The organism is Salimicrobium halophilum (genome assembly GCF_900100295.1).
Lineage (GTDB): Bacteria > Bacillota > Bacilli > Bacillales > Halobacillaceae > Salimicrobium > Salimicrobium halophilum.
In genome coordinates this window covers 57,672-115,342 of sequence record NZ_FNEV01000009.1, presented here as the reverse complement: position 1 = coordinate 115,342, position 57,671 = coordinate 57,672, and the positions used below count along the sequence as shown (strand labels likewise).

Here is a 57,671-nt window from a genome sequence, read left to right as displayed (position 1 = left end):
TATGCCCGTTCACTCCGATGGCCAATGAGAAAAAAATCATGGCCAAAGCGTGGGACAATCGGTACGGGTGCGGTCTTTCTGTAGAATTGTTGAAAGAGCTTCAGGGCGAAACGCTTCCGAATGAACTGTATTCCGGCGCTACCGTGCAGGAAGAAGTCGGTCTGCGAGGTGCACAGGTAGCTGCTAATATGATCAAGCCGGATATCTTTTATGCTTTGGATGCTTCTCCTGCCAATGATATGTCCGGAGACAGCAAGGAATTCGGTCAGTTAGGAAAAGGGGCTCTCCTACGTATTTTTGACCGTACGATGGTGACGCACCGGGGAATCAGAGAATTCATTCTGGATACGGCGGAGACGAACAATATCCCTTATCAATACTTCATTTCTCAGGGAGGCACAGATGCCGGTCGCGTCCATATTGCTAATGACGGCATACCTTCTGCTGTAGTCGGCATTTGTTCCCGCTACATTCATACGTCGTCTTCGATTATACATGTGGATGACTACGCAGCCGCTAAAGAATTATTGGTGAAACTCGTTAAAGAAACGGATGCCAATACACTCGAACAAATAAAAGGAAATGTATAACATAAATCCGCTCAGCTTTTCATGTTTAGGCTGAGCGATTTTTTTGCTATAATGAGTGAATCATACTTTAAGAATAGTGCAGGTGGATGACATGAAAATTTATGTAGGTTCTTTGAATCCTTCTAAGCTGACTGCTGTGTCAGAAGCTTTCCCGGAAGAAACCGTCGTGGAGATGGATGTGGATTCGAAAGTTTCTTCCCAGCCATTTTCAGATGAAGAAACGCTCGAAGGTGCGATCCACCGTGCTCGGGAGTGTGCGATGGCCTCTAAAGCAGACCTCGGAATAGGCCTTGAGGGCGGAGTGATGGAAATCGATGATGACTTGTATCTCTGTAACTGGGGAGCGCTTGTCGATCAGTACGAAAACATCTATACGGCTGCAGGAGCAAGAATCAAACTGCCGGAAGAAGTTCACGAACAGATGAACAAAGGCCTCGAACTTGGAGAGGTCATGGAAAAATATACGCAGAAAAACAATGTACGTAAGAAAGAAGGCGCCATCGGAATCTTTACGAATGGACAGATGAATCGGGATAAAATGTTTCAGCATATCGTTACCCTTTTGAAGGGACAATGGGAATATGATCAATTGTAAAGCGATCACGTCCTGAGGCGTGATCGCTTCTTTTGGCTATTTTGATTTCTTGAATATGGACAACTCAGATGAGTTTGCGGACCTGAAGGTGATTTTTGCGGACATAAAACAATAATATCCGCTTGTTTGCGGACCTTATCAGAGTTTATGCGGAGTTGGACAAGGTTTCTAAGCGGGGTGCTTCCGCTTTTCTTTTCAGATCCAGCTGCGAAGAACAGAAGCCCGAAACATAAGCAGCCAACCCTGTTTCGGGAAAGGTCGCCCGAATACAGGCTCGTCTGCTTATATTTAAGCTTCTAAACGTTCTTCTCCACATTTCCTTTTCAGATCCAGCTAGATCACCCAGAAACCCGAGCCATAAGTAGCCAGGATCAGAAAAAGAAAGAGCACATTTGTCTGACCTGTCTACTTATGACTTAGGTTTCTAAGCGGGGTGCTTCCGCTTTTCTTACCTTACTCATAAACATACCCAAGTACATCAATAGCCTGATCGATGGTTTCTACAGTGACAGTCGCCTGGTTCGATAGTTCTTTCAGTGGGTGAATCAGGTTTTCGTCTCTTATCAGAATCGTCGGTTTTCCTGCCTGGATAGCGATTCCCGCGTCCATGGCTGTGTTCCATTGTTTGTAATTTTCACCGAAGTATATGATGACGGCATCCGATCTTTCCATGAGGAGCTTCGTGCGGAAATTGTTGATCGAAGAAGCTTTGTCGTCTTTTATTTCTTTGTTCGGTTGTGGACCAAGTATATCTTCTCCGACATCATCAGAACGACTATGGTTTTCCTGGGGATGGACAAACTTCGCCTGAACCCCTTTTTCATCGGCTTTTTGTTTAACCGTATCTCTCCAGTCATCATGAATTTGACCCGCTAAGTATACGCGCAGTTCCATGAAATCCCTCCTTAATGTTTTATCTCCGTGCAATATACCCTAAAAGTAAAACAGTTAATCCACAAGCGAATTTTCCCGGTATCACTTTACAAGTGTATATACACTGGAATATGCTTAGAAGAAATGGAAAGGGGGTCTGGACATGAGAGCATTTTTGGAGAAGAAAGGTGTATCTTTGTCACCTAAAGTATATTTTATCGATGCGCTTAGTTATATGGCACTTGGACTTTTCTCTTCTTTGATCATCGGGTTAATTATTAAAACGCTCGGTGAACAGTTGCCTCTTCCCTTCGTTTCCTCTCACATGATGGAAATAGGAGAACTGGCAATGAATGTTATTGTGTGGGGCGGGGCGATTGGAGTAGCTGTCGCCTATGGTCTTCAGGCGCCGCCGCTGGTACTTTTCGCCGCTTTATTCAGCGGAGCGCTCGGTGCAGAAGCAGGAGGACCTGCCGGTGCTTTCATCGCTGCTCTCGTCAGTACAGAAACAGGAAAACTGATCAGTAAGGAAACGGGTCTCGATATTATTCTTACGCCATTCGTAACCATTGTCACTGGATACATAGCCGGTTCTTTCATTGGAATCCCGATAGGAACGTTCCTCCAATGGTTCGGGGGAATGATCAACTGGGCAACCGTTCAGGAACCGTTTTTGATGGGCATCGTCGTCAGTGTATTGATGGGGCTTGCTTTAACGGCACCGATATCAAGTCTGGCGATATCTTTGATGCTGTCGCTTGAAGGCATCGCAGCCGGAGCCGCAGCTGCCGGGTGTGCTGCTCAGATGATCGGTTTCGCTACGATAAGTTACAAGGACAATAGTTTCGGAGGTGTGATAGCACAGGCGATAGGAACTTCCATGTTGCAGATCGGAAATGTCATCAGAAAACCGTTAGTGATGATTCCGCCTGTCGTAGCCGGTGCGATCGTCGGTCCTATGGCCACCACCGTGTTCTATCTGGAGAATAATGCAGCTGGTGCCGGAATGGGAACCAGTGGTTTCGTAGGACAGATCATGACTATCGAAACGATGGGATGGAGTGGTGGCGTCGTGACCGCTCTTCTTTTGACGCACTTTCTCATTCCTTTTATCGTGTGCTTAATGATGGCGTTTTGGTTCAGAAATAGAAAATGGATCAAGCCTGGAGACTTAGCGATTGAATCCAAGTAATGGTATGCTACAATAGCTTTTGGAGGGATTTCAGATGAAGCAATTAGAATCAAAAGAACAATTCCAGCAATTGATAGATAACGAAAAAGTGATATTCATGTTCTCGGCAGACTGGTGTCCGGATTGCCGTGTAATCGAGCCCGTATTACCTGAATTGGAAGAAGAGAATCCGGAGTGGACTTTCTACTATGTCGATCGTGATCAGTTCATTGATGTCTGTGCGGATTATTCCATTTTTGGTATACCTAGTTTTCTTGCCTTTGAAAACGCGGATGAAAAAGCGAGATTCGTAAGCAAAGACCGCAAATCAAAGGAAGAGATACAGGCTTTCATCGATGAGGCGAAATAAGGAATAAGGAGTTTTAGCGATGAAAATGACGAGTATTCAAATGAAAAGGAAACTGGAGGAACGCCTTGATCATCCTGAATGGCACACGTCTTTCAACAGGGACAAAGACACGTTCCGCGTGGAGTGGAAGGAATCCGGAGAGGGGATTACCATCACTGTTCCGAATGTCGTTTCCAAATGGGAACAAAAAGGGGAGAAGGCTCTCGATGAACTTGAAGAGCATATCAAAGAAGCTCTTAGAGTGATGAATGAGAAGACAGAGCTCTCTGGGAAAGAAAAGCAGATTTTTCCGGTTATTCGTGCCGCTTCTTTTCCTGTGGAAACGGAGAACGGAAAGAAACTGATCTATACAGATCATACGGCTGAAACAAGGATCTATTACGCCCTTGATCTCGGAAAGTCCTATCAGTTGATTGATGAGGATAAACTCAAGGAAGAAGGTTGGACCGCCGAACGAATGAAGGAAGTCGCTTCGTTCAACGTACGGTCCCTCGAGGTGAATTTGCGAAAAGATACGGTATACGGCAACGACTTCTACTTCCAGTCCTTGAATGACGGTTACGATGCAAGTCGTATTCTGAATGAATCCCTGCTCGAAGAAATGAAAGCAGAGTGCAAAGGGGAACTGGCAATCAGCATCCCTCATCAGGATGTCATCATTTTCGCAGATATCCAGAACGAAGGTGGATATGACATCCTGGCTCAGATGGCTATGAAGTTTTTTGCGGAGGGGCTCGTTCCCGTCACTTCTCTGTCCTTCTTTTATGAAGATGGAGAACTCGAACCAATATTCATTCTGGCTCAAAAGAAACCGAAGGAAAAAAGAGGGGAAGATAACTGATGAACGTGTATTATAATTCCATAGGGGTCGGAGATGTGCTCCTGATCCCTTTGAAAGAAGCGGAAAAAAAGAACAGAACCCACGCAGTCTACGGAGATGTCGTGAAAATCACGGATGAGAAAGATGGCTCTGTTCTCGGCTATAATATCTTCCGTGCTTCCGAACACTTCGATGCGCTTGAAAATGGTCGCGCAAGAATGACAGAGGGAATGCTCGGATCTATGAGAACTCTTTTCTCTGAAGAAGGACTCAAGGATAATCTTGATTTCGATCTCGAGCACAAGTTTGTCGTAGGGTACGTAGAAGAAAAAGATCCACATGAGAATGCGGATAAACTGAATGTGTGCCAAGTGAACCTCGGAGACAGTAAAGCACAAATCGTCTGTGGAGCGCCGAACGTCGATGCCGGGCAGAAAGTCGTCGTCGCTAAAGTCGGTGCGGTTATGCCAAGCGGTATGAAAATCAAAGATGCTGAATTGAGGGGCGTCCCTTCCAGCGGAATGATCTGTTCTGCAAAAGAATTGCAGCTTCCGGATGCACCCGAAGAAAAAGGGATTCTGGTGTTGGACGACTCCTATGAAGTGGGAGAACCATTCCATTTTTAACAGTCAAGCAAAGAGGGCTTCCCTCTTTGCTTTCTTAATGTTTTTGAAAAACACAATAACCCGAAAAGCTGATACAATAGAAGGAAAAGTATGGATGGGAAGAGTGAGAAATATATGTGGAAACAATTTATGGACAAATGGAAGCGGCTTTTCGAATCGGAAGAGCAAGAACAGCCCTTCGATGAAAATAGAATAGAGGAAAACAGAAACCAGGAAAGAACGACGTCTACATACCGAAGTACAGAAGCGAAATCCAAGATCACGTATCACTATCCGAAGACGGGGTCATTTCGTTTCCCGATGATTCCGGATGAAACGGAAGGTAGAGAGCCAAAGCGACAGCGAAGCGAATCCAGGCAGACGAAGGAAACCGGGGAGCGGAAGGAACATAGAGAAAGATTTAGAAACGATGATCAACAAAAGCGTAAATCTGGAGAGAAACAGGAGAGAAGAGATAAAGAGAGACCTGTTCCATCAGAGGAGCCTTTTAAACCGACATCTGTTCCGTCCCCGGTTCACGGGTTTCGTCAGCAAACTCTTCCACGTGAAGATAATAACGCGGTGGAGAAGAATCTCGAAGAAGTTCTGTCATTGAAAAGAGAACAGCCGTCGATTCCTCAGCTCGACACTCCTTTTTCAATGGAAGAAGAGGAAGTGGACTCCTCATCAGTATCTTCATGGAGTGAGGAAAATGAGGAAATTGCTCAGGTAGAAACCGATGAAACGGAAATAGAAATACAGGACTCAGGACCGATGAGAGAAGAGTACAGAGAAGATCACCCTGAAGAATTCCAGGAAGCTGAAGATGAGACGCTGGATTCGGACGTGCCGTCGACAATCATAACGAGAGAGCCGTTGGAAGAGGTAGAAGAAGAAACGGAAGTTCCTGTACAGGCAGTGGCAGATCCAGCTGTTCAGGCTCAGGAGGAGATAGATGAAATACCTTCTGAAGAAAGAAGCGTTTCCGAACACGAAACCGGGAGCGATGGTTCAGAGACCGAAGAGATGCCGGAACGAGAAAGTGTGCAGAGAGAACCGGAAACAAATATCCAGCAAACTTCTCAAGATAGTGCAGAAGACAGGAAAGAGAAGAAACCGTCCGTACCATTCAATGTCATTATGACGCCGAGAGACAAGCATGCAAGGAATAAATCCCGTTCCGAAGAGAAGAGGGAAAAGAACAAAACAGCTGAAGAGACTTCCGTGGAATCCCCGGTCGAAAAAAAAGAAGAGGCAGGCAGGGTGGAATATGAATTGCCGCTTCATCTTTTCAATGACAAAATAGTCCAAGCAGAGGACGAAGACCATTTGCTGCGAGAACAGATGAACCAGCTCGAAAGCACACTTCAGCAATTCCAGGTGAAAGCCAAAGTGACGGATGCCATGAAAGGCCCGGCCGTAACAAGGTTCGAAGTTCAGCCGGAGCCTGGGGTTAAGGTGAGTAAGATAACGAATTTGTCTGATGATATTAAGCTCGGGATGGCGGCAAGAGATATTCGCATGGAGGCACCTATTCCAGGGAAACAGGCCGTAGGCATTGAAGTTCCGAACCAAAAGGCACAAGTGGTAGGGCTACAGGAAATCTTCGAAACAGAAGATTTCCGGTCCGAACAATCACCTCTTACGATAGGTCTGGGGCTGGATATTGCCGGAGTTCCATCGGTGACTAATCTGAAAGATATGCCTCACGGGCTGATTGCGGGAGCTACCGGTTCAGGTAAAAGTGTTTGTATCAACACGATTCTTCTGAGCCTTATTTATAAGTCCCATTATGAAGACGTGAAATTTTTGCTGATCGATCCGAAAATGGTGGAACTGGCCCCATACAATGATTTGCCTCATCTCGTATCGCCGGTCATCACAGATGTGAAGGCGGCTACAACAGCTTTGAAATGGGCAGTCCAGGAAATGGAAGAGCGATATGAGAAATTCGTAGAATACGGAGTGCGGGACGTAGAGAGATTCAACGAAAAAGTGACCAAAGAAGGGAAAGAAGAGGAGAAACTGCCTTATCTCGTCATCGTCATTGATGAGCTTGCCGACTTGATGATGACTTCCCCTCAGGATGTGGAAGATGCCATCTGTAAAATCGCCCAAAAGGCAAGAGCTTGTGGCATCCATCTATTAGTGGCTACTCAGCGTCCATCTGTGGACGTCATCACAGGACTCATCAAAGCGAACATTCCGACACGTATCGCGTTCAGTGTGTCGTCCCAGGCCGATTCAAGGACAGTATTGGATTCCGGCGGAGCGGAGAAACTACTCGGAAAAGGGGATATGCTCTTCATGGGGAACGGGGACCGTACTCCTAAACGTATCCAGGGCGCGTTCGTATCGGATGACGAAATTATGAGGGTTACCAACCATATGAAGAAGATAGCTCCGAGCAATTACTTGTTTGAACAGGATGAACTCTTGAAACAGGTGAGTGCAGAGGAAGATACGGATGAACTTTTTGATGAAGCCGTAGCCTTTGTCGTGCAACAGAACGGGGCCAGTGCCTCTTTGATCCAGCGCAGGTTCCGCGTTGGATATAATCGTGCGGCGAGACTGGTGGATCAGATGGAGCAGCACGGCATCATATCAGAACAAAAAGGCAGCAAGCCGCGTGATATATTATGGACACGTGAACAACTCGAAGAATGGAAGCAGGGGGAGACGTCCTGATTCTTCCCCCTTGTGAAATGTTGTGCATTTCATTATGATAGGTACAGTACTGATTATGATTTAAACGGATAAGGAGAAGCGTGATGAAGGAAATCTCACAAAAATTGAATGGAGAAATCAACCGCCTCACGAACAAAACGTTCAAGTTTGATGAACGTGTCGGAGAAGGATGGTTTTCTGCCGTTTATTTTCTTAAAACCAAAAAAATCGTCCAAACTCATGTGAAGAATAATACAGTCACCATGCAATTCTTCCAAAAGGGAAATGCGGTATTATGTGGTACGGATGAAGCTATTGCCCTTATTCATACGTTTGCGGACAATCCGGAGAATTTAGAGATCCATTCACTGAAAGATGGAGATCGTATCAGCCCTTATGAAGCTGTCCTGACGGTCACCGGTCCGTACCAGGATTTCGGTTACCTGGAGGGGATTGTCGATGGAATACTTGCGAGGAGAACGTCTGTAGCAACGAACGTCTACAATGTTGTGAAAGCGGCCCGGTCTTCCGGCAAACAGAAACCGATCATTTTCATGGGAGACCGTGATGATCATTATACCCAGCAGGCGGGAGACGGGTATGCGGCTTTCATTGGTGGCTCTACAGCCCAAGCGACTCATGCGATGAATGAATGGTGGGGGAAAGCAGGCATGGGTACAATGCCTCATGCTCTTATCCAAATGTTCGAAGGGGATGTTGTAGCAGCAACGAAAGCGTACCAGGAGGAATTCCCCGAGGACGAACTTACTGCACTGGTCGATTACAACAATGATGTAATTACAGATTCCCTGAAAGTTGCCAGAGCCTTCGGGGAAGATCTGAAAGGGGTGCGTTTGGATACATCACGCACCCTCGTCGATAAGTATTTTCTGAGAAATGAACATCTGATGGGAACCTTCGACCCTCGTGGTGTGAACTCAGAGCTTGTGTTCGCCCTACGGAGAGCACTGGATAAAGAAGGATACAAGCACGTGAAGATTGTAGTCAGCGGTGGGTTCACAGAAGACAGGATCCGTGACTTCGAAGATCGCAAAGTTCCGGTCGACATGTACGGAGTAGGCGGAAGCCTTCTGAAGATCGATATAGGCTTCACTGGAGATAACGTCATTTTGAACGGGAAACAGGAAGCTAAACAAGGCCGCAAGTATTATCCGAACCCGAGACTTGAGAAAGTGGAATACGTACCTGAGTAGTAGGGAGAAAAGCACGAATAACGTCGTGCTTTTTCTTTATGCGTTTTATTCCTTTTGATTGATAAAGGAACGTGGTAAAATGAAAAAGCATTCGTTTGTATGAAGATAAAATTACGGAATTTACATATGCTTTTAAATATATGGAAACACTTTGGAGGTTCTTCTTTATGACTACTTACCATTTCATTGGTATTAAAGGAACAGGCATGAGTGCATTGGCACAGATTTTGCACGACTCCGGGGAGCAGGTTCAGGGGTCTGACGTCGATAAATATTTTTTTACACAGAAATCACTCGAAGATAAAGGGATTACTCTTCTACCTTTTTCCGGAGACAATATAAAAGAAAACTATACGGTGATCGCCGGTAACGCCTTCGGGGATGACCACGAGGAAATCGAGCGTGCAAGAGAGCTCGGTATCAATTACTATCGTTATCACGACTTTTTAGGCAAATGGCTGGAAGGGTACACAAGCATTGCAGTCACAGGAGCGCATGGGAAGACATCGACGACCGGACTCCTTGCGCATGTGCTTGAAGAAAATTATCCTACCTCCTTTCTGATTGGAGACGGGACTGGGAAAGGCGGAGAGAAAAGCAGGTATTTTGCATTTGAAGCTTGTGAATACAGGCGCCATTTTCTCTCTTATTATCCTGATTACGCGATTATGACGAATATCGATTTCGACCATCCGGATTATTTCACCAGTATCGATGATGTGTATGAGGCATTCCAACAGATGGCGAAGCAGGTGAAGAAAGGTATTATAGCATGCGGGGATGATGAGCATCTTCAGCATATTCAGGCGAATGTTCCTGTCGTATACTACGGTTTCGACGAAGCGAATGATTTTCAGGCCAAGAACATCCAGGAAACAGAAGAAGGTACGTCGTTCGAGGTATTTGTCAGAGGAACGTATTATGATACCTTCCTTATTCCGCAATTCGGGTCGCACACTGTGCTGAACGCTCTTAGTGTCATTGCTCTGTGCGATTATGAAGGGATGTCCTCTAAGGAAATCAACGTAATGAAATCTTTTTCCGGAGTGAAACGGAGATTCACAGAGAAAGAATGGGAGAACCAGGTGCTCGTAGATGATTATGCGCATCATCCGATCGAGATTGCAGCTACGATCGATTCGGCGCGGAAGAAATACAAAGAACGTCCGGTCATAGCGATTTTCCAACCGCACACTTTCTCCAGAACAAGGGCTTTCCTTAAAGAATTCGCTGACAGTCTGCAACAGGCGGATCACGTCTATTTGTGCGATATTTTCGGTTCGGCAAGAGAGAGTAAAGGGAATCTGACCATCGATGATCTGCAGGAATTGATTCCTGAGTCGAACATTCTGGATATCAGTGAGACGAAAAGGCTTCAGGAGCACGAAGATGGGGTGTTACTCTTCATGGGTGCCGGAGACATCCAGAAGTTCCAAAAGGCTTATGAAGAGAATTAGAAGCGGCTGTTCAGCCGCTTCTCCTTTATAATATCTGTTCTAGTAACATAACAAAGTGTGACAAAATATTTCTTTCAGAAGGATTCTTCCGTATTGATGGAGAATATAGTAGTTATGGAAATTAGTTTAAATCAGCTTATGGTTGGGTACTATTGTTAAAGTACCATGTACATAAGACAAAGAGGGGTGTGAACTATGGATATTCTTACTTATGCTGCTATTGGAGTCGCAGTGGTCGCTCTGGTCGTACTGGCCGTCTATGTTTTCAAGACACTTTCCGTCGTGAAGAGTGTAATGAACCAGGCGAATGATACGGTGGAAGGTGTAGAACAAAAGACAGAAGGAATTACGACAGGGGTTACTACACTGCAGGAAAAAGGTGACTCTCTGACAGAGAAGTTGAATAATCATAAGCAACTCCTCGATCAGACCATGCATCAACTGAAGGGCCCTGGGGAGAAGAAGCAGGAACTTGATGCGGCTCTTACAGATATCCCTACTTCTAATGTTCGCGCTGATTCCCGCGAAGTGAATGAGGTGTTCGGTTGGGTGCATACGGTGCTTGACGTCTGGGGTATTTCTAAAAAGTACAATTTTTAAAAGGAGGACTAGGGAATGGAACAAAACAATCAGAACCAGGGAAACGGTAAAGATTTTATTTTAGGAACGGTGATCGGTGTATTGATCGGAGCAGCAACTGCTCTGTTTATGGCTCCGAAATCCGGTAGAGAATTGCGTGAAGACCTGAATGAAAATTCCGGTGTCTGGAAAGAAAAAGCCGGCGAATGGAAGGAACAGGCCGTAACGACAACGTCCGAGCTGTCTAAAAATGTTACCCAAAAATCTCAGGAACTGGGATCTAAAGTGAAAACGAAAGTACAGGGTGAAAGTTCCGAAGAGAAAGAAGCGGAGCAGGCTGCACAGGAAGTGGCAGAAGCCATTGAAGAAGCGGCTCGTGAACTCGAACAGGAACAACAAAATGAACAGACAAATGGTTAAGTAGGAAGACGGGGATTCTCCCCGTCTTTTTGTTATACTATAACTGAAGGAGGAATTATTGATATGGAACGAATTACAAGTAAAGAAGCACTTCAGGAACTATTGAATGATAAAAAACCTTTTGTTTTATTGAAGCACAGTTTGACGTGTCCGATCAGCGCCACTGCGAAGGATGCCGTCAGTTCTTTTGAGAAATCATCCGATGTGCCAGTTTATATGATTCCTATCCAGGAAGCACGTGATGTATCTCTGGAAGTAACCGCCCAATTAGAAATCAAGCATGAATCGCCTCAGGCCTTTTATTTGGACGGAGAGAAAGTCATTTGGCACGGTTCCCACTTTGACATTACGGAGAAAGCCCTTTCTGAAGCGGTTTCCAGTTGAGGGTTCCGGAATTTTTTGTTAGCTATTAAGAATTTCTCCAATAAGGGTGACAATTCTAAAAATTTCAGCTATAATTGTCCCTAATTATCATAAGAATAATTATTCATAAAGCACAAAGGGGGATAATGATGAGTAATCAACAACTCGATCAATTACGTAATGACCTTGATGAGGTTAACGTAGAACTATTGAATTTAATCAGTAAACGCGGTGATCTGGTAAAGCAAATCGGCCAGGTGAAAGAACAGCAGGGGATGAACCGTTTTGATCCTGTACGTGAAAGGGCGATGCTTGATAGGATCCTCGAGAATAATGAAGGACCATTTGAAAACTCGACGGTCGTTCAACTATTCAAAGAGATCTTCAAAGCGAGTCTGGAGCTGCAGGAAGACGATCATCGCAAAGCATTGCTCGTCTCCCGTAAAAATAAAGCAGAAGATACAGTAGTCACTATCAAAGGTGAGAAAGTAGGAGCAGGAGACCTTACACACGTATTCGGTCCTTGTGCTGTAGAAAGCTATGAACAGGTGAAAGAAGTAGCTCAGGCTGTCAAGAAGCAAGGAGGCAAACTTCTTCGAGGCGGCGCCTACAAACCTCGTACATCTCCTTATGACTTCCAGGGACTTGGTCTTGAAGGTCTGAAGATTCTGAAGCAGGTGGCGGATGAAGAGGGAATGGCTGTCATCTCCGAAATCGTGAACCCTGCAGATATTGAAACTGCTGTGGATTATATCGACGTCATTCAGATCGGTGCCCGTAACATGCAGAACTTCGAACTTCTGAAAGCTGCCGGCTCGGTCAAGAAACCGGTTCTCCTGAAGCGAGGCATGTCAGCGACCATTTCTGAATTCATCAATGCTGCTGAATATATCATTTCCCGTGGGAATGACCAGATTATCCTTTGCGAGCGAGGCATCCGTACGTACGAGAAAGCTACTCGGAACACGTTGGATATCTCTGCAGTACCGATTCTTAAGCAGGAAACACACCTTCCTGTAATGGTAGACGTCACTCACTCTACAGGACGCAGAGATCTGTTGCTTCCTACAGCAAAAGCAGCTATTGCTATCGGTGCTGATGGAATTATGGCTGAGGTTCACCCTGATCCGGCTGTAGCACTATCCGATTCTGCTCAACAGATGGATATCCCTACGTTCGAGAAATTCATCGAAGAAATCAATAAGCAGCAACCGGTCAAAGCATAAGAAAGAAGATAAACGTATCAGAAAAGCCAGGACGATCGGTAGTGCCCCAGGAAGTTAGAGGGAATAATCTAACTCCCAGGGAACACTACGATCGTACCTGGCTTTTTTTACTTGCTGTTATTCGCTATAATGAATAATAAATCATGAATTGCAGCGTAGGGCTAAATGTCGTATGATTATTAGTATTGAATATTTGGGTATAGTAGTGGTAATGAGAGTTCAGAGGAGGAAATGAGTATGAATGTAACAATATATGATGTAGCACGCGAAGCTAATGTATCAATGGCAACGGTTTCCCGTGTCGTGAACGGAAACCCTAATGTGAAGCCGGCAACAAGAAAGAAAGTTCATGAAGCTATCGAACGTTTAGGATATAGACCGAATGCTGTAGCCCGGGGGCTTGCAAGTAAAAAGACGACGACCGTCGGGGTTATCATTCCGGATATCTCCAGTATCTTTTTCGCTGAACTGGCGCGTGGGATCGAGGATATTGCGACGATGTATAACTACAATATCATTCTAAGTAACTCTGATCAGAATAAAGAAAAAGAAATCCACCTTATCAATACGATGCTCGGTAAACAGGTGGACGGGCTTGTGTTCATGGGTGGAGATATCACAGAAGAACACCGTCAGGAATTCCGCAACGCTTCTGTACCGGTAGCGTTAGCCGCCACACTAGATGAAAGCGGGGAAACGCCTTCTGTGAACATCGATTATGAAGATGCTGCTTATGAAGCGACAGATCTTCTGCTTTCCCACAGCAAACGGGTTGCTTACGTATCCGGTCCTGATAACACTTCCATTAATACGAAGAAATTGGACGGATACAAGAAAGCGATGAAAGAACATGGGCAGGGAGTAGATGATCAACTTCTCATTGTTGGCGATTACTCTTATGACTCAGGGAAGGAAGCGGCGGAACAACTTCTTGATCTCGAAGAACGTCCAAGCGGAGTGTTCGTTGCCTCGGATGAGATGGCTCTCGGGGTCATTCATGGATTCCAGGACAGCGGTGTGCGCGTGCCGGAGGATGTGGAAGTATTCGGATTCGATAATACAAGACTTGCTACGATGATCCGTCCGACGCTTTCGACGGTTGTGCAGCCTATGTATGACATTGGAGCTGTCTCGATGCGACTGCTAACGAAATTGATGAATAAGGAAGAAGTAGAGGAGACGAACGTCATTCTTCCCCATCGAATCATTGAAAGAAACTCAACGAACGCTGAATAATGACGATACAGAGAGTAGAAGTCATTTAGATCGTTGAGGAGAGAGTGGTTATGAGTAGAAGGGATATCTTAACGCCTATCGGTATCACGTTAGGATTTATTATGATTATGGCCGGCATCATGTTCAATGGTGGAGTCGGCGGAATCAGGTCGTTTATACAGGCGACTTCTGTTTTCATTGTACTTGGAGGTACGATTGCTGCATTGCTGGTCAACTTCAATATGATCGAATTGAAACTTGCCTATCGAGCGGTGAAAGTGTCTTTCAGCAAGGATTCTATGGAACTTCCAGATTTGATCAGGCTGTTCGTCAAACTATCTGAACGGGCGAGACGCGAGGGTCTATTGGCTTTAGAAGCAGAGGTCGACGAGCTTGAAGACCCTTTTATCAAGAAAGGTATTCTTCTATCTGTCGATGGGATTGAACCGGAAGTGATCAATGACATCATGAGCGCTGAAGTGAGCGCAGTAGAAGAGCGACATCAGCGTGGACGGGCTATTGTAGAGAAGGCCGGTGAATATTCTCCGGCATGGGGGATGATCGGGACGCTCATCGGACTGATCCTTATGCTCGAGGATTTGAACGATCCGGCCACACTCGGACCACAAATGGCGGTAGCTCTCTTGACTACATTGTACGGAACATTCCTCGCCAATCTCGTCTTCCTTCCCATGGCAGGTAAGCTTGCCAATAAAACGGATCAGGAAATCTTCAAGAAACAGGTAGTGATTGAAGGCGTAATCGGTGTCCAGTCCGGACAGAATCCGAAAATTCTGGAAGAGAAACTGAGTGCTTTCCTATCTGATGAAGAGAAAGAGCGTCTGACGGAAGTGGAAGAAGAGCAAGTGGAAGAAAAGGAAGAAGCAAATGAAGCTTAATAAAAAGAAATCGCAGGAACAGAAGGGCGCCCCACGCTGGATGACTACATATGCGGATATGGTTACCCTCATTCTCGTTTTTTTCGTTTTGCTTTTTTCCATGTCTCAAATCAATGAAGTGAAATTCGATGCAGTCGCTGAATCTTTTAAAAATCGGATGATTTTTGATTTTCTTCCTTCTCCTGTAGAGAGTGAAAATCCTACACAGCAAACAGAAGTGCAGGAAAGTGGAGAACAAAGTAATGAGTTCGAAGACCCGACCGAAGATCCGCAGACTGTAGCAGAATCCGAGGAAAATGAAAGTGATGGTCAGAATGAGGAAGAGACGGCTGAAAATCAGTTGAATGAAGTTGTTCAGGAAGTCGATGAATTCCTTGAAAGCAATCAGCTTCAGGATATAATATCCGCCGAACGTACAGAAAGAGGTGTCGTTCTCGTGTTGCAGGAACAGCTACTATTCAATAGTGGGGAAGCTGAAATACTCGAGAGCGGCCGTCCCTTTTTAGGGAAACTGAGTGATTTGTTATCCAACGTTCCTAACCACGTAAAGGTAGAAGGACATACGGATAATCGTCCCATCTCTACAGAGAAATTCCCTTCCAACTGGGAATTGTCCGGAGCTCGTGCAGGAAGTGTCATCCGTTATCTCCTGAATACGAATGAACAACTAGAACCTGTTCGATTCACAGCTACAGCTTATGGCGCTACCCGCCCTGTAGCCCCCAACGACTCGCAGGAAAATTGGAAGAAGAACAGAAGGGTGGAGGTTGTAATTCTCGATCCAGAATATGAAAGCACTGAACAGGCACAACCTGCTTCTTCTTAGAAGTGGTTGTGCCTGTTTTTTAGTAAATCTATTAATTGTAATGTAACTGATTGTTGATGAACTGCATGGCAGCTTTCAGGATTTTATCATTCTTCTCTGTAATTTCCGGCTTTCTCGGAATTTCCTTGTAAGAACCTTCAGGGTCATGCCATGTGCGCGGGAGATAAAAAGGAGCTTTCGGTTCCCATTTGCTGATCCAGCTATTTGGTAGATCCCCCTGGAAAGGAGTCTGGTCATTCATTACTTTCCATAGCTGGGACCAGGCTCTCGGGACAACACGCCAGATATCGTACCCTCCGCCGCCAAGAGCCACCCATTTCCCGTTACAGTGTTTATGAGCAAGCTCATGTGTCAATTCAGGAATCCGCTCATAAATGTTCATCGTAGAACAGAGATGAGTCAGAGGATCATAGAAATGTGCATCTGCTCCGTTCTAAGATACGATGATATCCGGTTCAAAATAAGCAGTCACCTTTCTGAATGCCGTCTCATATACGTGGAGGAAGGATTCATCCTCTGTAAAAGCATCGATAGGAAGGTTGAAGGAATAGCCATATCCTTCTTTCAGACCGCGTTCATTCACATTACCAGTCCCGGGAAACAGGTATCTGCCGGTTTCATGGATGGAAAGAGTACAGACATCAGGGTCCCCGTAAAAAGCCCACTGTACCCCGTCTCCATGATGGGCGTCCGTATCAATGTAGAGGACGCGCTGGTTGTATTTCTTCTGGAGGTATTTGATACCGACGGCTCCGTCATTATAAATACAGAACCCGGAAGCCTTTCTCTCGAATCCGTGATGCAATCCACCACCAAGGTTCAACGTATGGTCCGCCCGCCCTTCCATGACTTCATCAATGGCAGATAAGGTGCTGCCAACAATCAGGGAAGCAGCTTCATGCATCCCTTCGAACATCGGGGTATCCTCGGTTCCGATTCCGAATTCCAGAGCGTCTTCTTCATCGAGGTTACCCACGCTCGCTTTCTTGACAGCATCAATGTATTCCCTGCTGTGGAATAGGGCGAGTTCCTCCTCAGTGGCATATCGGGGGGAGATCAGGTCCGTCTTATTAAGCGCTTCCATTTCTTCGAGTAGGTCATAGGTCAGTTCCACACGCATCTGGTTGAAAGGATGATCATCGCTGAAGCGGTAGGTTGAGTAATCTTTGGAGTAAACGAATTTAGATGTGCAACTCATAAAGACAACCCCGGAGCCTTTGGCCAGAGGACCTCGTAATCGGCAGCCCGTAGCTCATCGATGATCGGGTTAGGGTTCATCGTCTGCACGCGGAATACGATGACTTTGTAATGATTGTCAGGCTTGTAAGGATAGATGAGGATAGAACTGATATTCAATTTCCGGTTACCTACGATATCCACAACACCCGGGAGCATGCCGGGACGGTTCGGCACTTTCACTTCAATCTGGGAACTTTGTACATTTGTACCCGTCAGTTGTATAAGCGTATAGAGGAGGTCTTTTTCGGTGATGATGCCGACAAGCTTCTCGTTACTGGTCACCGGCACACAGGCAATTTCATGTTCATAAAAGATCGTCGCCACTTCTTCAACGAAATCGAGCGGATGTACCGTAATGACAGGCGATGTCATGATACTTCCGAGTCTGTTCCTCAACTGATTCAATTGGGGGTCCTGTTCAAAAACGGAAGGACTCGCATCTCGTACGTCTCTGTCAGAGACTATGCCGATTACCTGGTCATCTTTATCCACAATGGGAATGTGACGTATATGATGAGCATTCAGAATTCTTAATGCTTCTTCAATCGTGTCTTCTTCTGTCAGTGTTTGTACCTCTGTTTTCATCATCTCTTCAATTATCATTTATTAAAACCCCCTCTGTTTGTACTGATGCTTCGTTAAAAAACGCAGACGGTCAAATTTCTCTATATCAGACCCTCCGATATTTTTTCCTATGCGAACCATAAGACAATTGGCAGGGTGGGAAATGATTTCAGGATCATCCGTTGGTGCAGGCTTTAATCCACCTGCTCCCATCATCTTCTCCATAACTTTCCGGTACTGCCAGATACTAAGTCCCGTACCTTTCAGGTCCCAGTGCCAATAATATTCCGTTGAAATGACTATGTAGTTCTCCATGTATTCGTCGAGCATGGAAATTTCCAGCAAGTGAGAACCGACCCGGTACCCTCTGAATCCAGGAATCACTTCAATTGCACCCAGTTCTATGAGGTTCTCCATTTTACCTTCGGACCAACGTTCCAAAGGGTCCGGATGTAGGTAGGTGACATACCCGACAATAGATTCTTCAAAACGGGCGATGATGATCCGTCCTTCAGGCAGATCAGCAATGCCTTTGATAGCTTCGAATTGTTTCTTTGGAGGACGAAAGGCCGTCAGTTGTTCATGGAACGTATACTGGTCCAATTCTTCAGAAGAAAGAGGACCTTCGATAATCAGTTCTCCTGTATCCGTTTTCAATCGACGCTCAAAATATTTCTTTTTATGTTCCACTTATCCACCACCTCACTGAAAATGTTCCGTCTACTTACATTCTACCGATAAAAAAGCCGTTTGAAAAGATTTACTTCTTTTCAAACGGCTTTCTGAGTTATTATTCTTCTGTGCCTGAGGAGTCGCTTTCTGAGCTTTGTCCTCCCGAAGAATCTCCTTCTGAACTACCTCCGGAAGATCCTCCTTCGCTTCCATCTCCTTGGCCGGAACCTTCTCCTTCAGAGGCTCCGCCCTGGTTTCCGGAATCACCGCTTCCGTCGGATCCGTTACCGGAAGAACCGCCGGAATTCCCATTGTCATTTCCTGAAGATCCATCGTTTCCGGAATCATTACCACCGCCGGGATTGTTAGTACCACCGGAAGATGATCCACCTGAATTTCCACCATTCGGATCTGGATCAGGATCTGGAGCAGGCGCAGGGTCCGGCTCTGGTTCTGGCTCAGGTGCCCCTGGGTTACCAATAGTAAGGGCGCTTGAGAGCCCGGATTGTTGTCCGAAGTAGTCTACGGCACGGACAGCATATAAACCTTCTCTTCCAGAGAAACTGATGGAAGTGGAAGTCGTACTGCCTAGGAAAGCAAATCCACTTTCTGGAGTGCTGGCGCGGTAGATTCTGTACCCGACAACATCACTGCTAGGGGATGCTCCCCATGAGAGCGTAGAGCCACTGGCACTGACGCCACCTGGTGCAGATGGGGCCTGCCCGTCATTCGCTACTCCTTGAGATACACCTGATGCACCTCCGGATGGCAATGCCACATTGGACCATGCTCCTGTGTCCGGAATCAGGTGCTGCAGTTCTTCCGCAGTATCATATCCATTCTCTTCCAGGAATTCAGGCTTAAGCGTAACGCCGCCGCCGTTAATGATGAATTCACCCGGAGTGCTAGGGCCTGCAATAGCAAGATCGCCTTTCACACGGACGAAATCTCCATTCATCAGGCTATCGTCTCTCTGGCTCGGTACGTAGTTCGCATTGTAAATATCACTTTCTGCTAAGCCGACCGATGCACACAAGTCAGAAACCAACAGTCCCGACGTTGCACAGTAAGAGCGACTTACAATGCCGGATGGACGATCGAATCCTTGGTCCGGCACCATCAACTCCGGCCGGATTTCAGATACGGCATTGACGACATCTGCCCAAAGCCCGGTGTTTCTTGAGCTGTAGCCGTAGCGGTTCAACTGTTCCTGAAAGTCATATCCCATCCACATGCTCATCGTGACGTTCGGGTTCGTCGCTACAAACCATGTGTCTTTATACTCCTGTGATGTTCCTGTCTTACCGGCCCAGTCTACACCCGGGTTCGTCAGCTGATTCTTAAGACCGGCTGCCGTACCGTATTGCATGACATCACGCATCATATCGAGTAGCAGGTAGGAAGTCTGATCGCTGAACAATTTATTCGTCTTCTTCTCATGCTGGTATAGAACTTCGCCGTCTTTCGTTTCGATCTTATCGATCATATACGCATCGACGAAGGTTCCCATGTTCCCGAAAGTTGCATAGCCATTGGTGTTTTCTTCGATAGTAACACCATTATTTGTAGCACCAAGTCCGGCTGAAAGGTTTTGTTTATCTTCGGCCGTCAATGCTTCAAAACCCATGTTCTCCAGATACTTACCTGCAGGGTTCTGACCGACGATCTTGTTATATGCTTTAACAGCGGGAATATTATAGGACTTGGCCAAAGCATATCTGGCAGAAACGAACCCTTTATATCCACCTCCGTAGTTACTGAGCTCTCCTCCTGTACTAGGGTAGGAATAAGGGATGTCTGCAAATACCGATCCAGGTTGGATGGCTCCGAGATCCATTCCCGGTCCATAGATGAGCAGAGGCTTCATCGTACTACCATTCGAACGTCTTGCCTGTGTAGCGTGGTTCAACTGCTGAAGGTCGAAATCTCTTCCTCCGATGAAGCCGATGATCGCTCCTGTTGAGTTTTCCTGGAGCACGCTTCCGACTTCGACTGGGATTTCTTTTTCGACTTTATTCCCTGTCTCAGGGTCATCCACGAGAACCGTCCGCCACGTGTCATAGTTGTTATAATTATTTTTCACGTCCTGCATGACATCGTATACTTCTTTATCGATGGTGGCATGAACTTTCAATCCGCCCGTGGCCAGTCTTCGTGATGCAAGCGTACTGTATTCTTGCATTAATTTCTCATCATTCTGAAGGTCTTCCATTGTATGACCATCGTCTTTGGCGAGTTGCTCTAACAGGACTTCCTGAGCTCTGTCCTGAACTTCACGTGTTACCCAAGGATAGTCAGAACTCGGGAGTGGTTGAGGAGAAGCAAGATTGGCTGCTAGATCGTAATTCATGCCTACCTCATATTCGCGTTCTGTGATGTATCCTTTTTCGTACATGCGCTCCAGTACTTCTTTCATACGTTCAATTCCTGCCTGGAGGTTTTCTTCTGCTTTGACTCCACCGGAATTCTGAAACGGCGTATAGGTGAAAGGGTTCTGGGGTAAACCGGCAATGAAAGCTGCTTGAGGTACGTTCAGCTCACTGGCATCGTTACCGAAAATTCCTTGAGCAGCACTTTGAACACCTGCAATGTTCTGTCCATTCGCATTTCTGCCAAAAGGCACGATGTTCATGTAAGCTTCAAGAATCTGATCTTTATCGAAGAAGTGCTCGATCCGCATTGCGTTAAGAACTTCTTTCGCTTTCCGTTCAAACGATACTTCGTTCGTCAGTATCTGGTTTTTAACCAACTGTTGGGTGAGTGTACTACCACCCGTCTTCGTGTTGGAGTTGGTGACTTGCTGCACTACTGCTCTGAAGAGAGCCTTAGGGACGATGCCGTTATGCTCATTGAAATTCTCGTCTTCTGTGGCGATTACAGCATTCACCAGATTATCATTGACGTTACTTAACTGAACCTCTTCCCGGTACAGGTCAGAACGTACATCTCCGAGGAATTGTCCGTTGCTGAAATACAATTCCGAAGTCTCTTCATAGTTGTAGATACTCTGCGTCAGTTCTTGCTCACTTCTCACCGGTTCATCTTTTACTAGAGAAGCGAAATATCCAGCTCCTACGCCTCCCGCGAAAAAGAGTCCGACTACACCGATAATGATAAAGAACAGCAGGATATTCCATGCTACGTCATAAGTGATTCGTGTATACTTGAAAATCGTTCCATCATTCCAACGTTGTCTAAGTTTTTCCTTGTTCCACTTCATGTTTATAAAAACCCCCTAAAATAACACTGAATATTATACCATAATCTCTTTTTCAGATATAGATTGTCGAAGAGAATAATTGCTTTCTACTAGAATTTGTGATAAAAATGATTACATAATTGAATCTGACAAAGCGAAGAACGGTTGAAGTAGAGACTAAAAAACCTCTGGACAGAGAGTCGATGGCTGGTGAGAATCGATAGAGGATTAGAATCGAAGTACGCCCGGGAGCATCTTCTGGTACGAATCAGAAGACGGTTGCACACCATGCAGTCGTTATCGAAATGAAGTGGCACAGATATGTGCAACCAGGGTGGTACCGCGATCATAAGACCTCGTCCCTTTATTCAGGGGGACGCAGGTCTTTTTTTAGTGGCAGAACCGAGAAAGTAGAAATCAGATGAATATTAATTGAAGAGGTGAACAGCATGCACATTTTAGACGATTTGACAAAAAGAGGATTGATCAACCAGGTGACCGATGAAGAAGGTCTGAGAAACCACCTGGATAAGAACCAGGTAACGTTGTACTGCGGGTTCGACCCGACAGCGGATAGTCTGCATATCGGTCACTTGCTGCCTATATTGATGCTCAAACGTTTCCAGAAGGCAGGTCATCGTCCAATTGCACTTGTAGGTGGAGGAACCGGTATGATCGGTGATCCGAGTGGACGTTCAACAGAAAGACAGTTGAACTCTCAGGAAGTCGTTAAAGGCTACAGTGAGCGGATCAAGGATCAGATGGCGAAGATTCTCAACTTCGATGAAGGGGAAAACGCAGCAGTCGCAAGGAATAACCATGAATGGCTGTCTGAGATGACAATCATCGATTTTCTCCGTGACACCGGGAAGCATTTCGGCATCAACTACATGCTTGCGAAAGATTCTGTGGAATCACGTATCGAGAACGGAATCAGCTACACAGAATTCTCCTACATGATTCTCCAGTCACTTGATTTCCAGAAGCTCTATGAAAAAGAGAACTGTACGCTTCAGCTCGGTGGAAGCGATCAGTGGGGGAATATCACTGCTGGTCTTGAACTTCTTCGCCGTTCAGCTGCCGGTGAAGAAGAAGTGGAAGCCTACGGACTGACGATGCCGCTTATTACGAAAGCGGACGGTTCGAAATTCGGTAAGACAGCTGGCGGAGCAATCTGGCTCGATCCGGAGAAGACTAGTCCCTACGAGTTCTACCAGTTCTGGGTGAACGTGGACGACCGCGATGTCCTCAAGTTCCTCCACTACTTTACGTTCCTGGATTTTGAGGAAATCGAAGAACTGCGTAAAGAAGTTGAGGAACAGCCGGAGAAACGTACCGCCCAGAAACGTCTGGCTGAAGAAATGACCAAAATCGTACATGATGAAAAAGCACTCGAGCAGGCACAAAAGATTACGGAAGCTCTGTTCAGTGGAGACATCAAGGCATTGAACGCCGAAGAGATCGAGCAAGGGTTCAAAGGTGTGCCTAGTCATACTGTGGAAGAAGAAGGGAAGCGTCTGGTGGACCTTCTGGTAGAAGCTGGTATCTCATCCTCCAAGCGCCAGGCGAGAGAAGATATCTCGAACGGTGCGATCTACATCAACGGAGAAAGAAACCAGGAGACAAGCCATGAACTTGGCGAAGCGGATAAGATCGAAGGGAAATACACGATCATCCGCCGCGGGAAGAAGAAGTATTTCTTCATTCAATATAAGTAAAGAAAAGGCAGAGGTGCGATAATGCACCTCTGCCTTTCTTATTCCCACTCTTCCGGCAACATTTTGAATCCATCGATTTCCGCATCTTCTTCTACTTCGATCATGATATAGCGTTTGCCATCCCTATTCACTTGTTTAACGTGGGGAAGGTCTTGCGGACTGATCGATATGTTGGCGACTTTCGTATTGATTTTAATGGATTTCGAATTGTATTTCGGTAGGACACTAGTCGCTTTCAGCTCATAGGAATCCTCATCCGTGAATTTATGGAACGCCGCTTTCACTTTCTCCTCTTCGACTTCCTGGCCGTTCTTGTTGAGAAAGTTACCGATATCTTTATAGTCCAGTTTAGGCGTATCATCATCGTCACTGCCTTCAATGGTATAGTTGATGTCTTCGTATACACTTGAAAGTGTAGAGGGACTTACGTGATCACCGACGACATCTTTGATGACCTCTTCGAATACAGCTTTGTCTTCCTTGGCTGTCATCGTTTTTTCTCCTTCAAGCACCTCTTCTACAAAGTGAGGATCCGGTTCATTCGGTTTGCCGGCAGAGTAGAGCACGCGGTTCACGTCAGATGCCCCGTCGGTTATAGCAGGGAAAAGGAAACCGGTGAGCGGCTTCTTGAGATCGATGACAGGGTCCACGTCCACTTTATATTTGAATGTTTTCTCGACATAATCGAACTGGATCTCTCTTTCCGGAGGTTCTGTCTGATTGATGCTGCACAGCATGAATTGGCTCGAGAGCATCGTGTCGCGGTCGCTTTCCTCTGTTTCCGAGGAAGGTTTCGTCGTTTTGAGGTATTCCCCTTTGACGAACGTGATGACGATGTCTTTTTCATAAGCACGCTCATTCATGATTTTCTCTGTCATCTGAAGCATTTGAGAGATCCATTCTTCTGTATCATTACTGAGTAAGCTTTTATGTAACAGAAGCTGGGTAGGTTCTTCCGTGTCGCGTCTGAACTTCAGTTCGAACAATTTCTCATCCAGCTGGCCGGAGAGGAGCTTTTTGAAATTCTGCATGAAGAGTTCCTGCTGCTCCTTTTCTAGCATCTCGAACTTCTGGTGTTGGGCGTGGAAAGGTTCTGACGTTTCTTTCATGATATATACCGTGAACAAGTCCTGGATGTTGAGCAGGTCTGTATCTGTTTTTAATTGTCTGCGCAGGGCAGCGATATCTTTTTTATCCATATAAGTTACCTCCTGAAAGTGATTCACACATACATCATTATACCTTCATTGAAGTCTTTCAGTAAGGTGCCTTTTGGTTTATGAATTTGTATTTCTGTGAAAATAGAAGTGAGGGTGATTTGAGGAATGGTTCCTGAACCATTGGAAGTCAGTATGAAAAAAGTAAGGATTCGTCAATTATCTTGAGTGAAGGGAAGATATACTTATAGATGGAAGAGAGGAGGAGTGTGAAGAATGGATCTCTTTCGGACTGCAAGAATGATTGCTTTGGTCGTGGTCATTGTCTGTTTCTTATTATATACAAGTCGTCACACCAGCATTGTCAGTATTGGAATGGGAATAGGCGGGGCAATGCTGATTGCCACTACGATGATGATTGAAGGTGAGTTGAAAGATCAGTTGGAAGGGGAGGAGGAATGATAGTTCCTTTCTGGAAATTAGGCAACAATGAAAAGTGAAAAGGGAAAACACCCCAGGCTATCCAATCAACTATAATTGGATAGCCTGGGGTGTTTTTAATTATATATTTCAGGATTGATGTTCGGCTCCCCAAATATGCATCTGTTCCAGAATAGGCATGATCGTTCTTCCTACATCTGTCATAGAATACTCTACTTTAGGAGGGATGGTATTATAAGACACCCGGTCTATGAATCGATCCTCCTCCAGTTCCTTCAGCTGCTGACTCAGAACTTTGTGGGAAACACCGGGAAGAAGCCTCCGAAGTTCATTATATCTGAGTGTCCCGTCTGCCCCTAAGTGCCATAGGATTACCGGTTTCCACTTACCGCCGATTTTCTTCATCGTATATTCGATCGAGCATTTCAATTTTCCGTTTTCGTCTATGGGAGTAGTCATAGGAGTCACCCTTTCTTACTTTCAGGTTAGCATCTTACATAAAAGTGCATACTTACGAAAGTATCTACCACGAATTATAATGGATGAGTCCAGCTAAAGAAACTAAGGAGGAATCATACATGATGAAACCATATCCAAGGTCATTTTCTCACATAGGATTGTCAGTACCGAATCTGGAGGACGCTGTCAGTTTCTATACAGAAGTGTTCGGATGGTATACCATAATGGAACTGTCTGTAGTAAAGAATGATGATTCGCCGATAGGCCAGATGTGCCGTGATGTATTCGGGGAAGAGTGGGACCAATTCAGGATTGCCCATTTAGCGACTGGGGATAAAATCGGAATCGAAATGTTCGAGTTCCCGGAAAACGAACAACCGGAGAACAACTTCGAATATTGGAAGACCGGAATTTTTCATTTCTGTATACAGGATCCTGATATAGAAGGTATCGTAGAGAAAATCAAAGAGAATGGTGGGAAGCAACGAATGCCCATCAGGGAGTACTATCCGGGAGAGAAACCATTCAAAATGGTATATGTCGAAGATCCGTTCGGTAATATCTTTGAAATCTATACCCATAGTTACGAGCTCACCTATTCAGAAGGGGCCTACTGATTTTCGACCTATTCGTGCCGTGCTGCTCTTTAGCAGTGCGGTTTTTCATTGGAATAAATAATAGCCATGAGTTTAAACTCATGGCTATTTTGTAGGTTTTAATAAGAGATCGGTGCACCTGGTCCAACCGGGATTCCTAGTAGTACCCAGATGAGTAGAAGAACGAGCCATCCTAATAGAAAAGCGATGGAATAAGGGATCATCATAGAAATCAACGTACCAATGCCGACCTTTTTATCATAACGTTGAGCAAATGCGATAATGACAGGGAAATACAGTAGCAATGGTGTGACCATGTTCGTGACCGAGTCAGAGATTCTGTATAGCAACGTCGTGAACTCCGGTGAATAATCAAGGTTCATCATGATCGGAACGAATACCGGTGCCAGGATTGTCCATTTAGCGGAGGAACTCCCGATGAAGAAATTGACGACCATCGTAATTCCCATGAAGGTGAGAATCAGGCCGACTCCTGTAAATCCTGTGTCCTGTAAAAACTCGGCGCCGTTGAACGCAATGACGGTTCCGAGGTTCGTTTCCCGGAAGTAAGCGATGAACTGCCCGGCTGTGAAAGCTAGCGCAATGTATCCACTCATGCTCGCCATCGTTTTTCCGAGCAACTTTGTCAGGTCTTTATCGTTCTGTATCTCTTTGGATACAACCCCGTAGATCAGACCCGGCACAAAGAAAAGAATGAAAATCACAAAGACCAACGCGTTGAAGAACGGAGAGTCTATATATGCCCCATCCCCACGGAGCGGTCCAAGGGATAAGTAGACCATGATGGCAAATGTAACGAGGAAACCGAGCCCAGCCAGACGCATGCCCCGTTTTTCCTGAGCCGTCAATTCATCCAAGTCACCTTGTTCCTCCCCTTTATAAGTCCCGAGACGAGGCTCGACGATTTTGTCGGTGACGATGGTACCGATGAACGTAACCAAGAATACGGACGCTGCGGCGAAAAAGTAGTTCATCGTTACTGTAATCGTGTCAGCATATGCAGGATCGATGGTACGAGCTGCTTCCACGGTGAGCTCCTGAAGAATTGCATCCGTAGAAGTGAGTGCCAAGTTCGCTCCGAACCCTCCGGAAACACCGGCAAATGCCGCAGCAAGACCAGCCAGTGGGTGACGTCCGAGCCCTAGGAACAATACTGCGCCGAGGGGAGGTAGTACGACATACCCTGCATTTACAGCAAGACTTGACATAACACCTGCAAACACAAGCGCGGCTGTTAATAGACGATTCGGCACGCTGAACACGATACCTTTCAACGAAGAATGGATGAGCCCCGTCTGTTCCGCCAGTCCGATACCAAGCATTGTCACGAGCACAGCACCTAGTGGTGGAAAACCTATAAAGTTTTCTACAGCACTATTGAATATGTACTCGAGCCCGCTGGTACTGAAGAGGTTTTTGACCTCTACGGTTTCGGAAGTCGTAGGATTCGTGACGGAAACTCCGGAGAAGATTCCTGAAACGACGATAACAATGAATGCTAATATAGCGAATAATAATAGAGGAGAAGGAAGCTTATTTCCAAGCCACTCAATTCCATCTAATATGCGGAATAAAACCTTTCTGGGAGCAGAGATATTCTCCTGATTGTCTGACATGTGTAATTCTCCTTTAAACCTTATCATTTTAGTCGGCATTAAACGTATCAATCATTCTTTTAAAAGTCAATGTATTTAGCTTCGTTAAAAATATGGGCTACTCTTTTTGTGGCACCAATAGTATAAAAGTTAATGTTTCTAAAAGGTCACTTACTATACAATTAAAAATGGATTATAAAGCATGACTAAGGGAATGCGCCTGGGGTTTCCTTTAGAAAGTGAGTTACGCCATCCTCAGCGGGTGTAAAATCATTCTCGAAGAGTCACCATAATGGGGGGGTTTTGCAGGAAAATATAGGGTTTTGTCGAAGATATTTCATGTAAGGCTTTTTATCTATGATAATTTTAAGGAGGCATTATTATGTTGGAAGACCCGGTAGTGACAAAAGCAGGTGTAGATATGGCTAAAGTTATGGCAAAAAATACAGCAGAAAGTATCAGAGATCGTGTTAGAGTAGCTAGAGAATCGAAAAATGATAAAGAAACAATAAACGTATTAAATGAAATTATCAACGAATTAATTGAAGATAAGAACCAATTGGCCCAAGTCGTTCAAATGTATCAAGATCAGTTAGTATCTCAAAGAATTTCAGAAGAGGATATTGAGTACATATCAGAGAATTTTCTGCCTCTACTAAAGAGATTGCAGTCTAATAATGAAGACGAAGAGAAAAGTATTGATGATGTTAAACCTTTACTATCTAAAGAAACCTTTAACATTCTTCAAACGTTAGGTTTTAATTATCAGAGAGCTATAGGAGAGCCACTTACTGAATTTGTGAGAAGGCTTATATCGAGTAATAACCCTATTTCGCAAAACGATCAGCTGGAAATTCAAGCTCTAAGTGAAAAGAAGCAAATTGAATTGTTCAAAGTTCTACAAGATAGTGAGGCAGTGAAGAGATACAAGGAAATGCAAGAGTTTGAATGAGTGGTTAAAGTCTCGTGAAGGGGGCAGCTAACTATCACTGTACAGAACTGTGAAGGCTTTTGGAACTGTGTTTCTTCAGATGCAATTATACAATCGATCGGGGCTTTTTCTGGTTCATTGCTAGGTATCTTCGGTGCTTATCTATTATTGAAAATGGAGTTCTCACAAAACAAAAAAGAGAGGAAGGAAATATTTAAAAGAGAGTATAGAGAAGCCGAAAGATGGGTTTCAATTTCACTTAAGCAATTAAAGGTTTTTCATTCTTCGTTAGAAAAAAAATTGTCTATGGGGCCTTTAGAGCAAGTTAATGACAAATTGCTTGAAAAAACTAGAGAAAGATTAGGAAATATCTCTTTAAGTAATGTGCCCGACAAGATAGATGAGGATTTCGATGCTTTAAAGTATGAATTTTCGGGGTTTGATTTTTATATAGATATTAATAAAAATGAGCTTATCTCAAATGAGGAAGATAAGGAACAACTAAAGAAAGAACTATATGAATCAATAGAAAGAGCAGAAGAGTTAAATAATCAAATTCTTGAATTTCTAAATATCAAGAAAGAATAATTAATGATAAATATAGAACCGCCTTTTCATATTTTAGAAAGGTGGTTTTAGTGTTTTAAAGGGAAGCAGGAGAAAATGGTTGATGTAAACATAAGTGTGGATGAAGAACGGATCCCAGAGGAAATACAAAAAAGATTAAAGGAAGCTATCGAAGCGACAGATAAAGAAATGGTGTTCTGGGACAACAAGGAACTAATGCGAAGAACGTGCATGAGCTGGAACACTATGCAAGAACATTTCTTTTTCGACGAACGTTGTCCGAAAGTAAAAATCGAATCAAAGTGGTACTTTCCTGCTGAAGAAATGAAACAGTTTTTGCTTACATGGATGAAGGAGAAGAGATAATATCTGTTACAAAAAATGAAAGAGCCGAAAAACATTGATATAAAGCCTTCTTTCCATGTGCCCACCCCGCGCATTACTAGCCGCAGTCCTGCCGCAAAACGGCTTATTTTCGTGCATTTCCCTGCATGATAGAAGATAAAAGAAAAAGCCTTGAAAACACTGGTATAACAGCATTTTCAAGGCTTTTTGTGTGTCTGTATTCATCCCGAATCGATTAACGGGAGTAGAATTCAACGATAAGCGCTTCGCTGATTTCGGAAGGAAGCTCAGAACGTTCAGGGTAACGAGTGTAAGAACCTTCACGCTTCTCTTCGTCGAAAGAAAGATACTCTGGTACGAAGTTGTTCGCTTCAAGTGCATCTACTACAACGCTCAAGTTTTGAGATTTCTCACGAAGGCTGATCGTTTGACCAGGCTTCATGCGGTAAGATGGGATATCGACGCGACCACCATCTACTGTTACGTGACCGTGTGTTACTAGCTGACGAGCCTGCGCGCGAGTGCGAGCAAGTCCGAGACGGTACACTAGGTTGTCCAGGCGGGATTCAAGAAGAATCATGAAGTTCTCACCATGAACACCTTTCATTTTTGCAGCCTGATCGAAGAGACGACGGAATTGACGCTCAGTCAGACCATACATGAAACGGAGCTTCTGCTTCTCCTGAAGCTGAGTACCGTATTCAGATTGTTTTTTACGTTGGTTTGGACCATGCTCTCCTGGAGCGTAAGGGCGTTTTTCGAGCTCCTTACCTGTTCCACTTAAAGAAATACCATAGCGACGTGATTTTTTCCAAGTTGGACCTGTATATCGTGCCATTGGGATTTCCTCCTTTACTTATTTTATTTGCATAAAATAAAAACAGTGTGTCCCTGATCCATTGCACATTATGTTTTCATGTACCATCGCCCCAGCAGCAAAGGGTTACTCGATACACCTCTTCATAGAAGAGGAACAAAATGCAGACAATGACGGTTCACTTAGGCTGCCGTTTATTTTACACAAAGGATATTGTACCTTCCACGTAATAGAAAGTCAAGAGGGTGCGAAAGGTTTTCTCATTGAATCGGGTGAAAGCCCGGACACGAAAAAACTCTTCCCTATTATATAGAGAAGAGTTTAAGCACTACCTTAGATATATTGTTCAAGAATATGGGCAAATTCCTTCAGGTACTTCTCATCCGTTTCGTCGAAGCGGTTGAGGGAAGGACTGTCGATATCAAGCACTCCGTACACTTCGCCGTTCTTCATGAGAGGGACGACAATCTCTGATTGGCTGGCTGCATCGCATGCGATATGACCAGGGAAAGCGTGGACGTCCTCCACGCGCTGCGTTTTCTGTTCAGATACAGCCGTTCCGCATACACCGCTTCCAGGTTTGATGCGAACACATGCCGGCAGTCCCTGGAACGGTCCGAGGACGAGTTCCCCTTCTTCCATGACGTAGAAACCGACCCAATTCACATCATCGAGGAACTCATTCAGTAAAGCGGAAGCGTTGGATAGGTTGGCGATCGCATTCGGTTCATCTTCGATAAGTGCTTTCAACTGTTTCAGCACGAGGTCGTAATTCTGTTCCCTCGTACCGGTATACGTGATAGATTGAAACATAGAGATAAAACTCCTTTCGTCAAATAGTGATGAAATTGCAGGGATTTCGAACTGTTTCACGAAATAATAACAGGAGAGAAGGGAGACCGCAACCGATGAAAAAGCCATCTCCGTCAAAAGAGAAAGTTCTCCAGGCCGCCGGGAGGCTATTTTTCCAAAAAGGATACCATGCGACTTCCGTGCGGGACATCGCTAAAGAAGCGGGTGTCAATATTTCTCTGATCAGCTATTATTTCCAAGGGAAACAGGGGCTGTTCGAGACGATTGTCATCGACCATCTCGAAGCGAACTTGAAACTGCTGGAAGATTACCGTGAGGAATCGTTCCACATGATAATTAAGAAAATTCTACATTATAAAATGGATAATTATCAACTGTCTTGTTTCGTTCACAGAGAGATGATGATCGACTCTACGTTCCTGAGAGAAGTGCTTGTGACGTATATTGCCAAAGAGGATTATCTATGGGCGAATATTCTTTTTCGTGTGGACGACGTCTCGGATTTGACTTACGACCAGGAGTTGAAGCTGATTCAGATCAAAGGGGTGCTCCAGGCTCCGTTCACTACTCCTTGGAATCAACGGGAAGAGCGAAGAAGCATGGAAGCGAAACAACATTTCGTGGATACGTATACCAAGTATGTCAATCAGTGCTATGGAAGAGACGTTCATCCATGACTTCTCTCCCTGCATGGAGGCCGGCTGCTGTGTGTGCGTCTGATCCGTATACGAGAGGAATTCCAAGGTCGAAAGCTTTCCGGGCGATCGAAGAAGGCGGGTAAGGTTCCCGGCAGTGTTCTTTTTTATAGCCTGCTCCATTATAGTCAAGGGCCATCTCTCTATCTTTGATCACGGGAAGTATTTCCTCGGCCATATCATTCCACCCGGGAGGGGACGGGTAAAGGTGATGGAACTTGCGTACCAGAGAAATGTGGCCGATCCGACTGGGTTTGTATTTACCGATATCAGCCATCGCGGAGTGCTTCACCTGTTCGTAATACTTCTTGTATATCGCCTGGACTCCTCCGAGGTCACGCGAAGCTCGGTTGAAGGCCTCAGGGTTGAAGTCTATGCAGTGCCATTCCGTCTCCCCTTTTAAGAAGTGGACGGAAAGAATACTGTCGTCGAGATGTGGCCCGTATTCGTCGAGGAACTTACGTATTTCCTCTTCATATCCTTGAATGTAGTCGACTTCAAGTCCTGTAAGTATAGTCAGATCATCTCTGTATGCAGTTTTGATTTCATCTATGGCTTTCAGGTAGTTTTCCATCTGACTTAGTGCTATTGCACTGTCTTTGTCAGGCACAGGATCGATGAAACTATTCGGAAGGGGCGCGTGTTCCGTGAATGTCATAGATGTATAACCGAGTGCGATGGCCCGCTCTACATAAGATTTCAGAGAGTCGCCGCTTCCGTGTGGGCAGAAGGGCGTGTGGACGTGTCCATCTTTCATATGAGCACTTCCTTTCTATAACTGGGAGATTCATTGAAACATCCCGGGAGAATTTTCAATTATTTTAGCCAAAAGCATCGAATTAATGGTATCATAAAAAGTAATGAAACAGTGCGAGAATCGGTTCCGAACGTAGGTTCCGGTGCGTGGTAAGGAGGGGTTTTTGATGAAGTATGTAGTGGGTGCAATTATACTTATAATTGCCCTTATCATCGCGGGCTTCATATGGAGAAAGCGCGTGTATGATGAGATCGATCGATTGGAAGCGTGGAAATTGGATATCATGAACAGGAATATCGCGGAAGAGTTGTCCAAAGTGAAACAGCTCAATCTTTCCGGAGAGACGCAGGAGCGTTTCGAGAAGTGGAGGGATCGTTGGGAGCATATACTGACGAGAACACTTCCCGATATGGAGGATGACCTTTTCGATATGGAAGAGGCTGTCGATAAGTTCGGATTCAAGAAGATCAAGAGACAGAAAGCACACACAGAGAGTAAATTGCAGCACGTCGAAGATGAAATCAAAGAAATGCTGGAGGAGTTGAATTCTCTTCTCGATTCTGAGAAAACCAGCCGTATCGAGGCTGAGGCGTTGAAACCGGAAGTAGATCGATTAAAGCAGCGTCTCATAAAGAATCGATACAGTTACGGCCAGGCTGTCCACCATTTCGAAAAGCGACTCGATGACACGGAAGAAAAAGTGAAACAGTTCGAAAATCTTACAGAAGAAGGGAATTACCTGGAAGCTGAAGAGTTGATTCGTTCTGTACGCGAAGATGTGAAGCAGCTGGATGAAGAAACCTCTCATTTTCCAGAGTTGTTGCGGAAGTGTAAACGCGATCTTCCTCAGCAGTGCGAAGAATTAGAACGAGGCATTCAGGAAATGAAACAGGAAGGATACCGGATAGAACATTTAGGGTTTGAAGAAGAAGTACATAAGTATCAGGAAGAACTTCCTGTGTATGTAGAGAAGATGGAAGCCGGTGAAGAGATCGACTATGAAGCGATTCAGGACATAGAGGCCCGTATCGGGGAAATGTACCACCTTCTAGAAGGTGAAGCGGTAGCTCATCAGTCGGTAATAAAGAATTACGAACCTTTTTACCAGGAACTTGAGGAATTGACGTTTGATATACGTGAAATTGAGGAAGAAGCAAAAGTAGTCAGAGAGACCTATCAATTCAGTGAAGAGGACCTTGAAGCCTTTCGTCAGGTGAAAGGTACTTTAAATAAACTGAAAGAAGCCGATGAAGAGATAAGGGGACGAATGGCTGATGGTTATACATCTTTTTCTAGTATATTAGACCGATTAACTCAGGATAAAGAAGACCTGGAATTATTGAAAAAAGAGAAAGCTTATGTAGAATCACGGCTGGAAGAATTGAGGAAAGATGAAAAAAACGCGAAAGAGAAAATCCATACCATGGAGCAGACGATTTCGGATACGAATAGAAAACTGAAACGGAGTAATCTGCCCGGAATTCCGAATGAATTGTTTGAAGCGATGGAGGAGGCCCAGCTTTCCATTGATAAGGCTTTCGAAGCTGTCAAGGAACAGCCGCTGGATATGACAAGAGTCAATAAACGGTTGAACGAAGCCGAAGCCTCTGCAGATCAAGCCTTTGAACAGGCGAAGACAGTCATTGAACTGGCGCATCTTACGGAAATTCTGATCCAGTATGGAAATAAGTATCGTACCTCTTATCCCCTTGTAGCGGCAGAACTGACTGAAGCGGAAAAGGATTTCAGATCCTACGAGTATGCTCGTGCCTTCGATCGTGCTTCAGAGGTTCTGGAACAAATAGAGCCTGGCGTAGTCGACCGTCTCCGTAAACAGGAGGAGGTCACTGTCTAAGGAGAGGTAATATGAAAAAGGTGATCATGTACGGACTTGGAACGCTGACGGTGCTAACGTGGAGTGTCGTTATTTTGTTGGTGATCCCTGGTGATGATCTTTCCGGTAGTGAGGAGCATTCACAGATGAGGACTCCCGTGAAGCTGGAGGAAAACATCGATTTTGCAGGGGTATCAGAAAAGATAAACGAGCTGCGATCCAGCAACAAAGCGCGCACCGTTTTCGGGGAACAAGTGATTACGGATGAGTGGAAGAAGGATGTAGCGGATAACGGAAGGGTCAGTATCGATACGGTCCTCCGTTCGCTGGATTCGAATGGATGAAGAACAAGTGCAAATGCTGCCTGTCGATGAATATCGACAGGCTTTTTGTATGGAGAAGTGGATTAAATGGAATAACTGTGTTAACATAATTGATTGCAATTATGAACGTAAAGGAGCATCTCCTATGATCTACTTGGATAACAGTGCAACGACCCACCCTTTTTCCGGAGTTCTTGATACGTTTCGGCAGACATCCGAGCGTTACTTCGCCAACCCATCCTCAATCCATCCCTTGGGTGGGGAAGCGGAGAGATTGCTCGAGGCATCGAGAGAACGTGTTTCATCTATACTAGGTGGACAGGAGGGAAGAGTCATATTCACTTCCGGCGGAACAGAAAGCAATAACCTCGCAATCAAAGGAACTGCTTTTATGCATATGTCCCGTGGGAAGCACTTGATCACTACAAGGGTGGAGCACCCGTCCGTACTGGAGACCTTCGAGTCCCTCGAATCTTTCGGGTTTGAAATCACCTATGTAGATGTAGATGAATACGGGCACGTGGCGCCTGCAGATGTACACGCATCCATACGAGAAGACACGATTCTCGTAAGCATTATGTCCGTCAATAATGAAATCGGCTCGATCCAACCTTTGAAGGAAATCGGTGATATTCTGCGCTCTTATCCTAAGATCTATTTTCATGTGGATCATGTCCAGGGTCAGGGAAAGATCGATTTATCCCTGCAGGAAGCGGGTGTCGATTTGTGTTCTGTTTCCGGCCATAAGATCCATGGGTTGAAAGGTACCGGGGTGCTTTACAAAAAGGACAATGTCCGTCTCTTCCCTTTGAATCATGGAGGAGGTCAGGAGCAGGGTATCCGTGCAGGTACGGAAAACCTTCCTGGCATTGTCGCTTTCACGAAAGCACTCCGGATGATAGATGAAGAAAAGCTTCGTAAGAAAAGTGAACTCATGGAACTTCACGACCATCTATATGACTCGCTTGAAGAATTGAACGGGGTGGTTGTCAACTCGCCGAAGCATGGGGCATTCCATATCATTAATTTCTCTATGCCGGGCTATAAGCCGGAAGCTATCATTCACGCCCTTGCGAAAAGAGAGGTTTACATTTCCACCAAATCTGCCTGTTCTTCCAAGGAACCCGACAGAAGTGCGGTGCTTGAAGCTTGCAGAGCGAAAGAAGAAATAGCGACATCCGCTTTGCGTATAAGCCTTTCTTATGAAACGACGAAAGAGGAACTTGATACGTTCCTTGAAATATTAAAAGAAGTACGGGATTCTTTAGTGCAAATTTCGGAGGTGTAACGATGCAATTCGATCATATATTAATACGTTTCGGCGAAATGGCGCTGAAAGGAAAGAATAGAAAACATTTCGAGCGACAGCTGCTCGAAAACGTCCAATACAGGCTGCATGGTTTCAAAAAAGCGGTCGTAAAAAAGACGAGAGGACGTATGTATGTATTGCTGAATGGAGAAGATCCTCATCAAGTAATGAAAGCTTGCCAGCAGGTCTTCGGCATTTACAGCCTCAGCTTTGCCATTCATACGGAAAATGATGTGGAGCAGTTGAAAGAAGCGGTCCTATCTGCCATCAGGGAAGAGAAAGGTGCACGAACGTTCAAAATCTCTGCAAAACGTGCAGATAAATCTTTCCCTGTGTCTTCTGATGAATTGAATCCGATGCTCGGTGGTCACATTCTGAGAAATGTGGACGGAATCAGTGTAGATGTCCATCAGCCTGATGTTGAACTTAAAGTTGAAATCAGACATGAAGGTGCGTATGTAACGGCGGGAGACTATCGGGGGGCCGGGGGGCTTCCTATCGGTAGTACAGGGAAATCCATGATTATGCTATCCGGCGGCATTGATTCTCCAATTGCCGGTTACCTGACGATGAAGAGAGGCGTGGAAATAGAAGCGGTCCATTTCCATTCTCCTCCTTACACAAGTGAACGTGCCAAGCAGAAAGTACTTGATCTTGCTCAGGAGCTCTCTGTCTATGGAAAGCGTATAAAAGTACATGTCGTACCTTTTACGGAAATCCAGCAGAAGATTTATCGCGAACTTCCTGACAGTTACGGGATGACGATCATGAGACGAATGATGATGCGGATCGCCGAAAGCATCGCAAAAGAAGAAGGGGCTCTTGCTATTACTACCGGTGAAAGTCTCGGTCAGGTTGCGAGTCAGACGATGGAAAGCATGAATACGATCAACGAAGTCACTAATTACCCTGTCATCCGACCTCTCGTTACTATGGACAAGCTTGAAATCATCGATATTGCGAAGAAAATAGGCACCTACGACATTTCGATCCGTCCTTATGAAGATTGCTGCACGATTTTCGTTCCGAAAGAACCGAAGACGAAACCGGATCGTGATAAGACGATTGCAATCGAACAGTCCGCTGATTTCACGGAAGACCTCGAGAAAGCGCTGGGCGCAAGAGAGGTCGTTCATATCGACGGCAAAGAGGCTTCGAAGCAGACGGAGGACTTCTCCGATTTATTTTAAATTACCCTGCACTATTAGCTATCGCTTCCACTTATTCAATCTAGCTTTGCCACCCAGAAGCCCGTGAGCTAAACAGCCCAATCAGAAAAAAGAAAGGACACTTTTATCTGACAGGACTGCTTAGCTCAGAGCTTCTAAGCGGGGTGGCTCCACTTTTTTTCTCTACCTATTCGCTTCCTACCTGTGTATAATGTGACACAGCGGAAGCTTTAGGTAGAGTTTTTTTATAGAAGAAAAGCATTATCATCATGATTTGAGTAAAGGAGGAAATCCATTGGAAATTTGGTACGGTGGCAAAATATATACAATGATCCAGGAGGGAGATTGGGAAGAAGCTATTGTGGTCCGGAAAGGGAAGATCATTGATAGTGGCACGACAGAGAAGCTATATCATCAGTATGAAAAGGAAATTATTCAAGAGCATAATTTGAATGGTGCTGTGATGTATCCGGGGTTCACGGATAGTCATTTACATATGATCATGCACGGTGAACGATTGCTACGCCTCGATCTATCGTTTATGAAATCGAAGCATGAAGTACTTCAGGCATTGAAACAGCATGCAGGGAAGACACCCGCTGGAGAATGGGTGATCGGTGAAGGGTTCAATGAGAATCAATGGGTGGAAAGGGAACCTATTCATAAAGATGAATTGGATGAAGTGACTTCTGAGCACCCCGTTATGCTCTCGAGAATTTGTCGGCACGCTCTAGTTGCCAATTCAAAAGCCATAGAACTTGCTGGTGTAAAAGAAACGACACCTGATCCTCAAGGAGGAAAAATCGAGAAAGATGACGGAGGATTGAACGGATTATTCCATGACGAGGCCCAGGACTATATCAAGAAAGCGATGCCGGAAGTGTCGCCTGCGTATTTGGAACAGGCACTGACCCAGGCTGTGGAAGATATGTATGCCCGTGGTCTCGTGGGAGGGCATACGGAAGATTTGTATTACTATGGAGGGTTCCGGAAGACTCTGGACGCCTTCCACAAAGTCATAGACGGAACCGAAAGGAAGTTTCGTGCGAATCTGCTCGTCCATCATAAAGCTGTCGATGAAATGGAAGAGGAGGGGTTAACGTTTGGCGATGGCACTGCCTTTGTGGAATTGGGAGCGATGAAGGTATTCTCTGATGGTGCTCTTGGAGGTCGCACGGCCTGGTTGACCGCTCCTTACCAAGACGATCCCTCCCATAGTGGAGTGACGATTCATAGTGGAGAAGGCCTCGATTCCCTTTTTCAAAGGGCGAGAGGAAAAGGCATGCCCGTCGCTGTACATGCTATTGGAGATGGGGCAGTGGAAGCCGTCGTGGATAGGATGGAACGATTTCCGGTTAAAGAAGGCTTGAGGGACAGAATTATCCACGCCCAAATTCTGAATGACGACCTGATTGAGCGATTGCAGTCCTTATCCGTGGTACTCGATATTCAGCCCTCTTTCGTGGCATCTGATTTTCCGTGGGTGATCGACCGTCTCGGCGAGGAGCGGTTGAAGAAATCGTATGCCTGGAAAACATTATATGACAAAGGGATTCTTATCGCTGGAGGTTCTGATGCACCGATCGAGGAAGTGAATCCGTTAATGGGCATCCGAGCTGCTGTGGACCGGAGAGCCACACAGGATTATGAAGTCTATCAGGAAGAAGAAAAGCTATCCATGTATGAAGCGATTTCTTTGTACACCAAAGGGAGCGCTCATGCTGTCGGGAAAGAAAGGGAGCAGGGGATGATCAAGGAAGGCTATGTCGCAGATTTCACTATACTCGACCGTGACCTGTTCTCCCTGGCCCCTCACGAAGTAGCGGATGCTGTCGTTCTGATGACGATCGTTGATGGCGACGTTATGTATGAGAAGTAGAAAAAGGAGCTCTCGCTTCTCCTCAGTTATGGGGAAGTTCTGACCTGAATTAGCGAGAAAACATCTTATAACTTTTAGTATGAAGTCTTTTCATGAAATATAGTTACGAAAATCACCTGATTAAGACTTTTATACGGTGTTTTCGCTCTGATTTTTTAAAATAGCATTCCATAACACGTCAAGGAAGCTCAAATATGAACAAAACAACATAAATGATTCATGTAAAAGACGAACGGGGAAGATTCCCGTTCGTCTTTAATAGTGATCTCTGCTTTTTATAAAAATGTGCGCTGAACACGGTGCCAGTAGGAGTTGCCCTTAAGTTTCACCGTTTTGATGACTTTATCACTGATCGCCACTTCGATATCTTTGATGTTACGGATGGAGTAGGCCTCGTTGTCCATGCCTACGATAGGGAAGTCATTCCCGTCTTGACGCACGCCGAGACGCAGTTTTCTTTCTCCGCTGAGGATAAAGGAAGAGCCGAGTGTACGGAAACGATTATTATTTAATGAAGCCAGTTCACTCACTTGCATAGAAGGCAGAAGAGGATCGACGACGGCTCCTTTGGTAGATTTACTGTAACCAGTGCTTCCTGTCGGAGTAGATACGATAAGACCATCACCTCGGAATCGTTCGAACTCGAGGTCATCGATGTTCACGTCGATATCAATCGTTTTGATGAGAGATGAACGCACGCTGCATTCATTCAGGCAAAGGAATGTCGACTCATCGTTCACCGTAGCTTCAATCAGTGGGAAGCGTCTTACTTCGATTTCATCGTTCAGCATACTCGTAACCATCTGTTCATAGTTGTCGAGTTCAAAGTCGCAGTAAAGACCTGCTTCTTCTCCCTGACGGATTCCTAGGTAGAGGCAGTCCTGACGGAAGCCGGTTTTCCTGACAGCTTGCAGAAATGTTCCATCTCCGCCGACAGAAATGATGATGTTTGCATCCTTGTCGTCTTCAACGATAGTGAAATTATTTTCGTTGGCCAAATCTTTGACCGGCTTTAATTTTTCATCGGTCTCTTCGCTCGGGGGATAATAAAAATATAAGTTTCTTCTTTGATCTGCCATAAAGCTACCTCCTTTGATTTCTTTCGCACTGTTCATTTTATCACATCGATCCCGGTCTTTCTCCCCCTCAAACCTTCCTCATTTGAAAAGAAGGCGCACATTCGATATTGTATATAAGGATAACGATTGATGCCTCAAATTTAGGAGGAACGGACAATGGATCAAAAGAATGTAGAAAAACTGTTTACGCAAGTCGACGAAATGGCGACAGCTGTTTCTGAGGAGTTGAATATCACTTACATTGAAGCTGTTACAGAAACGCTTGATATTTTGTATCAGGGGCAGGTGTTTGAAGATTACCCCGAGAAACTTCAGGTGGATATCCGTAACAAATGGCTCGGCTTCAATAAGAACGACTATGAAAATGAAGAAATCCGTAAAGCTATTCAGCTGGCTACCCTGAAAGGGATGAAGGGGGCCACCCAGCAACAGCACCTACTGACACCTGATGCGGTAGCGACTTTCATCGGTTACCTGGTCGGTAAGCTTACGGAATTCAAGGAAGAAGATATCAGGCTATTCGATCCTACATGCGGAAGCGGTAATTTGCTGACAGCTATCCTTAATGGTGTGGATAAAAAGGTTGTTCCCTACGGAAGTGAAGTGGATGATACGCTCATTCAGCTTGCAGTCGTGCAGGCGAACCTTCAGAAGCATAATATCGAGTTCTTCCACCAGGACAGCCTTCAGCCGTTTCTTTTAGAGCCGGTGGATATCGTGACGGCCGATCTACCTGTAGGATACTATCCCGATGATGTACAAGCGTCCAAGTATGAATTGAAGGCGGAAGAAGGCCACTCTTATGCCCACCACCTGCTGATGGAACAGAGTCTCACTTATTTGAAAGAGGGAGGATACGGGATTTTCGTCGTGCCGAACTTTCTGTTTGAAAGCGATCAGGCACAGAACCTCCAGAAATATCTGCGCGACCATGCTCACGTCATCGGCATGCTGCAGTTACCGGAAGACCTGTTCAAAGATGAGAAGTTTGCAAGAAGCGTGTTCATCGTACAGAAGAAAAAAGAAGGGACAAAGCCTCCGAAACAGGCACTACTCGTGAAACTTCCTTCGTTCTCGAGTCCCGAAAAGACAGCCAATATCATCTCACAGGTCAACGACTGGTTTACCGACTACCACGCGGGGAAATTGTAAGAAAATAAGAAATATATCAGGTAACCGTTATCATTCCGTTTTACGGTTGAAAATGCAAAAAGCGGGTGGTTAAATGGTAGTTGTTGAAAGAAACGAGCCTATATTTAAGGGGATGAGCAACATTGAATAAAATCTTAGCTATTAATGCCGGAAGTTCTTCACTGAAATTTCAGCTCATTGAAATGCCTGAGGAGACGGTGATCGCTAAAGGTGTTATGGAACGTATCGGATTGAACGATTCGATTTTCAAAATTGAAACCGATGAAGATGAAGATAAAAAAATCCAGGATATCCATGACCATCAGCAGGCTGTCGACTTGCTGCTGGATACTATGACGTCTAAAGGAATCATCAAATCCCTGGATGAAATCGACGGTGTCGGTCACCGTGTCGTCCATGGGGGCGAGAAGTTCAGTGAGTCTGCCCTCGTAACGGAAGAAGTGATCCAGGCGATTGAAGATGTTTCCGAACTGGCTCCGCTTCACAACCCTGCCAACCTGACGGGGATCCGTGCTTTCCGTGAAGTGATGCCGAATGTTCCTCATGTCGTCGTTTTCGACACTGCTTTTCACCAGTCGATGCCGGAGCAGTCTTACCTATATAGTCTTCCTTACGAATACTATGAGGATTACGGCATCCGTAAATACGGGTTCCACGGAACATCTCACAAGTATGTGTCAGAGCGTGCAGCAGAAATGCTCGGACGTCCGGTGGAGCAATTGCGTCTCCTTTCCTGCCACCTTGGGAACGGAGCCAGTATCGCTGCAATCGAAGGCGGTAAGTCCATCGACACGTCTATGGGCTTCACACCACTCGCCGGTGTGACGATGGGAACGAGATCCGGTAACATCGACCCGGCCCTTATCCCTTTCATCATGGAGAAGACAGGGAAGACAGCGGATGAAGTGATGAACGTACTGAACAAAGAGAGTGGAATGCTGGCACTTTCCGGTTTCTCCAGTGACCTTCGTGATATCGAAGAAAAAGCTGCAGATGGCGACGAGCGTGCCGAGCTTGCACTTGAAGTGTTCGCGAACCGTATCCACAAATATATCGGTTCCTACGCTTCCCGTATGCACGGCATCGATGGTATCATCTTTACTGCCGGAGTAGGGGAGAACAGTATTTCTATCCGTGAACGTATCCTGAAAGGGCTCGAGTTCATGGGCGTATACTGGGATCCTTCCCTCAACAAGGTCCGCGGGAAAGATGCTTTCGTCAACTATCCGCATTCCCCGGTCAAAGTAATGGTGATTCCGACGAACGAGGAAGTCGTCATTGCGAGAGATACAGTGGAAAAAGGGTTGAAAAATTAAGTAAAAATGAGAAAAGACCTTCCGGTTAGGAAGGTCTTTTTGTTGTTGATATTCCATTTTTAATCGTTCTCTCTTACCACCAGGACATCACACTTGGCTGTGCGGGTAATATGTTCCGATACGCTTCCGATGAAGAAACGTTCCATTGCGTTGAGTCCGGTAGCTCCACAGATGATAAGGTCGGCGTTGTACTTAGGAGCGATGTCTTTGGTGATTTTCACTTTAGGAGAACCATACTCGATTACAATTTCGATACTTTCAAGCCCAGCTTCCTCCGCCTGCTTCTTGTAATCCTCAAGAATCTCATAGGCGTGCTTCTCTGCTCTCATAGCGAGAGACCGATCATAAGCTTCTACGGTGGCGAATGCTCGAGTGTCCACGATATGGGACAGGATGATTGTCGCATTGTTTCTATTTGCGATATCCACCGCTTTCTGGAAAGCCCGTTCTGCTGTTTCTGAACCGTCCACCGCTACTACAATGTTTTTGTATTCGAAGGTCATATTCCCCACTCCTTTCTATACTTATTATATATGTACCACAATCCTTTGTATAGTAGACATGTAAACGCTTTATAAAAATGAAAAAGCTGTGAACTTTTTTGTTGCCGGTAAAAAAGGTATAATGAAAGAGGAAAAAAGTTATCGATAATTGAAACCTTTGCCGAGACTGTTCGTAGATAAAGGTACAAGGTCATAAAGGAGAGGTGTCCAGGTGAGTTTTTTGAAGCGTTTGTTTTCGAAAACGAAGAAACCTTCCACGGAAGTCGAAGAACGTCATGCTCTCAATCTTCAGGTGGGAGACATAGTTACGTATGACCTTGCAGATTATGAAGTCGTAGGTAAATTGACGTATCGGGATGGGAGCTATGAATGGTATAGCTATCAGCTTCTGGAAGGAAGGGATACGAAATGGCTATCTGCTGAAATGGATGATGAACTGGAACTTGGAATGTATGAAAAAGTTCAACTTCCGGTAAACAAACCTTACCCTGCTGACGTTGATTATGAAGGTCAAACGTTTCATAAGGAGGAAGAGGGGGAAGCGAAAGTTCTCGGAGAGGGAAGAAGTAGTAACCTTCAGGGGAGCACGGTCCGTTATGCCGATTACTTGTCTGATGACGGAGAATTGATGCTCAGCATGGAGGCTTGGGGAAGCGAGATAGAGGTAAGTGTAGGAAGTTCCCTGGAAGAATACGAATTGAAGATTATCGCAGGATCCACATAAGGAGGAGATTACATTGTTTAAGTTTTTTAATCGTGTAAAGACAGTCGTAGGTTCAGAATTGAATGCGATGCTTGATAAAGCGGAAGATCCGGTGAAAATGCTCGAACAATTCATGCGGGACATGGAGAACGATATCCGTGACGCGGAGAGTGCTGTCGCCAAGCAGATCGCGAATGAAAAGATGCTGAAGCGAAAGTATGACGATGCTCAGGCTATGGTGGAAAAACGGATGAGTCAGGCGGAGAAAGCGATCGAAGCAGGAGACGAAGATCTTGCCCGTCGTGCCATCGAAGATAAGAACAACCAGCAGGAGCAAGCGGATCAGATGAAGGAATCCTACGAGCGGGCGAAGAAGGACTCGGAACAGCTCCGCACGAAATTGGATGAAATGAAGAAAGAATACCAGGAAATGAAATTGAAGAAGGATTCCCTGAAAGCTCGTGCTGAGTCAGCGCAGACCCGTACGAAGATGAACCGTACGATGTCTGATATCGGAAGTGACGAGTCGAGACAAGGGTTTGAGCGTATGGAAGAGAAAGTGATGCAATACGAAGCGGAAGCGGAAACCAGCGAAGACCTCCGATCCGATAATCGCTCTCTCGACGATGAATTCGACGCTCTCGATAAGAAAGATAGTGTAGACGACGAGTTGGCAGCTCTGAAGAAAAAGATGAATAAAGAGTAATTGTCTAATGCATACAAGCCTGGCACTGCCGGGCTTGTGTTTTACCTTGATGGAGAGGAGGCACAAAGGTGAAAGATGTTGGGAGTGTCGCTTTATTTACGATTTTTGCAGCTTTCATCGCTTTCTTCATATTTGATAGTGGTGACAGCACAGGCAGTGGAATTTCAGGTACATACGAACAGGAATCCTATGGTTCGCTTCCGGAAGAACCTTCCCGTGAGGAGATTGAAGAGACGCTTCGGGATCGATCGTTCACTTCTGTCGACGATATGATAGAAGAAACGTTTCCACAACTGGATACGGTTCAGACAGACCGTGGTCGCTCGGAAATATATATGACCAGCAAGTTCAATCTAAGAGAAGTGGAAGAGTTGATTACTTCAGAGGTACCTCCTGCTGAGGTCGGGGATAGACAGAGTGACAAACAGGCGTTGATTTATCCCGATGAGTTTGTCATATTGAAAGAAAGCGAAGAAGAAGCAGGGCTCGTATTGATCGAGCTGGCTGAAAAAGAATTCGTAAGAAACAATTACCGCCCATCGTTTTTTGATGGCATGCTTGCCTATGCGCTTTTGAATCGTGCTTTCGGAACGAATGACTGGCAGAATCGTCAACGGGATCGCTGCGCTTCCGGTGGCTGCTATGGCGGCTATTCGATGTATGGCGGGAACAGTGGATCATTCAGAGGGTCATCGAACAGAGGTGGAGGACCCGGAGTAGGAAAATAAAAAGGAGGGAATCTTATGCAACCATTATTAGCGACTATCGGATATTTTCTGATGGCAGTCGTTGTTGTGTTGATCGGACTGGGTATATTTGAATTAATGACGAAGAAGTACAAGGATTGGGAGGAAGTGGGTGCCGGAAATCAGGCAGTCGCTATGTCGATTGCCGGTAAAATCATCGGTATCTGTATCGTCCTTTCTTTCGCCATTTATCACAGTTTCACTATTATGGATACACTTATTTGGGGCGGGGTCGGCGTAGTATTACAGATGATAGCCTACTTGTTGTTCGAATTGTTTACGCGTAAATTTTCCGTTGAGGATAAGTTGAAAGAGAACAATACAGCAATCGGAATCATCTCGATGGGTGTATCGATCGGTCTTGCGTTCGTCATCGGTGCGTCGATTACATAGGAAATGGGGCACTCTTACATAAGAGAGTGCCCTTTTTGATGGGGAGAATATGTTATGAATGAGAAAGCGATCAGACAAAGCAAATTGATATACTGGGCCTCCGGGATCGTGTCCATCTGTGGAATTATCTTCGAAGTGCTGTTCGGAGCGCTCGGTTCTTACATACTGGGAGATGGAGTGAAACAGTATACGCTTACGATCAGTCTGTTTCTGACCGGCATGGGTGTCGGAGCGAGTGTCAGTGAAAGGGTGACCAGAAACCTCATCATTGCGTTTGTATGGACAGAGTTCATGGTGGCTATGATCGGAGGATTTTCGAGTTTCCTGATGTTCGGAATGACTGCCTTCGCTCCATCAGGGTCGGATGCTTTATTCCTTTATCTCGTCACGTTCACGGTAGGAGCATTGACAGGAGTGGAGTTGCCGGTACTTATCCGGAAAGCGAATGAAATCGGGGTGGAATTGAATAAAAGTACAGCACGCGTCCTGTTTTCCGATTACGCCGGCGGGTTGATTGGGGGACTTCTCTTCGCCTTTTATTTACGCCCGGAGATGGGAATGGTGAAATCAGCTTTCTTCGTTGGTGTCATAAATCTATCGGTCGCTGTTCTCGTACTTTTTTACTTCAAAAAAGAAATCAAAAAGTTTTCTTTTCATCTCGGGAGTGCCGTTTTTATCGGCGTGTTACTGGTGAGCGGTTTATTCTTCGGGGAAGAACTTGCATTTTCCTTTGAGCAGAAACTGTATAAAGACCCTATTCTGCATATAGAGGACACGCCCTATCAGAAGATTGTCCTGACGAAAGAAGGAGAAGACGTGCGACTGTTTCTGAACGGGTCCCTTCAATTCAGTTCTGTAGATGAACACCGTTACCATGAAACGCTTGTACATCTTCCTCTTGCTTATAAAAAAGAGGTGGAAGACGTTCTCGTACTCGGAGGCGGAGACGGTCTTGCGGTTAGAGAGTTGCTTAAGTATGAGAATCTCTCTTCCGTAACTCTTGTCGATCTCGACCCCGCTGTCGTTGAGCTAGCAACAGAAAATCCTCATTTGGAGCAATTGAACAAAGGTGCCTTGGAAGATCCGTCGGTAGATGTTTTGCATGAGGATGCTTTTCAGTATCTGGAGGAAACGGATAATCGCTTTGATGCCGTGCTGATAGACTTGCCTGACCCTAACAACGAGAGTCTGAATAAACTGTACACGAAAGAATTTTATTCCCTTGTACGTAATCATCTCGAGCCGGAAGGGATCATGATGGCACAGGCAACGAGCCCCGTTTTTGCGACAGAGGTTTACTGGACGATTGATGAGACTGTGAAAGCTACCGGTATGAATACGTACAATTTCCACGTAGATGTTCCGAGTTTCGGTAACTGGGGGTTCGTGATGGCCTCTCGCGGGGATATTGATGTAGACGAAGCATCGATCGGTGTAGAAACGGAATTCCTGACAGAGGATGTGATATCTGCTTTGACGGTGTTTGGGAAAGATACAGACAGGGAAATCATAGACAGTGATGGGCAGGTGAAGAACCTGGAACCCAATACATTGATTCATCCGAATTTAATACAGAAGTATGAAGAAGCATGGAAACACTATTAAAGGAGGAAGAAAAATGAAAGTATCTTTTCATGGACACGCTGTTGTAAAGGTGGAAACAGAGAAGCACACGATTCTCTTCGATCCTTACATTTCAGAGAATGGGAACACGGATTTGAATGCAGATGAACAGGATGCGGATATTATCCTGTTGACGCATGGACACAATGACCACGTCGGGGACACATTTGATATCGCCAAACGGAATGATGCTCAAGTCATCGCGCCATTCGAACTAGCTACGTACCTCGGTAATAAAGGATTGAATGCTCATCCAATGTATATCGGTGGCAGCCACGATTTCGACTTCGGAACTGTGAAGTTTACGCAGGCGTTCCACGGTTCTTCTTACACAGAAGAAGACGGGACCATCATCTATACCGGAATGCCTACAGGAATCCTTCTGACGATCGATGGCCAAACGATTTATCACATGGGAGACACAGGTCTCTATTCTGATATGAAGATGATCGGGGAAAGAAATGACATCGATCTTGCTTTTGTTCCGATCGGAGATAACTTTACGATGGGACCGGAAGATGCTTTGACTGCGGCTGAATGGATCGGCGCGAAACAAGTCGTTCCTATCCACTATAATACGTTTGATTTAATCAATCAGGACGGTGAAGGATTCGCTGAGAAAGTGAAGCCCGGAAAAGGGGTTGCCCTGAAGCCGGGAGAATCCATCGACCTGTAAGCGAGAATATGACCGGACAATCTGCAAGGATTGTCCGGTTTTCTTTGTTTGTTAGTGATGACTGGGTGTTGGGAGGAGGGGAGACGGTAGTTATGAGGTAATTTATTTTAAGTTGGATAGAAAAGTGTCGGATAATATTTGTCATGAGCTGATTATTGAAGTGAATTTTTAAAAACTGTTTGATACTGAAGGTTATGAGGTGTTTATTGATTTTAACGGGTGATTATTGTCGTAAAACCATCCGAAAGAAGTAAGGCAATTCTTTCGGATGGTTTTAGTTAATGTAAGAAATCTTCTGAACGTTCTTCTCCGCTTTTCTTAACCAGATCTAGCTACGACATCCAGAAACCCGAGCCATAAGTAGGCAGGATTAGAGAAAGGAAGGGCGCCTTTATCTAACCTGCCTACTTATGACTGTGGTTTCTAAGCGGGGTGTCTCCGCTTTTCTTAATTAAAATTGAAGTCTAACTGTATCACTAGTATAATAACAATTACACTTAAAAATACTAGTACAGTTGGAAAGTCGGTGAGGGAATGGCTACAAAGCATGAACAGATTTTGAATCATATCGAATCGCTGAGTATCGGAAGTAAAATTTCCGTGCGTCGGATTGCGAAAGAGATGCAGGTCAGTGAAGGTACGGCTTATCGTGCCATCAAGGAAGCGGAAAACCAGAATCTCGTCAGTACGATCGAACGGGTCGGAACGATAAGGATTGAACAGAAGAAGAAAGAGAATATTGAACGGCTGACATTCGCGGAAATCGTGAATATCGTCGAAGGACAGGTCATGGGCGGACGGAAAGGCCTGTATAAGACGTTGAATAAATTCGTGATCGGTGCGATGAAGCTGGATGCGATGATGAGGTATACAGAAGCGGGTTCTCTTCTCATTGTAGGGAACCGGACGAATGCACATGAGCTGGCAGTCCAGGAAGGTGCAGCTGTCCTTGTTACCGGAGGGTTCGATACGACGGATGAAGTGAAGCGTCTCGCTGATGAAAAAGAACTACCTGTCATTTCCACCAGTTACGATACGTTCACTGTTGCCACGATGATCAATAGAGCGATTTATGATCAGATGATCAAAAAAGAAATTGTGCTCGTCGGAGATATCTATACCCCTCTCGAAGAATCGGAATTCCTGTCGACGACAGACCCGGTGAAGAGGTGGTATGAATTGAATAAAGAAACGACACACAGCCGGTATCCGGTCGTAGATGTGCAGAACCGGGTAGCGGGGATTGTGACCTCTAAAGATATTGTCGGAGAAGATGAACAGACACTCGTCGAGAAGGTGATGACGAGAAACCCGATGACGGTTACGGCGAATACCTCTCTTGCGAATGCTGCTCATATGATGGTGTGGGAAGGGATAGAACTGATGCCTGTCATCAACTCCCTAAGAGAGCTTCAGGGTATTATCTCCCGTCAGGACGTATTGAAGGCGTTGCAGAATATTCAGAGACAGCCCCAGGTAGGGGAGACGATCGACGACCTCATCACCAATCAGCTGAGTCATATTACAGATGAAGAAGGTAACTACATTCTTCAGACGAAAGTGACGCCTCAGATGACGAATCAATTGGGGACGATGTCTTACGGAGTATTTACAGCTCTGATTACAGAAGCAGCGAGCCACCTGCTTACCAAGTATAAGAAAGGGGACCTGGTCGTAGAAAATATTTCTACGTATTTCATCAAACCGGTGCAGCTGGAGAGTGACGTAGAGATCCATCCACATATTCTTGAAGTAGGAAGGAAATTGGCGAAATTGGATGTCGAAGTCTTCCACGAAGGAAATATTGTAGGGAAAGCATTACTTATGGCCCAGCTTATCGATCGGTAATGACTATTGGATAGTAATAAAAAGAAGCTGCTTTTATAAGCAGCTTCAGGTTTCGGCTTGTTTCAGGTATTCCTCTTTGTAGTGACGGGAGGCTTTCCATCCATGATTGATCTGCATAACGGCGAGGATCAAAAAGAGAATGCCGATGAACAGAGATAATCGGGTTTCGTAAAATAAGTATTGGCTGACACCGAAGCTTCCAATGAAAATACCGAGGAAGATTTTTGCTGTGCTGTTATAATACCTCTGCGTAATCGGATGTTCCGAGCGGGTAATCATTACTTTGTTGTAAATGTATAGTACAATAGACACGATAACTAAACTGATGAACAATAGCATACTTAACCATCCTTATAATTTATTCGTTATCGCCTATTCTAGCTTGTTTGATGAAAAAATGCCACCATTCTTTAAGGTCAGGAGTGTTTTATATGTATGAACAGATAAAGAAAGAAATAGAGGACCATCCCACCATTATCATTCATCGCCACGTTCGACCGGACCCGGATGCGCTCGGTTCACAGATTGGTCTGAAAATGATCCTGGAAGCGAGTTACCCTGATAAAAAAGTTCTTGTCACCGGAGAAAACGATGAAAGCTTTGAATTTCTCGGTCATATGGATGAAATAAGAGACGAGGACTATGAAGGGGCGCTTGTCATCGTGAATGACACAGCCAATCAGGAAAGGATTGATGATGAAAGATATTCCCACGGGGAGTCCCTTATAAAGATCGATCATCATCCGGTAGTGGATGAGTACGGGGATGTCCAATGGGTCGAAACGGATTCCAGCTCGACAAGTGAAATGATTTTCGTTCTTACCAGGGAGATAGAGGGGTGGATCATTCCCGAAGAAGCGGCACGCCTGCTTTATGCAGGTATAGTAGGGGATACCGGACGCTTTCTATTTCCGAGTACGACAGAGCGCACATTCGAGGCTGCGTCTGAACTGATCAGGCATGATTTCGATCGCCCTGCTTTATACGATCATCTGTATAAGACACCGATCCACCTCGCACGCTTGAAAGGGTATATTCTTCAGAACGTCACGGTTTCTGACAAAGGACATGCCGCCATTCCACTTACGAAGGAAACCCTTGATGAATTCGGTGTCCATCCTCTTGAAACGAGTAAACTGGTAGGCATCCTCGGAGATATGGAAGGGATCCTCTCCTGGGTATTCTTCGTAGAAGAGGACTCCGAAATACGTGTAAGGCTCCGCTCCAAAGGGCCAGTCGTCAATAAGCTGGCGGAACGTCATAGAGGAGGCGGACACCCGATGGCTGCCGGAGCCAGAGCAGAGGATTGGGAAGAAACAAAGAAAATCGATGCTGAGTTGTATTCCATTTGTGAGGCTTATCAGAAAGAGAATGGATGAATCATCCATTCTCCGCTTTGATTTCCACCTCAATGATGAGCGTCCTGGAAATGATAAGCTTAGTTACCGTTAAATGATAAGTGAAGTCATCAATACGGAAGTCTTTGTTTTCTACAGTAGTTACTATCAGCTCTTCATGACCGGTAAGCTTTGAAATTTCTGTACCCTGGACAGGTTTCAATAATGATTTCGTTTCCTGGATGAGTTCATGTTGAGTCAATTTATCGATGGAGAGTTGTTTGACATTAGTGAGCTTGATAGTCATATCTTCTACATATTCGATATTTGGACGGGATTCCTGCTCGCTTAACAGCTGCTCATACTTCTCTTCCCATTCCTGTACTTCTGTCCTGGCTGTGATGGAGTCTTCGATAGCCTGTTCATACATCTCTCCATAGATGTAGATGAAGATGATATAAGCGAAACACCCCCCGAGCACCGCTCCGGCTAAGAAGCGCTTCATCTCTTTTTTGTAATAGGCAGGTGGGATATGCACTTATGTTACTTCCTTTCCTATGAGCCATTCCATGAAAAGGAGGGCTGTCTGTACCCCGCCCATGGCTGAAACGATGATGATGAACTGCTTGAACACATCAAACGTAGAACCCTCGAAGATCCCTCTTTCAAAATTGCTGATGGCATCAAATGTTCCTCCGATGGCTGCGACGATCGCCCAGATGCGAAGCCCTCTCGCTAATCGGAACATATCCGTCAAAGGCGCTTCTCCTGTAAAAAAACTCCCTATACTGCCAATTACACTCCCACCGACAATCACTCCGAATGCAACGAAGTAACACTGGATCATAGAAATGATCAATCGTTCTTCCATGCAAATTCCCCGTTTCTTCTTATTGTTGTCAGTTTATGTGTACAGGCAGTCACGTATGAAGACAGCTTGAGTTTTTCTGAGTTAAAATCTAGACAGAGGAAGGTGAAAACGATGAGTTATACCCATATCGGCGTGCGCACCGGTTATAGTCTCATGGACAGTACGATTGATACGAATGCTCTTGTAGAAGAGGTGGTACATAAAGGGATGGGCGCTGCAAGTATTTCGGACCGTGAAAGTGTCAGTGCTCTTTTGGCCTTTTATAAGGCATGCAAAGGTAGAGGTATAAAACCGCTCCTCGGCGTGGAGTTGCCTATTGTCTTCAACGAGGAGGCCTATCCGGTCATTCTGATAGCGGAGTCAGAGGAGGGATTCGGGAATATTGTCGAGCTAACTAGCAGACACCAATTGCATCAAGGGTTGAGACTCGATGATATCCATGACCTTGGTAAAGAAGTGACGGCACTATGGCGGACGAGAGAGACTCCTATGGCCCAACCGATTGTAGAAGGCAGAAAAGAAGAGGTGTTATCGGTGTTCCGCTCCTTCGAATCCGTATTTTCTTCCCTTTTTGCCGGGGTCATGGCTACGGATTTCAGACAGGAGCAGATCCTCCATCCTCATTTGAAAGAATGGGAGAAGGAAGAGCAGATGCGGTGCGCTGCGATCAGTGATATCCGTTTTCTTCATGAGGAGGACCGGGAAGCCTATGAAGTTTTGCGTGCCATGGACAGGGGAGTTAAGTTTCAGCGCGGTTCTTCCCCTGTGACAGTGACGTCCTTTTACGACCCTGCAATGGTGGAGGATTTCTTCCGTGACTGGCCGGAAGTGATCATCAATAATGAACGGATCGTGTCCGGGAACAACGTACAATTGAAGCTGTCCCGTCCTCTTTTGCCTGCTTATCCTGTACATGGTGAGAGCTCGGATCAATTTTTAAGAAGGCTTTGTGAAGATGCTTTGAAGCTGAAGTTCCAGGAAAATAGAGACGAAGCCATGGAGCGCCTTCACCATGAACTGGAGGTCATTTCCTCCCGTAACTTCAGTGACTATTTCCTCATCGTTTGGGATTTTGTAGCTTATGCAAAAAAGAACGGGATCAAAGTCGGGCCCGGACGTGGTTCTGCTGCTGGATCGATTGTCGCTTATCTGCTCGATATCACCACGGTGGATCCACTGGAGCACGGACTATTGTTCGAGCGGTTTTTGAACCCGGAGCGCTCTTCGATGCCGGATATTGATATCGATTTTTCCGATCACCGTCGAGATGAAGTCATTTCCTACGTCAGGGAGAAGTATGGAAGGGAATACGTAGCACAAATTTGTACGTTCGGTACCTTCGCCTCAAGAAGTACGATTCGGGAAGTCGGTAAAGCTCTAGGGGTGGAGGAGGAAGACGTTACGTATATTCTGAAGCATTTCCCTTCTTCCAAACCCCTTGGTCTGACAGAAACAGTGAAGCAATCGGAGAACCTGAAGGCATTCATCCGGAATTCTGATGTGCAGAAACGATTGTTTCGCATCGGATCAAAAATCGAAGGGTTGCCGAGGCATATGTCTACCCATGCAGCAGGGGTAGTGATCAGTGAATGTCCATTGAGACGATTCACTGGGCTTATGAATCATGAAGGCCCTGCTCTTCTTACTCAGATGACGATGCATGATGTGGAAGCTCTTGGATTATTGAAGATGGATTTCCTCGGGTTGAGGAACCTGTCTTTTCTGGAAAGTGTAGAGAAAAACATACAGAAATATAAAGATTCATCCTTTTCGCTAGAGATCATCCCGAGTAATGATGCACATACATTCGAACAATTGGCGTTGGGGAAAACGAACGGAATCTTCCAACTCGAATCGGGAGGAATGCGTAAGGTGCTAAGACAATTGCGTCCGGAAAGGTTCGAAGATATCGTGGCGGTCAACGCTTTGTATCGTCCGGGTCCGATGGAGTTCATACCGGATTACATCGAACGAAAGCATGGAAAGGCTTCTGTCACCTACCCTCATGAACAGGTGAAGGAGATTTTGAAAGAGACGTACGGGGTGCTCGTCTATCAGGAGCAGATCATGAAGATTGTACAGGTCGTTGCCGGCTATTCTCTGGGAGAAGCGGACTTGTTCCGAAGAGCTGTAGGGAAGAAGCAGGGAGATGCGATTGAAAATGAGGAAGATCGATTTTTACGAGGGGCGAGCGATAGGGGGTACGACGAGAAGGTAGCCAGACAGTTGTTCGATTGGATCATCCGCTTTTCGAACTATGGATTCAACAAAAGTCACGCGGTAGCATACAGTTATATCTCGTATTGGCTTGCTTATATCAAGGCTCACTACCCTGAATATTTTATGGCTGAATTGATGAACGGGGCTGTCGGGGACAGGGATAAACTGACAGGGTATGTACGTGAAGCTAAGAGGGATGGAGTGCTCGTAAAACCACCTTATATCAACGAAGCCTTCCCACGTGCATTTGTCAGAAGCGGCTCTATTATCCTCGGTTTCATGTTGATAAAAGGAATTGGATATAAGGTCGGACAAGCCATTGCAGACGAAAGGAAAAACGGATACTTTTCGGATTTCTTCGATTTCTCCATGAGATGTTCGGGCTTCATGGATCGTAATGCATTGGAATCACTGATCAAAGCAGGAAGCTTTGATGTTCACCATGGAAATCGGGCAAGTCTGCTTGCGAGTATCGATCAGGCTCTTGAGCAAAGTGAATTGTTCAAGGAATTCCGTGGGGATAAGGGGTTTCTCGATGAGTGGAGCGGGGAACTTGTACCGAAAGCACCTCTGCCGGCATTGAAACGTCTGAATCTTGAAAAGGAAGCGCTCGGCACGATTCTTTCTTCTCACCCTCTCGAAGAAGAACGGAAAGCGCTTGAAAGGAAGAACATCCTTACGTTGAGCACCATGAAAGAAAGGAAAGGCTCGGTGTACATCGCAGCCGTCATAGACAAAATCAGAGAAATCCGGACGAAACGCGGGGAAAGCATGGCGTTTTTAACCATCAGTGATGAAAAGGATGAAATGGACGCGGTCATTTTTCCGGAAGTGTATCGTACGGTAAGCAATTGGCTTGAAGAGGATATGATCATCATTATGCAAGGGAAGATACAGGAGCGGAACGGAGAGAAACAGGTTCAGGTTCAAAAAATTCGCCCTATGCAGGAGGTCACGGAGGTTTTCATCAAAACCACTCACCAGAAGTATCCTCACGCCCTTGGCACGCTGAAAGAGCATGCAGAACATTTCCCGGGAAATTATGACGTGTACTTTTACGTAGAAGATGAAAAGAAGGTGTATAAAGTGCCGGAGGGGCATCAGATTTCTCTCGGAGAGGGCAGTGAAAAGCGTCTGAAACAGGAATTCGGAGAGAAACAGGTGGCTATTCGTAATAAATGGAAATGAAAAGAAATGGATACCTTTACACGGCATAGTGATTTGTTATAATTAAGAGGTCGAATCAGGTGGTCTGACCACTTTCGGAAAGATGTGAATCTGTTCCTGAATGATATATGATAGTAAATAGATGTTAAGGAAATGAAGGAGTGTGGTCTTTTGTCAAATTTGCGAGATGAAGCGTTGCATATCCACAGAGTTAATCAGGGGAAATTGGAGACGACCCCCAAGGTACCGGTCCGGAATGCCAGAGACTTGAGCCTGGCTTATTCACCTGGGGTCGCTGAACCTTGTAAAGAAATCTATGATCATAAAGAAACCGTGTTCGATTATACGATGAAGGGCAACATGGTGGCGGTCGTAAGTGACGGCTCTGCTGTGCTTGGTCTCGGGAATATCGGAGCGGAAGCCTCTCTTCCGGTAATGGAAGGGAAAGCCGCCCTGTTCAAAAGTTTTGCAGGCGTAGATGCATTTCCTATTTGTTTGAGTACCAGTAACATAGATGAAATCGTTCAGACGGTCAAATTGATGGAGCCGACATTCGGCGGTGTGAATCTTGAAGATATAGCCGCACCGAACTGTTTCATTATCGAGGATCGTCTGAAAAAAGAAACGGACATACCTATTTTCCATGATGACCAGCATGGTACAGCTATCGTTACGGTAGCTGGTCTTATGAATGCCCTGAAGATAACAGGGCGCTCCTTCTCCGACATTAAAGTCGTAGCTAACGGTGCTGGAGCTGCAGGGATCGCTATCATCAAACTCCTTTACCATTTCGGTGTGAGGGATATCATCATGTGTGATTCCCGTGGGGCTATCTACGAAGGGCGTCAGGAAGGCATGAACGACGTGAAAGACGAGATAGCCAAGATAACGAACAAAGATAAAGTATCCGGAAAATTAGAAGAGGTCATGGAAGGCACGGATGTGTTCATCGGAGTTTCTGTGGGAGGTCTTCTATCGAAAGAAATGGTGGAGAAGATGAACGATGACTCCATTATATTCGCAATGGCCAATCCAGAGCCTGAAATCATGCCTGAAGATGCGAAAGAAGCCGGGGCGAAAGTGATCGGTACCGGACGTTCAGATTTCCCGAACCAGGTGAACAATGTCCTTGCGTTTCCGGGCATTTTCCGTGGGGCTCTTGATGTTAGAGCAACACGAATCAATGAAAAGATGAAAATCGCTGCTGCTGAGGCAATCGCTGGCCTTGTGGACGAAAGTGAACTCAATGAAGATTACGTGATCCCTGCCCCATTCGATCCACGTGTAGCACCTGCAGTCGCAGCAAGCGTAGCGAAAGCCGCAATGGAATCAGGCGTAGCTCGAAAGCACGTAGACCCTGAACAGGTTGCAGAAAAAACACGTCAGTTGACCATCATTGATGAAGACTAAGGAGGAGGGCAAAGCCCCTTCTCCTTCTGCTTACCTCGATTTTCTTTCCGTTGACGGAGAAGATGGGGGTCGGTTTACGACATTATTACATAAGGAAAGGATCGATTGAAACTGTGGCTCGTTCTGAACCGGAGAAGACGAAAGTATACGAAGGAGTACTTCAGAAATTAAAAGAATTCATCGACAACAATGGCGTGAAGCCAGGAGATAAACTCCCTTCGGAAAGAGAGTTGAGCGAACAGTTGAAAGTGGGACGTTCGTCCATCAGGGAAGCCCTGCGTGCTCTTGAATTGCTGGGGCTCATCGAGACGCGAAGAGGAGAAGGCACGTTCCTCAAAGAATACGAAGACTATCACATGGTGGAGTTATTATCCACGTTTATCCTGAATAGAAGCAGAACACCGGAAGAACTTCGTACAGCAAAAAATATGGTGGAGAAAGAAATGATTATCTTATCCATGGGCAGACTGACTAACGAACAGATGGATGAGCTTATGATGGTTCTTTTCCCGTTCAGGGACGAAAGTCATGATGAGTTCTTCAGACAGTTATTCACCTTCGGTAACCAGCACCTGCTGTTTTCCATATGGCACTTACTGACTTCTTATTTACGGACGGTAGAGCCTATGACGTATACGGAGGAATGGCACCAGCAATTGATGGAAGTTTTGGAAAAGGAAGAAATGACAGAAGCACATCGCTTATTCAATAATACGAAGTGAAATTCTTTGGATACTGCCAAGAAGAGGAGAGTTTTGAATGTTCAAAGATATGTTCGGCAAGAAAAAGCGCTATAAATCCATACCGAACAAGGAAAACAAGAAAGAGGTGCCGGAAGGGCTGATGCAAAAATGCCCGGGGTGCGGAAAGATTTTTTACAGGAAAGAGATGAATCGGAATCTTTTTGTATGTGCGCATTGCGACTACCATC

The 57,671-nt window shown here is 45.4% G+C and carries 57 protein-coding genes, 1 pseudogene and 1 other annotated feature (2 of these 59 cut by a window edge); of the genes and pseudogenes, 42 read left to right on the top strand and 16 right to left on the bottom strand.

What is annotated here, in order from left to right; translation table 11 throughout:
- Together BLQ44_RS13625 and BLQ44_RS13620 are read left to right on the top strand one after the other, a co-directional pair.
- Positions 1–590, top strand: the 3' portion of a protein-coding gene (locus BLQ44_RS13625) for a M42 family metallopeptidase (RefSeq protein ID WP_093194460.1). 478 nt of this gene lie to the left of the window's left edge; only the last 590 of its 1,068 coding nucleotides appear in the window; its start codon lies off the left edge, out of view; its stop codon occupies positions 588–590.
- Positions 591–681: 91 nt separating this feature from the next.
- The gene (locus BLQ44_RS13620) at positions 682–1,185 is read left to right on the top strand and encodes a DUF84 family protein (RefSeq protein WP_093194459.1); all 504 of its coding nucleotides are present in this window, start codon (positions 682–684) and stop codon (positions 1,183–1,185) included.
- A 453-nt stretch (positions 1,186–1,638) separates the two neighbouring features.
- Here the strand turns inward: BLQ44_RS13620 and BLQ44_RS13615 are convergent, their stop codons facing one another.
- Positions 1,639–2,079, bottom strand: a complete 441-nt coding sequence (locus BLQ44_RS13615; RefSeq protein ID WP_093194458.1) for a YtoQ family protein — start codon at positions 2,077–2,079, stop codon at positions 1,639–1,641.
- A 142-nt stretch (positions 2,080–2,221) separates the two neighbouring features.
- Here BLQ44_RS13615 and BLQ44_RS13610 point away from each other — a divergent pair, with 142 nt between their 5' ends.
- From BLQ44_RS13610 to motS, 14 genes are all read left to right on the top strand, one after another.
- Complete coding sequence (locus BLQ44_RS13610; protein ID WP_093194457.1) at positions 2,222–3,250, top strand: PTS transporter subunit IIC; 1,029 nt, start codon at positions 2,222–2,224, stop codon at positions 3,248–3,250.
- A 34-nt stretch (positions 3,251–3,284) separates the two neighbouring features.
- Positions 3,285–3,599, top strand: a complete 315-nt coding sequence (locus tag BLQ44_RS13605) for a thioredoxin family protein (RefSeq protein ID WP_093194456.1) — start codon at positions 3,285–3,287, stop codon at positions 3,597–3,599.
- Between the two features lie 19 nt (positions 3,600–3,618).
- The gene (locus BLQ44_RS13600) at positions 3,619–4,440 is read left to right on the top strand and encodes a DUF1444 domain-containing protein (RefSeq protein ID WP_093194455.1); all 822 of its coding nucleotides are present in this window, start codon (positions 3,619–3,621) and stop codon (positions 4,438–4,440) included.
- The gene (gene ytpR / locus BLQ44_RS13595; RefSeq protein ID WP_093194454.1) at positions 4,440–5,045 is read left to right on the top strand and encodes a YtpR family tRNA-binding protein; all 606 of its coding nucleotides are present in this window, start codon (positions 4,440–4,442) and stop codon (positions 5,043–5,045) included. Before BLQ44_RS13600 ends, ytpR begins: the two co-directional genes overlap by 1 nt.
- Positions 5,046–5,159: 114 nt before the next feature.
- Positions 5,160–7,712, top strand: coding sequence for a DNA translocase FtsK (locus BLQ44_RS13590; protein ID WP_093194480.1), 2,553 nt, complete (start codon positions 5,160–5,162; stop codon positions 7,710–7,712).
- 83 nt (positions 7,713–7,795) lie between these two features.
- Entirely contained in the window at positions 7,796–8,905 is a 1,110-nt protein-coding gene (locus BLQ44_RS13585; RefSeq protein WP_093194453.1) for a nicotinate phosphoribosyltransferase, read from the top strand.
- Between the two features lie 167 nt (positions 8,906–9,072).
- Entirely contained in the window at positions 9,073–10,362 is a 1,290-nt protein-coding gene (gene murC, locus BLQ44_RS13580; protein ID WP_093194452.1) for a UDP-N-acetylmuramate--L-alanine ligase, read from the top strand.
- Positions 10,363–10,557: 195 nt separating this feature from the next.
- A complete protein-coding gene (locus tag BLQ44_RS13575; RefSeq protein ID WP_093194451.1) occupies positions 10,558–10,962 on the top strand; it encodes a DUF948 domain-containing protein in 405 nt (134 codons plus the stop codon).
- 15 nt (positions 10,963–10,977) lie between these two features.
- Positions 10,978–11,361 (top strand): YtxH domain-containing protein, encoded by a 384-nt coding sequence (locus tag BLQ44_RS13570; protein ID WP_093194450.1) that lies wholly within the window; start codon positions 10,978–10,980, stop codon positions 11,359–11,361.
- Between the two features lie 63 nt (positions 11,362–11,424).
- Positions 11,425–11,745, top strand: a complete 321-nt coding sequence (ytxJ, locus tag BLQ44_RS13565; protein ID WP_093194449.1) for a bacillithiol system redox-active protein YtxJ — start codon at positions 11,425–11,427, stop codon at positions 11,743–11,745.
- Between the two features lie 128 nt (positions 11,746–11,873).
- Positions 11,874–12,950, top strand: coding sequence for a bifunctional 3-deoxy-7-phosphoheptulonate synthase/chorismate mutase (locus BLQ44_RS13560; RefSeq protein ID WP_093194448.1), 1,077 nt, complete (start codon positions 11,874–11,876; stop codon positions 12,948–12,950).
- 237 nt (positions 12,951–13,187) lie between these two features.
- Positions 13,188–14,186: a catabolite control protein A gene (gene ccpA / locus BLQ44_RS13555; protein WP_093194447.1), complete on the top strand. Its 999-nt coding sequence runs from the start codon at positions 13,188–13,190 to the stop codon at positions 14,184–14,186.
- A 50-nt stretch (positions 14,187–14,236) separates the two neighbouring features.
- Entirely contained in the window at positions 14,237–15,064 is an 828-nt protein-coding gene (motP, locus tag BLQ44_RS13550) for a flagellar motor protein MotP (protein ID WP_093194446.1), read from the top strand.
- A complete protein-coding gene (gene motS / locus BLQ44_RS13545; RefSeq protein ID WP_093194445.1) occupies positions 15,054–15,890 on the top strand; it encodes a flagellar motor protein MotS in 837 nt (278 codons plus the stop codon). The genes motP and motS overlap by 11 nt, the downstream gene beginning before the upstream one ends.
- Positions 15,891–15,921: 31 nt before the next feature.
- On the opposite strand, the pseudogene BLQ44_RS13540 reads toward motS, so the two are convergent.
- The 4 genes and pseudogenes from BLQ44_RS13540 to BLQ44_RS13525 all read right to left on the bottom strand — a co-directional run bounded on the left by BLQ44_RS13540 (position 15,922) and on the right by BLQ44_RS13525 (position 21,585).
- A pseudogene (locus BLQ44_RS13540) lies at positions 15,922–17,088 on the bottom strand (acetoin utilization protein AcuC).
- Positions 17,085–17,732: an acetoin utilization AcuB family protein gene (locus tag BLQ44_RS13535; protein WP_093194444.1), complete on the bottom strand. Its 648-nt coding sequence runs from the start codon at positions 17,730–17,732 to the stop codon at positions 17,085–17,087. The pseudogene BLQ44_RS13540 and the gene BLQ44_RS13535 overlap by 4 nt, the downstream one beginning before the upstream one ends.
- A 3-nt stretch (positions 17,733–17,735) precedes the next feature.
- Positions 17,736–18,383: a GNAT family N-acetyltransferase gene (locus tag BLQ44_RS13530; RefSeq protein WP_093194443.1), complete on the bottom strand. Its 648-nt coding sequence runs from the start codon at positions 18,381–18,383 to the stop codon at positions 17,736–17,738.
- A gap of 100 nt (positions 18,384–18,483) precedes the next feature.
- The gene (locus tag BLQ44_RS13525) at positions 18,484–21,585 is read right to left on the bottom strand and encodes a transglycosylase domain-containing protein (protein WP_093194442.1); all 3,102 of its coding nucleotides are present in this window, start codon (positions 21,583–21,585) and stop codon (positions 18,484–18,486) included.
- A 127-nt stretch (positions 21,586–21,712) separates the two neighbouring features.
- Positions 21,713–21,931: a binding site (T-box leader), on the top strand.
- Positions 21,932–22,013: 82 nt separating this feature from the next.
- On the opposite strand from BLQ44_RS13525, the gene tyrS reads away from it, so the two are divergent.
- On the top strand, positions 22,014–23,282 hold the full coding sequence (gene tyrS, locus BLQ44_RS13520) for a tyrosine--tRNA ligase (protein ID WP_093194441.1): 1,269 nt from the start codon (positions 22,014–22,016) through the stop codon (positions 23,280–23,282).
- 38 nt (positions 23,283–23,320) lie between these two features.
- On the opposite strand, the gene BLQ44_RS13515 is transcribed toward tyrS, so the two are convergent.
- The gene (locus tag BLQ44_RS13515; RefSeq protein WP_093194440.1) at positions 23,321–24,481 is read right to left on the bottom strand and encodes a DUF4317 family protein; all 1,161 of its coding nucleotides are present in this window, start codon (positions 24,479–24,481) and stop codon (positions 23,321–23,323) included.
- Positions 24,482–24,715: 234 nt separating this feature from the next.
- Between BLQ44_RS13515 and BLQ44_RS13510 the strand changes: the two genes are divergently transcribed.
- On the top strand, positions 24,716–24,901 hold the full coding sequence (locus BLQ44_RS13510; protein WP_093194439.1) for a hypothetical protein: 186 nt from the start codon (positions 24,716–24,718) through the stop codon (positions 24,899–24,901).
- Positions 24,902–25,009: 108 nt separating this feature from the next.
- On the opposite strand, the gene BLQ44_RS13505 is transcribed toward BLQ44_RS13510, so the two are convergent.
- On the bottom strand, positions 25,010–25,339 hold the full coding sequence (locus tag BLQ44_RS13505) for a winged helix-turn-helix transcriptional regulator (RefSeq protein ID WP_093194438.1): 330 nt from the start codon (positions 25,337–25,339) through the stop codon (positions 25,010–25,012).
- Between the two features lie 122 nt (positions 25,340–25,461).
- On the opposite strand from BLQ44_RS13505, the gene BLQ44_RS13500 reads away from it, so the two are divergent.
- Complete coding sequence (locus BLQ44_RS13500) at positions 25,462–25,956, top strand: lactoylglutathione lyase family protein (protein WP_176757528.1); 495 nt, start codon at positions 25,462–25,464, stop codon at positions 25,954–25,956.
- A 98-nt stretch (positions 25,957–26,054) separates the two neighbouring features.
- Here BLQ44_RS13500 and BLQ44_RS13495 read toward each other — a convergent pair whose 3' ends face one another.
- Positions 26,055–27,572 carry an AbgT family transporter gene (locus BLQ44_RS13495; RefSeq protein ID WP_093194436.1) on the bottom strand — a complete coding sequence of 506 codons (1,518 nt, stop codon included), beginning with the start codon at positions 27,570–27,572 and terminating at the stop codon, positions 26,055–26,057.
- 361 nt (positions 27,573–27,933) lie between these two features.
- On the opposite strand from BLQ44_RS13495, the gene BLQ44_RS13490 reads away from it, so the two are divergent.
- From BLQ44_RS13490 to BLQ44_RS13480, 3 genes are all read left to right on the top strand, one after another.
- Positions 27,934–28,503, top strand: coding sequence for a hypothetical protein (locus BLQ44_RS13490; protein WP_093194435.1), 570 nt, complete (start codon positions 27,934–27,936; stop codon positions 28,501–28,503).
- 147 nt (positions 28,504–28,650) lie between these two features.
- Positions 28,651–29,070 carry a hypothetical protein gene (locus BLQ44_RS13485; RefSeq protein ID WP_143004722.1) on the top strand — a complete coding sequence of 140 codons (420 nt, stop codon included), beginning with the start codon at positions 28,651–28,653 and terminating at the stop codon, positions 29,068–29,070.
- A 75-nt stretch (positions 29,071–29,145) separates the two neighbouring features.
- A complete protein-coding gene (locus tag BLQ44_RS13480) occupies positions 29,146–29,415 on the top strand; it encodes a group-specific protein (protein WP_093194433.1) in 270 nt (89 codons plus the stop codon).
- Between the two features lie 214 nt (positions 29,416–29,629).
- On the opposite strand, the gene rpsD is transcribed toward BLQ44_RS13480, so the two are convergent.
- Positions 29,630–30,232 carry a 30S ribosomal protein S4 gene (rpsD, locus tag BLQ44_RS13475; RefSeq protein WP_093194432.1) on the bottom strand — a complete coding sequence of 201 codons (603 nt, stop codon included), beginning with the start codon at positions 30,230–30,232 and terminating at the stop codon, positions 29,630–29,632.
- 312 nt (positions 30,233–30,544) lie between these two features.
- Complete coding sequence (locus BLQ44_RS13470) at positions 30,545–31,024, bottom strand: GAF domain-containing protein (RefSeq protein ID WP_093194431.1); 480 nt, start codon at positions 31,022–31,024, stop codon at positions 30,545–30,547.
- Positions 31,025–31,119: 95 nt separating this feature from the next.
- Here BLQ44_RS13470 and refZ point away from each other — a divergent pair, with 95 nt between their 5' ends.
- Positions 31,120–31,701 (top strand): forespore capture DNA-binding protein RefZ, encoded by a 582-nt coding sequence (gene refZ, locus BLQ44_RS13465; protein ID WP_176757523.1) that lies wholly within the window; start codon positions 31,120–31,122, stop codon positions 31,699–31,701.
- On the opposite strand, the gene hisJ is transcribed toward refZ, so the two are convergent.
- The gene (gene hisJ / locus BLQ44_RS13460) at positions 31,667–32,476 is read right to left on the bottom strand and encodes a histidinol-phosphatase HisJ (RefSeq protein ID WP_093194429.1); all 810 of its coding nucleotides are present in this window, start codon (positions 32,474–32,476) and stop codon (positions 31,667–31,669) included. The two genes, refZ and hisJ, sit on opposite strands and share 35 nt — an antisense overlap.
- Positions 32,477–32,642: 166 nt before the next feature.
- Between hisJ and BLQ44_RS13455 the strand changes: the two genes are divergently transcribed.
- The 5 genes from BLQ44_RS13455 to BLQ44_RS13435 all read left to right on the top strand — a co-directional run bounded on the left by BLQ44_RS13455 (position 32,643) and on the right by BLQ44_RS13435 (position 38,990).
- Complete coding sequence (locus BLQ44_RS13455) at positions 32,643–34,331, top strand: septation ring formation regulator EzrA (protein WP_093194428.1); 1,689 nt, start codon at positions 32,643–32,645, stop codon at positions 34,329–34,331.
- 11 nt (positions 34,332–34,342) lie between these two features.
- Entirely contained in the window at positions 34,343–34,654 is a 312-nt protein-coding gene (locus tag BLQ44_RS13450; RefSeq protein ID WP_093194427.1) for a hypothetical protein, read from the top strand.
- Positions 34,655–34,778: 124 nt separating this feature from the next.
- On the top strand, positions 34,779–35,921 hold the full coding sequence (locus BLQ44_RS13445; RefSeq protein ID WP_093194426.1) for a cysteine desulfurase family protein: 1,143 nt from the start codon (positions 34,779–34,781) through the stop codon (positions 35,919–35,921).
- Positions 35,922–35,923: 2 nt separating this feature from the next.
- Complete coding sequence (gene thiI, locus BLQ44_RS13440; protein ID WP_093194425.1) at positions 35,924–37,132, top strand: tRNA uracil 4-sulfurtransferase ThiI; 1,209 nt, start codon at positions 35,924–35,926, stop codon at positions 37,130–37,132.
- 274 nt (positions 37,133–37,406) lie between these two features.
- The gene (locus tag BLQ44_RS13435; protein WP_093194424.1) at positions 37,407–38,990 is read left to right on the top strand and encodes an amidohydrolase; all 1,584 of its coding nucleotides are present in this window, start codon (positions 37,407–37,409) and stop codon (positions 38,988–38,990) included.
- Between the two features lie 275 nt (positions 38,991–39,265).
- Here the strand turns inward: BLQ44_RS13435 and BLQ44_RS13430 are convergent, their stop codons facing one another.
- Entirely contained in the window at positions 39,266–40,069 is an 804-nt protein-coding gene (locus BLQ44_RS13430) for an NAD kinase (RefSeq protein ID WP_093194423.1), read from the bottom strand.
- Positions 40,070–40,225: 156 nt separating this feature from the next.
- Between BLQ44_RS13430 and BLQ44_RS13425 the strand changes: the two genes are divergently transcribed.
- Entirely contained in the window at positions 40,226–41,221 is a 996-nt protein-coding gene (locus tag BLQ44_RS13425; RefSeq protein WP_093194422.1) for a class I SAM-dependent methyltransferase, read from the top strand.
- Between the two features lie 122 nt (positions 41,222–41,343).
- The gene (locus BLQ44_RS13420; RefSeq protein ID WP_093194421.1) at positions 41,344–42,537 is read left to right on the top strand and encodes an acetate kinase; all 1,194 of its coding nucleotides are present in this window, start codon (positions 41,344–41,346) and stop codon (positions 42,535–42,537) included.
- Positions 42,538–42,596: 59 nt separating this feature from the next.
- Here BLQ44_RS13420 and BLQ44_RS13415 read toward each other — a convergent pair whose 3' ends face one another.
- Entirely contained in the window at positions 42,597–43,040 is a 444-nt protein-coding gene (locus BLQ44_RS13415) for a universal stress protein (protein ID WP_093194420.1), read from the bottom strand.
- 211 nt (positions 43,041–43,251) lie between these two features.
- Between BLQ44_RS13415 and BLQ44_RS13410 the strand changes: the two genes are divergently transcribed.
- The 7 genes from BLQ44_RS13410 (at position 43,252) to BLQ44_RS13380 (ending at position 49,735) form a co-directional block, all read left to right on the top strand.
- Complete coding sequence (locus BLQ44_RS13410) at positions 43,252–43,764, top strand: DUF4178 domain-containing protein (RefSeq protein ID WP_093194419.1); 513 nt, start codon at positions 43,252–43,254, stop codon at positions 43,762–43,764.
- Between the two features lie 13 nt (positions 43,765–43,777).
- Complete coding sequence (locus BLQ44_RS13405; protein WP_093194418.1) at positions 43,778–44,449, top strand: PspA/IM30 family protein; 672 nt, start codon at positions 43,778–43,780, stop codon at positions 44,447–44,449.
- Between the two features lie 68 nt (positions 44,450–44,517).
- Positions 44,518–45,177: a DUF4247 domain-containing protein gene (locus BLQ44_RS13400; RefSeq protein WP_093194417.1), complete on the top strand. Its 660-nt coding sequence runs from the start codon at positions 44,518–44,520 to the stop codon at positions 45,175–45,177.
- A 15-nt stretch (positions 45,178–45,192) separates the two neighbouring features.
- Complete coding sequence (locus BLQ44_RS13395; RefSeq protein ID WP_093194416.1) at positions 45,193–45,588, top strand: DUF350 domain-containing protein; 396 nt, start codon at positions 45,193–45,195, stop codon at positions 45,586–45,588.
- A gap of 54 nt (positions 45,589–45,642) precedes the next feature.
- Complete coding sequence (locus BLQ44_RS13390; RefSeq protein WP_093194415.1) at positions 45,643–47,193, top strand: polyamine aminopropyltransferase; 1,551 nt, start codon at positions 45,643–45,645, stop codon at positions 47,191–47,193.
- A gap of 13 nt (positions 47,194–47,206) precedes the next feature.
- On the top strand, positions 47,207–47,887 hold the full coding sequence (locus BLQ44_RS13385) for a metal-dependent hydrolase (RefSeq protein ID WP_093194414.1): 681 nt from the start codon (positions 47,207–47,209) through the stop codon (positions 47,885–47,887).
- A 534-nt stretch (positions 47,888–48,421) separates the two neighbouring features.
- Entirely contained in the window at positions 48,422–49,735 is a 1,314-nt protein-coding gene (locus BLQ44_RS13380; RefSeq protein WP_093194413.1) for a DRTGG domain-containing protein, read from the top strand.
- A 45-nt stretch (positions 49,736–49,780) separates the two neighbouring features.
- Here BLQ44_RS13380 and BLQ44_RS13375 read toward each other — a convergent pair whose 3' ends face one another.
- Positions 49,781–50,074 (bottom strand): YtpI family protein, encoded by a 294-nt coding sequence (locus BLQ44_RS13375; RefSeq protein ID WP_093194412.1) that lies wholly within the window; start codon positions 50,072–50,074, stop codon positions 49,781–49,783.
- Positions 50,075–50,166: 92 nt separating this feature from the next.
- Between BLQ44_RS13375 and BLQ44_RS13370 the strand changes: the two genes are divergently transcribed.
- Positions 50,167–51,114 (top strand): DHH family phosphoesterase, encoded by a 948-nt coding sequence (locus tag BLQ44_RS13370; protein ID WP_093194411.1) that lies wholly within the window; start codon positions 50,167–50,169, stop codon positions 51,112–51,114.
- A 1-nt stretch (position 51,115) separates the two neighbouring features.
- On the opposite strand, the gene ytrI is transcribed toward BLQ44_RS13370, so the two are convergent.
- Together ytrI and BLQ44_RS13360 are read right to left on the bottom strand one after the other, a co-directional pair.
- Complete coding sequence (gene ytrI / locus BLQ44_RS13365) at positions 51,116–51,610, bottom strand: sporulation membrane protein YtrI (RefSeq protein WP_093194410.1); 495 nt, start codon at positions 51,608–51,610, stop codon at positions 51,116–51,118.
- The gene (locus tag BLQ44_RS13360; RefSeq protein ID WP_093194409.1) at positions 51,611–51,943 is read right to left on the bottom strand and encodes a YtrH family sporulation protein; all 333 of its coding nucleotides are present in this window, start codon (positions 51,941–51,943) and stop codon (positions 51,611–51,613) included. It lies immediately after the preceding gene.
- A 111-nt stretch (positions 51,944–52,054) separates the two neighbouring features.
- Here BLQ44_RS13360 and dnaE point away from each other — a divergent pair, with 111 nt between their 5' ends.
- From dnaE to accD, 4 genes are all read left to right on the top strand, one after another.
- The gene (dnaE, locus tag BLQ44_RS13355; RefSeq protein WP_093194408.1) at positions 52,055–55,351 is read left to right on the top strand and encodes a DNA polymerase III subunit alpha; all 3,297 of its coding nucleotides are present in this window, start codon (positions 52,055–52,057) and stop codon (positions 55,349–55,351) included.
- A gap of 150 nt (positions 55,352–55,501) precedes the next feature.
- Complete coding sequence (locus BLQ44_RS13350) at positions 55,502–56,740, top strand: NAD(P)-dependent malic enzyme (RefSeq protein ID WP_093194407.1); 1,239 nt, start codon at positions 55,502–55,504, stop codon at positions 56,738–56,740.
- 113 nt (positions 56,741–56,853) lie between these two features.
- Positions 56,854–57,462, top strand: a complete 609-nt coding sequence (locus BLQ44_RS13345) for a FadR/GntR family transcriptional regulator (protein WP_093194479.1) — start codon at positions 56,854–56,856, stop codon at positions 57,460–57,462.
- A 37-nt stretch (positions 57,463–57,499) separates the two neighbouring features.
- Positions 57,500–57,671: the beginning of an acetyl-CoA carboxylase, carboxyltransferase subunit beta gene (accD, locus tag BLQ44_RS13340; RefSeq protein WP_093194406.1), read on the top strand. 701 nt of this gene lie beyond the right edge of the window; only the first 172 of its 873 coding nucleotides appear in the window; its start codon is at positions 57,500–57,502; its stop codon lies off the right edge, out of view.

Excerpts from the sequence above, each read along its gene's own strand:
- BLQ44_RS13620 (WP_093194459.1), top strand. The coding sequence starts at position 682 with ATGAAAATTTATGTAGGTTCTTTGAATCCTTCTAAGCTGACTGCTGTG.
- BLQ44_RS13615 (WP_093194458.1), bottom strand. The coding sequence starts at position 2,079 with ATGGAACTGCGCGTATACTTAGCGGGTCAAATTCATGATGACTGGAGA.
- BLQ44_RS13610 (WP_093194457.1), top strand. The coding sequence starts at position 2,222 with ATGAGAGCATTTTTGGAGAAGAAAGGTGTATCTTTGTCACCTAAAGTA.
- BLQ44_RS13605 (WP_093194456.1), top strand. The coding sequence starts at position 3,285 with ATGAAGCAATTAGAATCAAAAGAACAATTCCAGCAATTGATAGATAAC.
- BLQ44_RS13600 (WP_093194455.1), top strand. The coding sequence starts at position 3,619 with ATGAAAATGACGAGTATTCAAATGAAAAGGAAACTGGAGGAACGCCTT.
- ytpR (WP_093194454.1), top strand. The coding sequence starts at position 4,440 with ATGAACGTGTATTATAATTCCATAGGGGTCGGAGATGTGCTCCTGATC.
- BLQ44_RS13590 (WP_093194480.1), top strand. The coding sequence starts at position 5,160 with ATGTGGAAACAATTTATGGACAAATGGAAGCGGCTTTTCGAATCGGAA.
- BLQ44_RS13585 (WP_093194453.1), top strand. The coding sequence starts at position 7,796 with ATGAAGGAAATCTCACAAAAATTGAATGGAGAAATCAACCGCCTCACG.
- murC (WP_093194452.1), top strand. The coding sequence starts at position 9,073 with ATGACTACTTACCATTTCATTGGTATTAAAGGAACAGGCATGAGTGCA.
- BLQ44_RS13575 (WP_093194451.1), top strand. The coding sequence starts at position 10,558 with ATGGATATTCTTACTTATGCTGCTATTGGAGTCGCAGTGGTCGCTCTG.
- BLQ44_RS13570 (WP_093194450.1), top strand. The coding sequence starts at position 10,978 with ATGGAACAAAACAATCAGAACCAGGGAAACGGTAAAGATTTTATTTTA.
- ytxJ (WP_093194449.1), top strand. The coding sequence starts at position 11,425 with ATGGAACGAATTACAAGTAAAGAAGCACTTCAGGAACTATTGAATGAT.
- BLQ44_RS13560 (WP_093194448.1), top strand. The coding sequence starts at position 11,874 with ATGAGTAATCAACAACTCGATCAATTACGTAATGACCTTGATGAGGTT.
- ccpA (WP_093194447.1), top strand. The coding sequence starts at position 13,188 with ATGAATGTAACAATATATGATGTAGCACGCGAAGCTAATGTATCAATG.
- motP (WP_093194446.1), top strand. The coding sequence starts at position 14,237 with ATGAGTAGAAGGGATATCTTAACGCCTATCGGTATCACGTTAGGATTT.
- motS (WP_093194445.1), top strand. The coding sequence starts at position 15,054 with ATGAAGCTTAATAAAAAGAAATCGCAGGAACAGAAGGGCGCCCCACGC.
- BLQ44_RS13535 (WP_093194444.1), bottom strand. The coding sequence starts at position 17,732 with ATGATAATTGAAGAGATGATGAAAACAGAGGTACAAACACTGACAGAA.
- BLQ44_RS13525 (WP_093194442.1), bottom strand. The coding sequence starts at position 21,585 with ATGAAGTGGAACAAGGAAAAACTTAGACAACGTTGGAATGATGGAACG.
- tyrS (WP_093194441.1), top strand. The coding sequence starts at position 22,014 with ATGCACATTTTAGACGATTTGACAAAAAGAGGATTGATCAACCAGGTG.
- BLQ44_RS13515 (WP_093194440.1), bottom strand. The coding sequence starts at position 24,481 with ATGGATAAAAAAGATATCGCTGCCCTGCGCAGACAATTAAAAACAGAT.
- BLQ44_RS13510 (WP_093194439.1), top strand. The coding sequence starts at position 24,716 with ATGGATCTCTTTCGGACTGCAAGAATGATTGCTTTGGTCGTGGTCATT.
- BLQ44_RS13505 (WP_093194438.1), bottom strand. The coding sequence starts at position 25,339 with ATGACTACTCCCATAGACGAAAACGGAAAATTGAAATGCTCGATCGAA.
- BLQ44_RS13500 (WP_176757528.1), top strand. The coding sequence starts at position 25,462 with ATGAAACCATATCCAAGGTCATTTTCTCACATAGGATTGTCAGTACCG.
- BLQ44_RS13495 (WP_093194436.1), bottom strand. The coding sequence starts at position 27,572 with ATGTCAGACAATCAGGAGAATATCTCTGCTCCCAGAAAGGTTTTATTC.
- BLQ44_RS13490 (WP_093194435.1), top strand. The coding sequence starts at position 27,934 with ATGTTGGAAGACCCGGTAGTGACAAAAGCAGGTGTAGATATGGCTAAA.
- BLQ44_RS13480 (WP_093194433.1), top strand. The coding sequence starts at position 29,146 with ATGGTTGATGTAAACATAAGTGTGGATGAAGAACGGATCCCAGAGGAA.
- rpsD (WP_093194432.1), bottom strand. The coding sequence starts at position 30,232 with ATGGCACGATATACAGGTCCAACTTGGAAAAAATCACGTCGCTATGGT.
- BLQ44_RS13470 (WP_093194431.1), bottom strand. The coding sequence starts at position 31,024 with ATGTTTCAATCTATCACGTATACCGGTACGAGGGAACAGAATTACGAC.
- refZ (WP_176757523.1), top strand. The coding sequence starts at position 31,120 with ATGAAAAAGCCATCTCCGTCAAAAGAGAAAGTTCTCCAGGCCGCCGGG.
- hisJ (WP_093194429.1), bottom strand. The coding sequence starts at position 32,476 with ATGAAAGATGGACACGTCCACACGCCCTTCTGCCCACACGGAAGCGGC.
- BLQ44_RS13455 (WP_093194428.1), top strand. The coding sequence starts at position 32,643 with ATGAAGTATGTAGTGGGTGCAATTATACTTATAATTGCCCTTATCATC.
- BLQ44_RS13450 (WP_093194427.1), top strand. The coding sequence starts at position 34,343 with ATGAAAAAGGTGATCATGTACGGACTTGGAACGCTGACGGTGCTAACG.
- BLQ44_RS13445 (WP_093194426.1), top strand. The coding sequence starts at position 34,779 with ATGATCTACTTGGATAACAGTGCAACGACCCACCCTTTTTCCGGAGTT.
- thiI (WP_093194425.1), top strand. The coding sequence starts at position 35,924 with ATGCAATTCGATCATATATTAATACGTTTCGGCGAAATGGCGCTGAAA.
- BLQ44_RS13430 (WP_093194423.1), bottom strand. The coding sequence starts at position 40,069 with ATGGCAGATCAAAGAAGAAACTTATATTTTTATTATCCCCCGAGCGAA.
- BLQ44_RS13425 (WP_093194422.1), top strand. The coding sequence starts at position 40,226 with ATGGATCAAAAGAATGTAGAAAAACTGTTTACGCAAGTCGACGAAATG.
- BLQ44_RS13415 (WP_093194420.1), bottom strand. The coding sequence starts at position 43,040 with ATGACCTTCGAATACAAAAACATTGTAGTAGCGGTGGACGGTTCAGAA.
- BLQ44_RS13395 (WP_093194416.1), top strand. The coding sequence starts at position 45,193 with ATGCAACCATTATTAGCGACTATCGGATATTTTCTGATGGCAGTCGTT.
- BLQ44_RS13390 (WP_093194415.1), top strand. The coding sequence starts at position 45,643 with ATGAATGAGAAAGCGATCAGACAAAGCAAATTGATATACTGGGCCTCC.
- BLQ44_RS13385 (WP_093194414.1), top strand. The coding sequence starts at position 47,207 with ATGAAAGTATCTTTTCATGGACACGCTGTTGTAAAGGTGGAAACAGAG.
- BLQ44_RS13380 (WP_093194413.1), top strand. The coding sequence starts at position 48,422 with ATGGCTACAAAGCATGAACAGATTTTGAATCATATCGAATCGCTGAGT.
- BLQ44_RS13375 (WP_093194412.1), bottom strand. The coding sequence starts at position 50,074 with ATGCTATTGTTCATCAGTTTAGTTATCGTGTCTATTGTACTATACATT.
- BLQ44_RS13370 (WP_093194411.1), top strand. The coding sequence starts at position 50,167 with ATGTATGAACAGATAAAGAAAGAAATAGAGGACCATCCCACCATTATC.
- BLQ44_RS13360 (WP_093194409.1), bottom strand. The coding sequence starts at position 51,943 with ATGGAAGAACGATTGATCATTTCTATGATCCAGTGTTACTTCGTTGCA.
- dnaE (WP_093194408.1), top strand. The coding sequence starts at position 52,055 with ATGAGTTATACCCATATCGGCGTGCGCACCGGTTATAGTCTCATGGAC.